The sequence below is a fragment of the Paraglaciecola sp. genome (genome assembly GCF_039942875.1).
Taxonomy (GTDB): Bacteria; Pseudomonadota; Gammaproteobacteria; order Enterobacterales; family Alteromonadaceae; genus Paraglaciecola.
This window is the reverse complement of sequence record NZ_JBDVBQ010000015.1, coordinates 57,672-109,437: the sequence shown is the minus strand read 5'-3', so window position 1 is coordinate 109,437 and position 51,766 is coordinate 57,672. Positions and strand designations below refer to the sequence as shown.

Below are 51,766 nucleotides of genomic sequence, written 5' to 3'. Positions count from 1 at the left end.
AAAGAGTTGCAAAAGCAAAAGGAGACTCGACTTTAACGCGACTTTTCTGCTTCCTATTAAAAACCATGAGCAAAATATTTTCCATAATTAAATTAATAACTTAGCATTTTTTGGAAAAACAAAGCGAGACCTCATAAATTTACATAGTAGGAAGCAATATTGGCATTATATAAAAACATGCATTATACCTGCGCATATATACAGTGTTAATTTCAGGGAAAAATATAATGTCAAAGTCACCTTTTATAGAATCCATACGACTTATTTGGCGAACCAAAAGGTATAGCTTAAAAACTGAAAAGGCTTATCTTCACTGGATTCGACGATTTATTTATTTCAACGGAAAGCGTCATCCTGTTGTGCTTACATGGGCATCCATGATAATTGACTGTTTAACAACCTAGGGGATTCAATCGGCGAAGTTGATTTAGCCGTTAATGGTCACCGGTAGGCAAACTGATAGGCTAAAGCCTAAGCCAGAGGCGCTGTGGCGAGCGATGTCTTTTGAGCATCGCCCCTCAACAAAGCATCCCAACACCCTACGCTTGCAACTTAATGACTGGCTCAACCCATTTGCGATTTACGCCACTAATTAGTGCTTTAATCGCACTATGCATTATGTTGCTGTCTTGGGCCACTCCAAAGCTTGCGGCTTGCCCTGCGACCTTCATCTCGATATAACATACTGCAGCGACACCAGAGCCGCTGCCTATAGAGTGCTCATGGTAATCAACTACTTCTAATGTTTGATAAGTTAGACTTCGAATTGCTTCTACTGCTGCGTCTATCGGGCCGTTACCTGTGCCATGAACATGCTGTTTACAGCCTTGGTAATTAATTTCAATATCTATTCTTTGTTGACCATTATCTAAACTCGAAACGGTACTACTTACTAGTTCTATGGGCGCGCATTGTTGTAAATACTCTTGATTAAACAAGTCTACAATCGCCTCAGAGTCAGACTCTTTACCTGTTTTATCATTCATTTGTTGCACAATGCGCGAAAACTCTATTTGTAGTTTACGAGGCAATTGCAACCCAGCCGCTCTTTCTAATAAAAAGCTTACCCCGCCTTTGCCTGACTGACTATTTACCCTAACTACTTCATCGTAATTACGACCTAGATCAGTAGGATCTATAGGTAAATAAGGGACTTTCCACACTTCATCTTGCTGCTGTACCGCAAGACCTTTTTTAATGGCATCTTGATGTGAGCCAGAAAATGCTGTGAATACCAACTCACCCACATATGGGTGCCTAGGGTGCACAGGTAATTGATTACACTCTTCAACCAACTTACGAGTCTGATCAATATTTGAAAAGTCTAAATTAGGGTGAATACCTTGGGTGTACATGTTTAACGCCAATGTCACTAAATCTACATTACCGGTGCGCTCTCCGTTACCAAACAAACACCCTTCAACCCGGTCAGCGCCGGCCATAAGGGCAAGCTCTGCAGCAGCCACAGCGGTGCCCCTGTCATTATGGGGGTGCACACTAAGAATGATATGTTGGCGCTGTTTAAGATGGGTATGCATCCACTCAATTTGGTCTGCGTAGGTATTAGGAGTATTCATCTCTATTGTTGCAGGTAAATTGATAATAATTTTGTTGTCTGTGCTGGGCTCCCAAATTTTCACTACCGCATCACATACTTCTTTGGCAAAGCGTAACTCTGTGCTTGAGAATACCTCTGGCGAGTATTGATAGGTCCAGTTAACCTCAGGGGCAGTCGCCGTTAATTCTTTAACCCACTGGGTGCCTTGGGTTGCAATATTCTTCACACCGGCTTTATCGGTTTTATATACAATCTCTCGAAATGCTGGGGCTAATGGATTGTACATATGCAAAATAGCTTGCTTGGCGCCTCTTGAGCTTTCTACTGTTTTTTCAATTAAGTCATAACGTGCTTGTACCAATACCTCTATGGTCACATCGTCGGGTATGTGGTTACCTTCAATTAATAGACGTACAAAATTAAAATCAGTCTCTGATGCCGATGGAAACCCTACTTCAATTTCTTTAAAGCCCATTGCCACCAAAGCTTTAAAAAATCGCAACTTAGTTTCAATAGACATAGGGTCAATTAACGCTTGGTTACCATCACGCAGGTCTGTACTCATCCAAATTGGCGCTTTTTCTATACGCTTACTGGGCCACTGTCTAGTTTTTAAGTCAATACCGTAAAAAGGCTGATATTTTGTGTGTGGATTGTTGATAATAACTAAGGTCCGAATATCTATGAATGAGTCTGTCACTATCATATCGAACTCAACTGCGAATAAGATTGCGAAAAACACACAATAAAACATCAACAGCACAATAAAATTGCTATAAAATAAATATAATTAACATTAACTGCTTCACTAATGAATTTATATGAAATTTGATAAATACGATCGTTTGATCCTTGAAATAATTCAGCAACAGGGGCGCATTTCTAATCAAGAGTTAGCAGAAGCGATCAATTTGTCACCCTCGCCTTGCTTGAGACGGGTCAAACAGTTAGAAGAAGCCGGTTTTATAGACGGTTATGTGGCCTTGCTCGATGCGAAAAAATTGGGCTTGTCTTTGGTGTCATTCATGCAAGTGAGTATGGATAAACACACACCCGAGCGATTTAATCATTTTGAGGCTGAAATCGCCAAGTGCGTTGAGGTGTTAGAATGCCACTTAGTAACAGGACAAACCGCTGACTATCTGCTTAAGGTTATAATCAAAGATATGGATGGTTTTCAGCATTTTCTATTGAACAAACTTACCCCTATTGATGGCGTAAGTGGCGTGCAGTCATCTTTTGTTTTGAAATCGCCTATCAATACCCGAGCGTTACCCATTTTATAAATAAGTAGAGCTTAAATCTGTTAAGGCTAGAGAATTGCGGGGTTAATAACCCGCAATCCCCTCTTTTGTATCAGGTTTTATCACCATAAATAGCCACTGTGACTTTGCCGTTTGTATCGATACTTGCACGGTACATACCTTCAGAATTAAACGGCATGGCAACATTCCCTTTGCTGTCCATAATAATTACTCCACCCGAGCCTGCTTCTGGCGACAAAACTTGGTGGATCACTTCATCACCAGCTTCTTGAATGGTTTTACCTGCATATTTTACGCGACTACAAATATCAGCAGCCACATGGTTACGGATAAAATACTCGCCGTGCCCAGTGGCTGATACAGCACAACTTTCATTATCAGCCCACGTACCCGCGCCAATAATGGGTGAGTCGCCAATGCGGCCCCAACGTTTTGCCGTCATTCCACCTGTTGAGGTACCCGCAGCTAAATTACCATTTTTATCTAGAGCAACCGCGCCCACTGTGCCGAATTTATAATCCACCACTTCAGGGTCAATATTCATCGCGTGGTCATTTTTTAAAATGTTCTGCTTAACCTTTTCAAGGGCTTTTTGGCGGCGTTCGGTATCAAAAGTGTTATTAGTGGTCATCTCAAGGCCATTGGCCTGTGCAAAATCATCAGCTCCTGCGCCACTTAGCATCACGTGTACAGATTCATTCATCACCAACTGCGCGGCTGCAATGGGGCTTTTGGTTCGTTTAACCCCTGCAACAGCCCCTGCTTGTTTGTCTTGACCACGCATAATAGACGCATCTAATTCGTGCTCACCATCCCATGTAAATACCGCGCCAATGCCTGCGTTAAATAAGGGAGATGCCTCCATAACTTGTATAGCTTTAATCACCGCCTCTTCGCTGCTACCGCCACCGACTAACACGGCATACCCAGCCTTAACCGATTCAGATAATTTAGCTTTATACTCGGCTTCTCTTTCATCAGACAGATTAGCTTTGGTTATGGTCCCCGCCCCGCCGTGTATAGCAAATGCTATGGGAGAGTCTGTTTTAGAGAGTACGTTGAACGAAGATAAGGTGAATATAAATAGAAATAGATGTTTCATAAATGGGCCTTGTTGTTTTTTCGACAGCTAATCATCAGAGGGCTGTAGTTGTCAACAGAACTAGACCAAGTATCTAGCATACCGCCATGACCAGATGCCATAATTTATCTTTTTGCAGTGCTATAACCAGCCCATGAATAAAGTAAAATGCATGCCCACTAAAGCAAAGATACCAGCCAAAACATCATCTATCATAATGCCAAAGCCGCCATGAGCATTTTTATCTAAGTAGCTAATAGGCCAAGGTTTTAAAATGTCGAATATTCTAAACAATATAAAACCTAGTAACAGGGTTTGCCATGACAGAGGCACAGCTATCATGGTAATGAGCATGCCTGCGACTTCATCCCATACTATGGAAGAATCATCATGGACCTGCATATCATTGGCAGTAATACCACAAATCCAAATACCCACCACACTTGCAATAATAGTGACAGCAATATAAATCGGGAGTGGTGTGTAAAGTGCCAATGCTGCAACTAAAGGTAGCGCTGCAATAGTGCCAAATGTGCCAGGTGCTTTGGGCGCTAAACCACTGCCAAACCCAAAAGCCAAAAAGTGCACCGGGTTTAGCATGCTTACGCGCTGACGAATTTGTTTATCCAAAAGTACGCGCTCCTTAGCAGGCGGCTAGGTTTAGAAGTGTTCGTAACCTAAATTAGAGAATTCATAAGGTTGGTCATTTTGGCGTAACTCTAGCTTTTCGGGTATGCCAGTTAGCTGACCAATACAGCTTGCTTGAATATTTGCATTAGCGAGATTGGTCTCAAGTAAGCCTTTTTGTTCCTCACTTACTGTGAACAACAACTCATAATCATCACCCGCACTTAATGCAAATTTAATGGCTTCATCTGGATCTACTGAGGCAACCATAGCATCTGATAATGGCAGTTTATCAACATGGATAACAGCGCCGCATTGAGAAGCTTTGAGAATATGTTGAATATCAGATACCAGTCCATCAGATAGGTCGATACAACCGCTAGCGACACGTCTTAGGCTAGTACCGACTAGTAACCTTGGAGTGGGATAATCGAGTCGATTAACCAGAAAGTCATGATGTTCTTGGTTATCGATTTTACGCTTAAGCTGCGCCAGTTGCAGCCCTACGCCTGCGTCACCTATACTGCCAGTGACATAAACCGAATCACCAGGTTTGGCTTGGCTTCGTGTCAATGCTTGATCGTAAGGAACAAACCCCTGCGCTGTAATAGTAACAGCCAAAGGACCATGAACAGTATCACCACCAATTAATTGAACTGAATAATATTCAGCATGCTCTCTAATACCTCTAGAGAACTCTTCAAGCCAAACTTGATCAAGTTCTGGCAAACTTACAGACAAGCTTATCCATGCAGGTTCTGCCCCCATAGCTGCTAAGTCACTTAAATTAACTGCTATGGCTTTTTGAGCAATAGCATGCGCATTAGTTGAAGGCAAAAAATGCACACCACTTAGTAAAGTGTCAGTGGTAGTAACTAACGCTTGCCCTTCTGGAATATGGGTTACTGCGCCATCATCACCAATACCAATAATGACATCTTTACGTTGATAGCTTTGTTGCTTAAAAAAGTCTTCAATAACTTTAAATTCTTTCACAATCACACTACTTCTAGTTGAGCTGCGCTTGGTGACGACTCACGTTATTGCTGTTAAACAATCTTTTATGAGCGTTCGTCTTTACGCAGAGTCTTGATGGCTTTATCAAGCACACCATTAACAAATTTATGGCTATCTTCTGCACCAAATGATTTCGCAAGCTCTATAGCTTCGTTGATAACCACCTTAAAAGGGACATCAATTCTTGCAACTAGTTCATAGGTAGCGATTCGAAGGATCGCAAACTCTACCGGATCGAGCTCTTCAGGCAACCTGCCTAAATAGGGCTTCATTTTTTTATCCAGCTCAGCACAATCTTTAACCACATTACGCAACAACTCTAAAAAGTACTCAGTATCAACTTTTTGCATGTTATTGCTGGTCACTATGCTCAGCTCAATTTGTTCCACAGGATTCTTGGTCATTTGCCAAGAATAGATAGCTTGTAACGCTAATTCACGGGAGAGACGACGGGCTTGAGGTTTCACCTATTTGGCCTCTTCTATATTGGCTAAAACATTAACCATTTCTAGTGCACCAACAGCGGCTTCAGCGCCTTTATTGCCGGCTTTAGTACCTGAACGCTCAATCGCTTGTTCAATACTATCTGTAGTGATAACGCCAAAAGATACAGGAACACCATAATCTAAAGAAACTTGAGCAAGACCTTTATTACATTCGCCTGCAACAAATTCAAAATGCGGTGTACCACCACGGATCACCGCACCTAAGGCGATAATTGCGTCGTATTTGTTTTGTTCAGCAAGTTTTTTAGCTGCAATGGGTAATTCATAGGCACCAGGAACGCGAACTAGCGTTATATCTTGGTCGTTAACTTCACCTTGTCTCTCAAGTGCATCAAGTGCGCCATCCACTAAGCTTTCAACTACAAAACTGTTGAAGCGAGACACAACCAAAGCAAACTTTTTGCCTGTTGCACGCATGTTACCTTCAATAATGTTCATCTAAAAAACCTTACTAGAAAAATCGGCGCGCAGTTTAGCACACCTAACAAGGGAAATATTGAGATTTTTTGTACGATTTGAACTTATTACGGCTAAACCGATACATACTCAACAACTTCAAGACCATAACCCGATAAAGCGTGATACTTTTTAGGTTTACTGAGTAAACGCATCTTTTTAACACCTAGGCTTGCTAAGATTTGACTGCCCACACCGACTGTTCTAGATGAACCAGTCCAAGGCGCGGTAGTGGGTGTGTCACCTTTGTCTTGTGCTTGAAATTGTTTAACTTGATTTAGCAAATCTTCATCTTTACCTAAAAGTACTAATACCCCACCGTTTTCAGCAATAGTTTTAATCGCTTCTGGTAAGCTCATACTGCGCTCGATAGAACGTTGCGAGCCCAATAAATCACTAAAACTATTAATTAAATGCACCCGTACTAACGTTGCTGTATCACTCTTAATTTCACCTTTACACATAGCAAAGTGTACTTGATTATCGATGACATCTTTAAACGTCACCAAATCAAACTCGCCAAACTCTGTAGGCAATTTACATTCTGCAACTTGCTCTATGGTGGTTTCGTTTAAATTACGGTATTCGATAAGGTCGGCAATGGTGCCGATTTTTAAATCATGCTTTTTGGCAAACGTTTCTAAATCAGGACGCCTAGCCATGGTGCCGTCTTCATTTAATATTTCAACAATAACAGACGCAGGCTCACAACCCGCTAAACGTGCTAAGTCCACACCTGCTTCGGTATGTCCAGCACGATTTAACACTCCACCTTCTTTAGCAATAAGCGGGAATATATGCCCCGGCTGCACTATATCTTCAGCCACGGCCTCTTTAGCCACAGCAGCTAAAACAGTTTCGGCACGATCAGCTGCAGAAATACCCGTTGTCACGCCTTTAGCCGCTTCAATAGACACAGTAAAGTTAGTTGAAAACTGCGCTTCATTATTGTCTACCATTAACGGTAAATTAAGGGTTTTGCAGCGCTCGAGTGTCATAGGTAAACATACTAGCCCTCTAGCGTGGGTCACCATAAAGTTAATGGCTTCTGGCGTAACGTGCTGCGCAGCCATGATTAGATCGCCTTCGTTTTCTCTGTCTTCGTCATCCATCAATACAACCATTTTACCTTGACGGATATCTTCAATAATTTCTTTAGTACTGTTTAATGACATAATGTTAAATCTTCTTTCGTGGTATTGAGCCAAGCGCTCATCAACCTAACTTATTTCAAGTAACCGTTTTCTGCTAAAAACGCCATGCTAATATCTTTTTTGGGGGAGTCTGCACTCGAGTGGGCAGCTTTATCGCCAAGCATAAGACGCTCGATATAACGCGCTATGACGTCTACCTCTAAATTTACTTTGGTGCCAACTTGATACGAGCCAATTATGGTCTCTTGCAGACTATGGGGAATAAGTGTCAGTAAAAACTTAGCGCCATCGACTTGGTTGACAGTGAGACTGACACCATCAACAGTAATCGAACCTTTTTCAGCTAAATATTTAGCTAATTCATCTGGGGCTTGCACCCATATTTCTACGTAACGGCCTACTTGAGAAATCGATATCACTTCACCTAAACCATCTACGTGACCACTGACAATATGTCCACCGAAGCGACTATTTGCTTGCATGGCTTTTTCTAGGTTCACTTTGCTGCCTGCTTGATAGGTTGCAAAACCAGTGCGTTTTATGGTTTCGTGAGACACATCAGCACTAAAGCCATGGTTTGATAGCGCAACGACTGTTAAACACACACCATTATTAGCAATACTGTCTCCAAGCTTCACATCACTCATATCTAATTTTTGCGCTTTAATCGACAAACGAATGTCTTCACCATTTGGGGTTAAGTTTTCGATAACCCCCACATCTTCAATAATTCCAGTAAACATAAACTCTCAGTTACGCATTTTTGGATAACCGGTTACTCATTTACGAATAAAGTGTGCGGTCATCTTTAGGTCTTTACCCACTTGTCTGACATCAGTCCAAGACAAGCCATGTACTTCATTCATAGATTCTATGGGCAAAATATCAAACAAGTTTTGCCCACTGCCCCCTATAAGTTTGGGCGCTTGATATAAAATCAATTCATCTATCAAGTTATTTTGTAATAACGCCCCGGCTAATTTAGCTCCAGCCTCTACCCAGACATCATTGGTTTGCCTGTCACCTAACTCTTTCATCACGGCATCTAGGTCTAATTTATTGCCGTTAAAGGGAGCTTGCCATTGACTTACATGCTCAGCAAATAGATGGTCGCTATGTTTACCATTAACGAGTAACACATCACCTGCAACTTGCGAGCTAGATTGCTGCAATAAACGTAAGTTAGGTGGAAGTTGGTTTCTGCCATCTACAATCACCCTAAGCGGTTGTCGCAGGTTTTCTTCTGCTAAGACCTCAGGCGTAAGCCCTAATTCTTTATATCGTACGTTTAATGTTGGATTATCGGCCATTACTGTACCGGAACCACTTAAAATGGCACAACTATGGGCTCGGTGGCGCTGCACATCTTGACGAGCTTCTGGGCCAGTTATCCATTGACTTAAGCCATTATGCAATGCCGTTTTTCCATCTAAACTGGCAGCCAGTTTTACGGTGACTCTAGGTAAACCAGTAGACATCCGTTTTATAAAGCCTAAATTGAGTTGTACAGCGGCATCTTTTAATAAACCGTGTTGAACCACAACCCCTGCACGTTGCAGTATTTGCATTCCTCTGCCAGACACCAGTGGATTTGGATCTTGCATGGCCACTACCACTCGCGATATCCCTGCCTCGACTAAGGCTTTAGCACAAGGTGGCGTGCGTCCAAAATGGCTGCAAGGCTCTAAGGTGACATAAGCCGTCGCCCCTTTGGCCAAAAAACCTGCCTGCTTTAAAGCATGGACTTCTGCATGGGGTGTACCGGCTTTTTGATGCCAGCCTTGCCCTACTATCTTCCCTGCTGGGCTGCTAATAACGCACCCAACATTAGGATTAGGTGAAGTGGTATATTGACCACGTTTTGCCAACTGAATAGCTAACGCCATCATCTGATGGTCGATTAAGGAAAATTCAAACACTGTATTTAATACCTAAGAGTTAAAGGTAATAGAAGGAAGGTAAGGCTAGTCGCCAAGGCGGGCAATTTCTTCACCAAACTCTCGAATATCTTCAAAAGAGCGGTACACAGATGCAAATCTTACATAAGCCACTTTATCTAGCTCTTTCAAAGACGTCATAATTAAATTGCCTAAAAATTCACTACTGACTTCACGCTCGCCTGTGGCACGTAAAGATGACTTAAGCCGGCTAATGCACTGCTCAACCTCTTCAGTGCTGACGGGGCGCTTTTCTAGAGCTCGTTGTAAACCAGCTCGCAGTTTGTCTTCGTTGAAAGGTTCGCGAGAGCCATCACGTTTTACAATTCGTGGCATCACTAATTCTGCCATTTCAAAGGTGGTAAAGCGCTCTTTGCAAACTGTACATTCACGACGGCGTCTCACATGACTGCCATCCGACACTAGACGAGAATCGATGACTTTAGTTTCTTGAACAGAACAAAATGGGCAGTGCATGTGAATATCTATATCGGATAAATTAATTTAACTAAATTACCAAAATTTCTCTTCAAGTGATACAAAAGCCTGAAGAGGGTAGTCTTTATCAATTCATTTGAGCTAATTTGACCATGGTATTAACGGCATCCTTTAATCTATCTAGATCTTTTCCAGAAGGCACCGCTTTTTTAGCACAATCATTGACAGATATGGCGTGGTCAGTAAGCAAGTTCTCTTGCGGATAACGGCTTTGCAACTGATTTACAACTGTTGATTTATATGCATCAACCTGCTTTTGCATCAGCTTGGTTTTCTCTGCGTCACCGCCATTAAATTTCAATAGCCCAGGTGCAACAATTTCACGTTGAATATATTGATTATAAGCTTCAAGCCCTTGACGAACCGTTTTAACATCGGCTTTATCGTAATGCCCGGGGGCTTTCTTCAACTTGTTATCAACGAACTCAATCACTCCTTGGCATAGTTGCATATCATTAACTAAACCTACTGCCATTGATGATTGTGAAACCGTAACTAACAAACCAGCCATTATTAATTTTTTCAATTTTATCTTCCTTAAATACTAAAAGCCCTAGCCTAGTAGACCTAATCAGAAAAATACAATGAGTAATTCATCTATGCGTATGAAGTATCATAAGGAACACCTGTCACTATCAGTTAATAACCACCTAAGTGAAACTTAAACCCAACTTGGCACCTTATCTAGTGCTATCAGCTCATCTACACTTTGGGCCTCTCTAATTACAGCGACTTGATCACCTTGAACCATAATTTCTGCAATAATAGGTCTTGAATTGTAACTGTTAGACGCAACCGCACTATAAGCCCCCACTGAATTGATAACGATCACATCACCTTGTTCAACGACCTCCATAGTGCGGTCTAACGCAAAATAATCACCTGTTTCACAAACAGGCCCTACTACATCTGCACATTCAAACCTGTGGTTTTGTGTTGCCGCTGTAATTTTATGGTAGGCATCGTAAAGTGTCGGTCGGATGAAGTCGTTCATAGCGGCGTCTACAATCAGTAAAGTCTTATCTGATTGTTTTTTTTTATAAATAACTTGGCTCACTAAGACACCAGCATTAGCTGTGATGAAACGCCCGGGTTCGAACAGAATTCTGCAATTAAAATCTTCAGCATGGCGATTAACCACTGCAGCATATTGTGCCAATAATTCAGGCTCTGCGGTTTCGTCATCTTGATATTTCACTGCCAAGCCACCACCAAAATCAACATGCGTAATATTGATGTTTAGTGCTTTTAATTCACAATACAAAGCCTTGATTTTTTGTATCGCTAAATCAAAAGGAGTGACATCAGATATTTGACTGCCAATATGCATATTGATGCCCGTCACATTAATGTAATCAAGATTGTTAGCTTGTTGATACAGTGAAATTGCATGCTCGATATCCACACCAAACTTATCGCCCTTTTTACCCGTAGAGATTTTTTTATGGGTATTGGCATTCACATTAGGATTGATTCGAAACGAAATATTAGCAGTAATTTTTAAGCGTCGCGCTACATGAGAAAGGGCAAACAACTCTGGCTCTGACTCAATGTTGAAACATAAAATATGCTTTTTTAACGCAAACTCCATTTCTTGTTCAGTTTTAGCGACACCTGAAAATACAATTTTTTCAGCAGGAATATTAGCTGCTAAAGCCCGTTTAATCTCCCCCACAGAAACCACATCAGCTCCCGCCCCCTCTTTCGCCAACAAAGATAATACAGCTTGATTAGAATTCACTTTTACAGCAAAACACACCAAAGTATTTAGATGAGAAAAAGCGTCAGAAAACATCCTGTACTGGGCTTGTATCTTTGCTGAACTGTAGCAATAAAAAGGGGTGGGAAACTGCTCAGCCAAGGCTAAAACAGAGAGAGATTCAATATGTTGTACTGAATTTTTGTATTCTAAAAATGGCATATGTACACCTAATAATCAAAGCAATTAATGACTACAAGGTTAGAGAAGCTAGGCATGAAAAACCATTGGACAAATTCACATATTGCTAGTTAATATCGAACAATATGCTAAAAACAATTATCAAAATGCTACATTTCGATAGTAAATATGAAAACTGAGTGGCAATAATGAATTTGGATGAAAAAGACCAAGCGTTAATTACATTGTTAAAAGCGAACAGCCGAAGGCCTGTTATAGAGCTAGCTAAACAATTAGGCGTGTCCCGCAGTACCGTTCAAAACAGAATCGAAACTTTACAGCGTCGCGGTATCATTAAAAGCTTCACCATTGAATTTGATGCAGAGTACGAACGTAAATTATTAAAAGCACAGATGTTGGTCAATTTAACACCTGGGGTATCACGACACGTCATTAAACTATTACAACAGCGTCCACAAATAACCTCGATAATGTCAGTGAGTGGTGTATATGATTTAATTCTAGAGTTAACTGTAGAAGCCAGCTCTCAGCTAGATGAACTAGTAGATGATATACGTGAAACAAAAGGAGTTGAGAAAACCGTAACCTGCGTAGTGCTATCGAATTATTAAGTTATTGAATTAAAGGTGTAAACAGTGGTTAAACCTAATAACCACTGTTTACTTGTTTAGTAACTGATTAACTTAACCGTAAACAGGGAACTGTTCACATAAGGCCACTACTTCACCTTTTACTTTAGCGATGACGGCTTCGTCGTTAATATTGTCTAGTACTTCACAGATCCAGCTTGCCACTTGCTTGGCTTGCTCTTCTTTAAAACCACGGCGAGTAATGGCTGGTGAGCCAATGCGTAAACCACTGGTAACAAACGGTGAGCGTGGGTCGTTAGGCACTGAGTTTTTGTTTACCGTGATATTAGCGTTACCAAGGGCAGCGTCAGCATCTTTACCTGTGTATTCTTTACCGATTAGGTCTAACAAAAACAAGTGGTTATCAGTACCGCCAGATACTACTTTGTGACCACGTTCTTGGATAACCGCAACCATAGCTTTAGCGTTAGCTACTACTTGTTGTTGGTATACTTTAAATTCTGGTTGTAATGCTTCTTTAAAGGCAACCGCTTTAGCAGCAATCACGTGGCACAAAGGACCACCTTGACCACCAGGGAACACCGCACTATTTAGCTTTTTGTAGATAGCTTCATCACCACAAGAAGATAAAATCAAACCACCACGTGGGCCAGCTAGGGTTTTATGGGTAGTAGTGGTAACCACATGAGCATGAGCCATTGGGCTTGGGTACACACCCGCTGCGACTAAACCTGCTACATGAGCCATATCGACCAACAAGTAAGCGCCGACTTTGTCAGCGATTTCACGGAATTTCTGCCAATCAACAATACCTGAGTATGCTGAGAAGCCACCGATAATCATTTTAGGTTTGTGCTCAAGGGCTAATGCTTCAACTTGTGCCATGTCGATTTCGCCCGTTTCTGGGTGTAAACCGTATTGCACTGCGTTGTATGTTTTACCAGAAAAGCTCACTGATGCACCATGAGTTAAGTGGCCACCGTGGGCTAAGCTCATACCTAATACGGTATCGCCAGCGTCAAGTAATGCCATAAATACCGCTGAGTTAGCTTGCGAGCCAGCATGGGGCTGTACGTTAGCGTAGTCACAACCAAATAACTGTTTAGCGCGTTCTATGGCTAAGTCTTCTGCGATATCTACATATTCACAACCGCCGTAGTAACGCTTATGAGGATACCCCTCAGCATATTTGTTAGTAAGCTGTGATCCCTGCGCTTCAAGAACACGTGGGCTGCAATAGTTTTCAGAAGCGATCAATTCGATATGATGCTCCTGGCGTTGGTTTTCATCTTGAATTGCTTGGTACAATTCTGGGTCAAAATCAGCAATATTCATATCACGAGTTAGCATTACATTTCCTCAACATAAACGGGGGATTAATACGGTAAACAATTTGGCGCATAGTTTAGTGATTTTACACCATTTGTATAGTGGCTTTGTGGCATGAGAAACAACCAAAAGTTGTAACGATTTTTGCACACTGCACATTCACCCAGCTTGAATAATATTATCTGGGTATTTCACACCTAATTGACTTCGAATTTCATCCATCACTTGCAATACACTTATACTATCTTTATGAGACATAAGATCACTGCATAGCTTGCCTTGTTCGATACAATTCATCACTTCTTCTATCTCATATTCAAAGCCATTGGCAGCATGGGGGATCTCTATGGTTTGCACACATTTATCATGTTCATAGAAATAAGCCCTGTCAGCATCCCAAAAGTTATGGGGCAAAATAACATAACCTTGACTACCCACAATATGCATAGTGTTACTTGCATGGGCTGACATCGAACTCGTAAATTGCGCGTATTGGCCAGTGCTATAACTCAAGTTCACCAGTTCACATTCGTCTACACCTAAATCAGTCAACTTACCTTGGCTAGTAATTGAACTTGGGTGCTGTTCTAAAAAGAACTGACTTAATGTAATACTGTAAATGCCCAAATCTAATAAGGCGCCACCAGCAAGCTCTGGCCTTGCTAAGCGCAGCTTTGGCTCTGCTCGATTTTGAAATGCAAACCCAATATTGGATTGAATATATTGAATATCACCGATAGCGCCCTCTTGAATTAAAGATTTCACTTGGCTGAGCACTGGCATGAAACGGCTCCACACGCCTTCTTGTAATAACACATTATTTGCCTCGGCTAACTCGACTAAATACTGCATTTGTTCGGCACTAACCGTACAAGGTTTTTCAACCAAAACGTGTTTACCTGCTTCTAGACATAACTTGGCTTGTTCAAAATGAAAACTGTGGGGCGTGGCGATATAAATAATATCAACATTGGCGTCATTTAATAACGCTTTATAATCTGAATAAACCGCGGATATCTGGTACTTGTCAGCAAATACCCTAGCTCGTTCAAGGCTTCTACTTGCTACGGCAGTAATCTTGCCTCTACCTGAAAGCTTCATTGCCTCAGCGAAAGTATTCGCTATTGAACCTGGGCCTAAAACGCCCCAATTGTAAGTTTGCATGATGTACCTGTAATGACTCAATCGGTCACAAAATATTACGGGACTTAGAATTAAAGCGCACGATTTATTCACTATCCCTTTTACCCTAGCCCCTTGGTGAATTACAATATTGCTCATACATAGCAACAAAAGTAACTTAATATTATGGCGCAGTACGTATACAGCATGTTACGGGTAGGAAAAGTCGTTCCCCCCAACAAACATATCTTAAAAAATATTTCTCTTAGTTTTTTCCCCGGAGCCAAGATTGGCGTATTAGGTTTGAACGGTTCTGGTAAATCGACCCTACTTAAAATTATGGCAGGCCTTGATAAAGACATTGAAGGTGAAGCAATTCCTCAAGCGGGTCTTAAAATTGGTTATCTACCCCAAGAGCCACAACTTGACGAAACTAAAGATGTGCGTGGCAATATAGAAGAAGCCGTACAAGATGTCGTCCATGCTTTAAAACGTATTGAAGAAGTGTACGCAGAATATGCCGAAGAAGGTGCCGATTTTGATGCCCTTGCTAAAGAACAAGGTGAACTTGAAGCCATTATTCAATCAAAAGACGGACATAACTTAGATAATGCCCTAGAACGCGCCGCCGATGCATTGCGCCTTCCGCCATGGGATGCAGACGTAAGTAAACTATCTGGTGGTGAACGTCGCCGTGTCGCCCTGTGCAAATTGCTTCTCGAAAAACCAGAAATGTTATTACTCGACGAACCTACCAACCACTTGGATGCCGAATCTGTTGCCTGGTTAGAACGCTTTTTACATGACTACGAAGGTACTGTGGTTGCCATTACCCATGATAGATACTTCTTAGACAATGTTGCGGGTTGGATTTTAGAGCTAGACCGTGGCCAAGGAATTCCTTGGGAAGGTAACTACTCTTCATGGCTTGAACAAAAAGACGCCCGTTTAGAGCAAGAAGAAAAAACTGAAAGTGCTCGTCAAAAATCCATTAAAACCGAATTAGAATGGGTACGGTCAAACGCCAAAGGTCGCCAATCAAAAAGTAAAGCCCGTATGGCTCGCTTCGAAGAGTTGAACACTGGCGATTACCAAAAACGTAACGAAACCAGTGAGTTGTTTATTCCACCGGGAGAGCGTTTAGGTGAAAAAGTATTTGAAGTCTCTGGATTACAAAAATCTTATGGTGACAGGTTACTCATTGACGATTTAAATTTCAAAATGCCTAAAGGGGCCATAGTCGGTATCATTGGTCCAAACGGCGCGGGTAAATCAACCCTATTTAGAATGCTAACAGGCCAAGAGCAAGCTGACGCGGGTACCATAGATATTGGTGACACAGTGCAACTAGCCAGTGTTGATCAATTCCGAGATCATATGGATGGTAACAATACCGTTTATAAAGAAATATCTGATGATTCAGACATAATCCGCATAGGTAACTTTGAGTTAAACAGCCGCGCTTATTGTGGCCGTTTTAACTTTAAGGGCTCAGATCAACAAAAGTTTATTAAAGACTTGTCTGGAGGTGAACGAAACCGTGTGCATTTGGCTAAGTTATTAAAAGCCGGTGGTAACGTATTGTTGCTGGATGAGCCCACCAATGACTTGGATGTTGAAACTTTGCGAGCCTTAGAAAACGCCCTTTTGGAGTTCCCTGGTTGTGCCATGGTGATATCACATGATAGATGGTTCTTAGATAGAATAGCCACTCACATTATGGATTATCGTGACGAAGGTAAAATCAACTTCTTTGATGGTAACTACACAGAATATGCCGCTTGGCTTAAAGCGACCTATGGCACTGATGTAGTAGAGCCACATCGATTAAAATACAAAAAAATCAGTAAGTAATTTTAACGCTTACATTGAATGATTCCGCAGGCTTAGGCCTGCGTTTTTATATGCACACTGTAAATATTAAATTCTAGCTGTATGATATTTAGCGTGATGACATAAATGTAAAAAATCAAACCGACACCGTTTCAAAAGAAGTAAGGCTTAATGCAAAAACCAACCAAAGAAAATTTTATGGGGTTAAGTCCCATTATTCTATTTATGCTGCTTATTATTGGCAGTGGGATAATGACACAAAATTTTTCTAGTATGCCAATTTTAGTGGCATTTATGATTTGTGCTGGATATTCATTATTTCTTAATAGCAAAGTAGCCCCACTATCTCTCACTGAAAAGGTCGATATATTCTGCAAAGGAGGCGGCGATAAGACCATAATTTTGTTAGCAATTATCTTCTTACTAGCCGGAGCTTTTTATGCCGTCACCATAGATATAGGAGCCCGAGATGCGACTGTAAACTGGGCGCTAAATTACGTGCCTACTGCCTATTTATTGCCTGGTCTATTTGTTATTTCATGTTTTATTGCCTTTGCCATGGGCACCTCTATGGGTACCATCACAGCCATTACGCCTATAGGAATTGGACTGGCAGAGAGCCTTAGTTTGCCCATTCCATTAACTGTCAGCATAGTGGTGGGCGGCGCTATGTTTGGTGACAATTTATCATTTATTTCCGATACCACAATCGCCGCTACTCGGACACAAGGAGTGCAACTTAAAGATAAATTCAAAGCTAATTTGATCATTGTATTGCCTGCAGCTTTTGTAACGGCTGTATGCCTATTAATGGTAGATATTGACGGCAGCTCAGTGGTGACCAGCAACGACTACGACATGTGGTTGATACTGCCCTACTTACTCATAATTTGTTGCGCTCTGTTTGGAATGAACGTGTTAGGTGTTTTAGGTGTAGGTATTGTCAGTGCTTGTGTAATCGGCTTAACAAAGGGCTTATTCACTTTTACCTCTATGGTGCTAAGTATTCAAAAAGGCCTAGAGTGGATGCAAAACATGGCGGTTATTGCATTATTGATTGGCGGTGTGGTTGCACTAATGAAAGCCTATGGGGGTATTCAATGGCTAGTCACTAACACGACTAAAGGTATATCTACTAAAAAAGGAGCCGAATTTGGAGTAGCCACCTTAGTGAGTACCCTCGATATCGCAACGGCTAACAACACAATAGCCATAGTATCAACTGGCCCCATAGTGCAGGACTTAGCAAAAAAATTCTCTTTAGATCCTAGACGAACCGCAAGCCTTTTAGATATTTTTTCATGTGGGTTTCAAGGTTTAATCCCCTATGGAGGTCAACTTCTAGCAGCAGCCAGTCTTGCGGGCGTATCCCCTTTAACACTCACCTATTATGGTTGGTACCCCATGTTAATTTTAGTATTTGGCTGCCTTGCAATTGCAACGGGTTTACCTAAATTCAAAAACAAAGTTGAATCTGACTTTTCTAATATTGAACATTTAGACTTAGAGTAAAGGCTTAGATTTTACTCTAGGTATGTTATGCCGTTTGTTTATACTCAACAAACACAAAAACTGGTCGTATTTCAAACAAAAAAACCTTCCTCTAACAAATCTACCCAACCATTACTTTCCCAAAAACAATGCATGTTAGTGCCATAACTGTGCGTTCTTTTTAAGCAACTAGGCTTCCTAATCTATGTAAACCAGCTGGTCAGGTTTTATTGTATGCTGGCATAACTATTGCTCTGTGAGGTCAATTGTTGCACAAGTCATCATTAAGAATGATACCCAACAAGACAACCACATTATAAAAACTACTACCAGCCCATATGACAACTTTAAAGTTGCATGGATACGGAGAGACACCTTGAGAACGCACAAACTTAATAAACTATCCCTTGCGATAGCAGCCATTACTGCTGCTTCACTTGCCTTATCACTTAACGCACAAGAAATTGAAAAAATATCCGTCGTCGGTGTCAAAGATGAAAACATGATCATGCCCCCAGAATCTAGCAGCACCTATGGCTTTGATATGTCTTTAGTAGAAACACCACGCTCGGTAACAGAAGTAAGTTCTGATTTGATTGAAGCTTATGGATTACGCAGCGTTGATGATTTAGTAAGAATGACACCGGGAGCTTTCACCAGTTCTTTCTTCGGGATCCAAGGGGCTATGGATATTCGTGGAGAATCTGCAGATAACTACTTCAGGGGTTTTCGTAGGATAGCCAACCCTGGAGCCTTTAAAACTAACATTCGTGGCGCGAAACAATTAGAAGTTATGCGTGGGCCAGTTAGCCCATTATATGGAACAGGAAGTGTTGGAGGACAGCTTAATTACTCACCTAAATCTGCAAAATCAGACGCCACGAAATATATAGAAGAGGTTACCGGTAAAGTTGATTTAACACTTGGTACCTACTCTCAAAAAATATTAGCAGCCGAAGCAGGAACTCCATTCAAATTAGGTGATAAGCAAGGTGGTATTTATGTATTTGCTGAAGCCGAAAATTCTGGGTCGTTTTACAATAATTACGAGCCCACCAATGAGATGTTACAAGTTGCAATCGATCTTGATATCACTGACAGCACCACTATGGAATTTGGTTTTCAAGCACAGACATCTGATAGTATCCAAGTACCAGGCTGGAACCGTGTTACCCAAGACTTAATCGATAACGGAACTTATATTACCGGTGCTGCGCCTATAAGAAATAGCGATAACACTATTGGTGCCGATCGCTTATTACCTCAAGAGTCTGGATTTATTAGCTCAGCCGCCCCTTATTTTATTAACTCTTCATTCTCAAGTGTGGGCTCTTTCTGTAGCCCAGGTGATGCTGATACCAGTAATTTTGTTTATAACGATATGCTGTTAGCTTGCCCCGGGGCTCCCGGCTTTATTGATGGTTACGCATTAACCGATCCGGGCACCACCAAAATTGACCATAAAACTACGTTTATTGATGATATCGATTTTGCCGATTCAACTGCATTTACTGCTTATTTAGATTTTACCACTTACATAGATGACATGGTTTGGAAGAACCAGTTTTATTATGATTATATGGACCATACCAAGTATCAAAGTTGGGGTTTTACTGCTGATTATCCAGGAGCAACAGCCGCTGAATTCCGTTCAAGCTTAATGTTTGATACTCAAGGTGAAAACGTATTAATTCAACATATAGCAGGTGTTAGTTTAAGACACGAAGACTTAGACTTAAATCACGCATTTTATGATGAAACCTTTGATTTTAGGGATATCAGTGTTGGGCCAACAGCCAACGATAGAATTGACTGGGCAGTTACAGACCCATACGAAGATGCCACTATTTTGTATGATGAAGACGGTAACCCCACAGGAATTGACGGCACAGTGCGCCGTAACTATAACGAAGAACAAGTTTCTATCGTCACTAACTTAGGGATTTTTTACCTAGCGGATATTAGCTTCGAAAAGCTATCTGTATTAGTAGGTGCCCGATATGATTATTACGATGTTGAAGCAGAAGAAGAAGCAGTGTCGTTGCTAGGTATACCTTTTGGGGATGGCGTGCATACCGATACTGAGTCTGCTTTAAGCTATAACCTAAGCTTATCTTATGCGACCGAATCAGGATTTGTACCTTATGCAACCTATGCCAAAGCTAATTCATTAACCACAAACCAGCTAGGGGGGATTATCGCTAGCAGTGTTGACGGAGGTGATTACCTTGCTGACTCTGACTTAATTGAACTTGGGCTTAAATATAGCAACGAAGAAGATACTATTTATGCGGCTTTATCAGTCTATGACCAAGAAAAAACTGATCGTATAGGCCAGACACAAGCATTAGTAGCAGTTTCAAGTACTGGGATAGAATTTGAAGCTCGTGCGCTATTAAACGAAAACTTCTCTGTGACAGCAACAGCCACTCATATAGAAACAACAGAAGTTAGTGATAATGCTTTAGCCATTATCAATGGTGCTGACTTTGCTATACAAAATGGATTGGAACCCTATCAAGTCTATGGCGGTCGCATTGGCGGTAACCGTTCTACATTTGTAGGTACTGGAGTGGAACTAGACCGCGGTGGTCTACCAGATAATACTATTAGTATGTACCTAAACTACGTACAGCCTATAGGTGATGGAAAAATCACTGCTAGTACTGGTTTTGGCTGGGCAGATGAAACCTATACCGACGTGCTAGAAACTATTCTTTTACCTAGTTACATGGTGTGGACTGCGTCAATGGGTTATGTCACAGACAGTTATGAAGTTTTATTCTCAATCAATAATTTATTTGATGAAGAATATTATACATCAGCAGACTTATTTGACTCAGTCGTTGTCAAGCCATCTGAAGGTAGAACCGGCTCTGTGATGTTCAGTTATAAGTTCTAATTGCAAATAGGGTTTGTTTGCACCCTACTGAAATAATAAGTTCAAGTTAAATGCCTAGCTGTAAGAAGCTGGGCATTTTTTGTTTCTATGGTAAAAAGCAAATTCATAATATTACTGAAGGTCTTCTCTAACTGAAAATTTGTGCTAAATTAACTGTAATATCATAAGGTAAGGTACAAATGAAAAAGAGCGAAGACAGCCAGACAATTACCACTCTTCAAGAATTGCACCGAATTACATCAAATAGCACCCTAGATGTAGATAGTAAAATTCAGCAGTTATTAGCGTTAGGCTGTGAAACTTTTTCATTACCATTAGGCATAGTTAGTCATATTTCTGATGAAACTTACATCGTAAAATACGCTTGTACACCGAACAATGAAGTAGTGCCTGGTGATAGTTTTGAGCTAGGAGTCACTTACTGTATCCACACCTTAAACAATAAAGCGCCGCTGTCATTCTCTCATGCTGGTGAAAGCAAGATTAAAACCCACCCCTGTTACAGCGCATTTGGTTTAGAAAGCTATATAGGTACGCCTTTAATCGTTAATGGCAAACCCTATGGAACCATCAACTTTTCTGGACCAGAGATAAGAAGTAGAGGCTTTAATAGTGATGATCTTGAATTAATTTTACTTTTCTCACAATGGGTTAGCAATGAACTCACACGAGTTGATTTTGAAAAGCATCTAGCTCGGCAACAAAATATGCTCGAAATGATGAGTGAGCAAGCCAATGTTGGGGCATGGGAGGTTGATCTTGAAAACAACAGTCTTTATTGGTCTGAGATGACCCGAAAAATCCATCAAGTATCAGCAGACTTTGAACCCACAGTAGAAAACGCCATTTTGTTTTACAAAGAAGGGGAACATCGAGAGAATATCACCGCTTTAGTGCAAAAAAGTATTGAAAATGGCGAGCCTTGGGATGAAGAGTTACAGATCCTCACCGCAAAAAATAACATTACTTGGGTGAGAGCAAAAGGTGAGCCGGTTATAGAAAATAATAAATGTGTTGGCTTACTAGGTTCATTTCAAAATATTGATGATCAAATCAGTAGTCGCAATGCATTAATCAAAGCTAAAGAAACCGCAGAAGAAGCAGCTAGAACTAAAAGCCAGTTTTTAGCCAATATGAGCCATGAAATACGCACCCCAATGAACGGTATACTAGGCATGCTTCAATGGCTAGAACGTAGCGGTCTTAACGCCCAGCAGTTATCTAATGTGAAAATAGCGCAATCTAGCGCAGAATACCTTCTCGTTATTCTGAATGACATTTTAGATTTATCTAAAATAGATGCCGAAAAACTCACAATTGAATATGAAAATTTTTCTGTCTCTAGCTTTTTAAACGAATTTGTTGAAATGATGCAACCCGCATTTCATGACAAAAATGTAGATATCGTACTAACCTCGCCTCCCTTGTCAGATGATTTAGTAAGTGGTGATCCTCTAAGAATTAGGCAGATTCTGCACAACTTAGTAGGTAACGCCCTTAAATTCACAGAAAAAGGACAAGTAGCTATCAAGTGGAAGCTTGAAGAAAACAACTCAGAAAAATTATTTCATTGCCAAGTAACAGACACAGGCATTGGTATTAGTGAACAAGCACAACAAGATATATTTCAGCCCTTCACTCAAGCCGACTCGAGTACCACCAGACATTACGGAGGCACAGGGCTAGGCCTATCGATTGTCTATCGGCTATGTCAATTAATGGGGGGAGTTATCAATGTTAGAAGTAAAACCGGACAGGGCAGTACGTTTAGTTTCCAGATCCCTCTAGGTCGTCCTCAAGTTAAAACATTAGAGACTAAAACGAGTCTAGAAGAGCATCTGAGTCAGGTACCAAAAAAACCTGTAAAGGCTATTCAGAAAACGGCTAGAGTGCTAGTCGTCGAAGATAACGAAATTAATCAAGTGGTTGTCATAGAACTTCTAAAACAAATGGAATTAAAAGCCGTGGCCTGTGGCAACGGATTAGAAGCGATTAACGCTTTAAGTTCAGCTTCATTTGACATCGTCATCATGGATTGTCAAATGCCAGTAATGGATGGATTTGAAGCCACCCAAAAAATTCGAGCCGGTGAAGCCGGTGAAAAAGTTAAAAACATCCCTATTATTGCCCTCACAGCTAATGCCATGAAAGGTGATAAAGAAAAATGTTTAAGCGTAGGTATGACCGATTATGTCAGTAAACCATTAGATTTCGACAAGCTTGCCGAGACTCTAGAAAAGTATATTGCCCGCCAAAAAGATATTGGAGTCTAAAATCATTGTAAATTGCCTGACTTTTACTCCAACACTTTAAAATTGGCTTATTATTATCGAATAATGCCCATCAAGCCAGTAACACCTAAGTCATCTGTCAATTAATATGTAGTAACACTACATATTAATTCAGATACTAGGAACTCAAAATGCGACCACAAGATTTAATTGAAGCAGTGAATACTTACTTTGATGCTCTTTACTATTGCGACACAAATTTATTAGATAAGGTGTTTCACCCTAGTTCGAGCCTATTTGATGTAGACGAAGGTAAGCTACTCGTCGACCCAATCGCTAGCTTTAGACAAGATGTTGCCACTCGCCCTTCACCTGCAAGTGTCGAGCAAGTAAGAGAACAAGAAATCATCATGATTGATTGGTTATCTAAAGATTGCGCTACAGTTAAAGTGCGTTTGCGAGCTCACAAAAACATATTTGTAGACCACTTAAGTTTTGTAAAAGACGCTGACGGTTGGTGTATTGTGTCTAAGGTGTGGCATTTAGAACGCACAGTCTAGGCACCGCATCACTCTTTATATTTAAAATATGTGGCATGAGGCTTTACAAAAACCTCATGCCACTCACTGACATGAAGGTGTGACATCCTAGAATTAAACTCAATTACTTAAGTGGTGGCATCAACTCCAAGGTCACGGTTTTAGCATCGACTCTATCGATAATTTTAATAATAGTGGTTTGCACAGTTTCGTCTTGACGAATGTCAGTGCTACTTTCAAAGGCTTCTAACATAGGCGTAGTATTTTCAGCTTCAATAAACCCTACCTCTACTTTTGTTGCAATTCCGTCATCATTTCCAAAGTATTGAATGGTAATAAGCGGATATCCATGAAAACCTCGCTTCACTCGTTTATTAATACGTTTTTGCGATTTATCTAAGTTCATCTTCTATCCTGAATATTGAGTCACCCCTAGATAGTAACTGACTATCTAAATAAAGCAGATATATAAAAACTACAAAAACAATATTCCTTCTAACTTCCCACAAACACTTAACGTATAATACTGTCAATTACGTACATTTAAGATATGCCCATGACAGTTGAAACTTTCACCCCAAACAAAACGACCACTTTAGAAACACCTGTAAAAGTGCTAGAGGCTGACTCTCCTATCAAACAAGCCAGCGGTACTAAAATTGGCTTTGTATCACTAGGCTGCCCAAAAAACCTAGTGGACTCAGAGCGTATTTTGACGCAATTACGTACCGAAGGTTATGACGTGGTGCCCACCTATAATGACTCTGATTTGGTCATAGTGAATACCTGCGGCTTTATTGATTCGGCAGTACAAGAGTCACTGGATACGATTGGTGAAGCTCTCAACGAAAACGGCAAAGTGATCGTGACGGGTTGTTTGGGTATAAAAGAAGATGAAATCCGTGAAGTGCATCCTAATGTGTTAGCAATAACCGGCCCTCACGCTTATGAAGAAGTAGTGAACCAAGTTCACGAACACTTACCTCAACCTCAGCACAACCCTTATCTAAACTTGGTGCCAGACATTGGGGTCAAGCTAACGCCAAGACACTATGCTTATTTAAAGATATCTGAAGGCTGTAACCACAGATGTACTTTTTGCATTATTCCATCAATGCGCGGTGATCTAGTTAGCCGACCAATTGGTAGTATTTTAGATGAAGCAAAACGCCTTAAAAATGCGGGTGTAAAAGAGCTTCTAGTGATTTCTCAAGATACCAGTGCATATGGCGTAGATGTAAAATATAAAACTGATTTTTGGGATGGCATGCCGGTAAAAACCGATATGAAAGCCTTATGCGAAAAACTCGGTGAAATGGGTATATGGGTACGCTTACACTATGTTTACCCTTATCCATCGGTTGATAAGGTCATGCCTCTTATGGCCGAAGGTAAAATTTTGCCTTATTTGGATATACCGTTTCAACATGCAAGTCCTAGGGTTTTAAAGTTAATGAAACGCCCAGCTGCGGCTGAAAAAACCATGGAGCGTATTAAAGCATGGCGCGAAAAGTGTCCAAATTTAGTGATACGTTCTACTTTTATTGTGGGCTTTCCGGGTGAAACCGAAGCAGACTTCCAAATGTTGCTAGACTTTCTAGACGAAGCACAATTAGACCGTGTAGGCTGCTTTAAATACTCAGATGTAGATGGCGCGAAAGCCAATGACTTACCAGATCCAGTAAGTGAAGAAATAAAACAGCAACGCTTCGAACGCTTTATGCAAAAACAAGCGCAAATAAGTACCGCCAAGTTAGAAGCAAAAATTGGCCTTGAATACCAAGTTATCATTGATGAAGTCACACCAGAAGGTGCAGTAGGAAGATGTTATGCCGACGCGCCAGAAATTGATGGTAATGTCCATTTAACCGATGAGTTTGACGTTAAGCCAGGTGATATTATCTGGGCACAAATAATCCATAATGATGAACATGATTTATGGGCGGTTAAAGTAACAGATGATGAGCCTGAATAACCTACAATAATTTATGATTAGGATAACGAACTAACATGGAAACAAACGTCCCCGATATAGCAGAGATAATTCAACTAGCTGTCGCACCTGTAATTATGTTGACGGGTGTTGCAGGGTTTCTAAACGTCATGTCTGGCCGATTAGGAAGAATTGTTGATAGAGCGCGAATTATGGAACGCCGGGTACACACAATTAAAAATCCTGACTTTCTTAGACAGTCAGAGAAAGAGTTAGCAAACCTATGGAGGCGCATAACCATAATCAATCGTTCTATCGGATTATGTACCGCCTCTGCGTTATTCGTATGTTCTATGGTGACATGCTTATTTTTAGGAGATTTTTGGTTAATTGACCTGAGTGAATTGATTTTATCGTTATTTGTTTTAGCGCTTTTTCTACTTATTTTCGCGCTATTAATGTTTTTAAAAGAAGTACAATTAGCAACACGAACCCTACAAAGTGGTAAAGAGAAGTTATTCGAATAGCTTTTCTTTACCTGATTTTGCTAAACCCATTGAAAATGACGTAGTAAAAATAAACCTATTGTTGAGCTAATTAAAGAAAATAAAGTGCTACCTGCAATAATCGCGGCAGTAAGATGATAATCGCCGCCAATACTGCGCACCATAGGGTAAGCCGCAGCGGCAGTCGGTGCTGAAGTCATCATATAAAGTACGCCTAACTCGGTTCCTCGCAACCCAAACATATACCCAGCAACAGTCGCCACCAAAGGTAAAAATGCAATTTTACTGGCTATAGCCCAATACAATAAACTCGAGGCACGAAACTCTTGTAAGCGAATCGATGCCCCCACACACAATAATGCTAATGGTAGGGTCATACGGGCTAAGTATTGACCGGTGTCAGTGATTAATTGAGGCAGCTGAATCGATAACAAAGCCACAACCAGCGCGAGTCCGATGGCAATCGCCAATGGATTAGTCAAGACACTTTTTGCTACCGCTTTTACCGACGGAGTTTCAGCTTGGTGATAATAGAGAGTCAAAATTGAAAAAACATTGAGTGGCACCACAAGTACCGCCAAATAGATTGAAGCCAGTGCTATTGCTGAATCGCCAAAGGCGTTAACCGCTAATGCCAAACCAATAATTGCCATATTGCCCCGACACGCCCCTTGTACAAAGGCCCCTCTTGCCTCTTTGTTTGCAATGTAATACCCAAGAAAATGGTACAACAAAAACGTTATCGTCATCACCACAGCACCGAAGCCAATTAGAGACGTTGGAAATTCTTGAGACAAATTAATATTGGCAATATTAACAAACAGTAGACAAGGTAACGTCAAATTAAAAACCAGCTTAGAGCCTGTTTCAACAAACTCGTCAGTAATCCAACGAATACGTTTTAGAAAGACTCCCAAGATAATTATTAAGCTAATAGGTAAGGTAACTTCAACGGCAAAACCAAGTGATGCAAACATCTATACAATCCCTTCTATAATAATTATCTTTGCCACTTTAAATTTAATCCTCATTTAAATTCATGTTTTCATTATTACCTAGACTGAACTGGTAATATATATCTAGAGTACTTTCCAAGCCACTAACCGCTTCTAAATAGAGCTTGGGAAGTAACTCATAACGAATTGCCACTTCAGACTCAGAATCAAACACACCTACGCCATAACGTAATTGCACTCCCGGTGATATGGTGCCTGTAAGAGATAGCTGTGTGTCATCCCCCTGCCCTGATGTATCCAATGAAACGTCTTGAAAGCCTAACTTGTTACCCGCTTTGCTTACTAAGTTTTCACTTTGGCCTAACCCCAAAGATAGCAAGGCATTGGTTAATATAGTGTCTTGACTGTCATCACTTGAGTCACCTAAACCTCGACCCGTTAATATATACGACAAACTTTGTTGCTGCTCCATTTCAGGTTCAGAAAAGACAGTGACAGTAGGGCTTTCTACTCCTCCTTCAACTCGTAACCCTGCAACGACATCATCTTCGGTTAAATCAGGATCGCGTATCGCTTCAATATTTAAATAGGGCTTATCTAGGGTGGTATTAAACAATATATCCCCTTCTCTTATGACCAGGTTTTGTCCGTAAGCTTTATATTTACCGTTTACAAGCTGAATTTCGCCACTTGCTAACAGATCTGCTTTTTTATTTCGTAATCGAAGTTGCCCTTGTAAATCTGTGGTTAACCCAAAAGCGTCAAGCTTCACTTCATCGGCTTTTAAAGGATCGACCTTAATAAGCAGATCAAGTGCCAATTTTTGTGCACTTTGCTGCTTCTGCGCTTCTTGTTCAACCAAGATTACATCATCAGATAACGACACTGCGCCTTGAGGTAAATCCCTAACTTTAACTCGAGCATAAGGTATACTAATTTCACCGTTAACAGCCACGTCATTCGCAACAAACTCGACGATTACGTCTGGGCTAATGCTAGCTTTTACGATATTTTGATAATCAAATTCAAGGGCATCACCACTAATATTTAGGTTGCCGCTCAATGAGGGCACCCAAGCGATTTGACCTTTTAACTCCCCCGGTCCTTTTCCTAGTCTATAGCTGCCACTAAAATCAGCATGGTTTCCATTTAAAACAATTTTCTGTTGAATATCACTTAACCAAACAGGTAAAGACTCGCCTTTAAGCTCACCATTTACCCATGCTAACTCCCCTTTTAATAGAGGGCTAGACACTGTACCCAGAACCTCAGATTGTCCTTTAATCACACCTTGTAAAACTTCTAACTGAGGTGCAAGTGCCAGAAAAGGCGCTAAGTTAAACTCGGAGATAAGCAATTCACCTTTTATCGGAGAACCCAGTATCCCATCTAAAGAAGCAGGTTGAGCTTGAATACTGCTAGTGAACTGCCCAATTTCTGGGCCAATAAAGTTCAAGTCAACTCGAATATCGTCAGCATTGGTACTGGCACTCAAAGACAAATCCTGAATATCTATTTGGAAATTATCCTGAGCTGTAAAGGTCCACTTAGCAGGGCTTAGTACCACATTGACAGTCGCGATAGGTAAGGACTGAATATCCCATGTTCCTGATGATTCCAATGCTAAGCGACTATTGGTTTGCAATGCAGGCAAGGTTGGCATAAACCTGCGTACTACAGGTAACAAATTAAATTCTTTAATGGCTAAATCCCAAGACATCACATTTTTCTGAAACTGTGCTTTTGTAACACACAGCTCACTTTCTTGCTGACGCCAACAGTGGCTGCCAATTGAGTATGCCTGCTTACCCCAGTCAGCTTGTATCTCAAATTCATCGACTAAATTTAAATTTGCATAGGACGAAGTTAGCTTGCCTGTTAACCACCTGCCCTGCCAACTAGTGTCATTTAGCTGGCCTTCAATTTGTACATTTATACTAGTGGTTTCACCCGTAGTGGTTAACTCAAGGTTATGGTTTTGGGGATCCCCCGTTAAACTTAATGTTGCAGTATCTACTTGGTTATTCATTCCTTGTATACCTGACAACGTTAACGCCATATCTAATGGTTTATGATCACCCCATTTCAGTTGCCCAGCGCCAGTGGCATCCGCCACTGTAATATCCGAGAACCTGAGCTGCTCCACAGACAAATCATAATTTACCTCAGGCTCAAATAGCGCACCTTTTACGCTGGCAACCAATGACATGGCCCCGCTTGCTTGTGGAAATGAATCAGCTATTTCAGGCGCGTCTAACTTAATATTTAAATCTATCAGTTCTTGCTGCTGTTGCACTGTACCAGTTACAAACAACTGATTTTCTGCGTTTTTTATAAGTAAATCACGAATTTTCAACTGACCATTTTCTACAAACGATGCCGCACCAGTGATAGATAACGGATAGTTTTGCCATAGCCCGTCAATATCCAAGGCCTCTGAATCAAACTCCCACGAGCCATTACTATTATTGAATTTAGTCGGAATGGTGCCGTTTATCTCCGCCTGTATATCTGGCCAAAAGACACCTGGCTTTATATTTTGAACTTGAGTGCTACCTTGCCATGCTATGACTTTTGCAAAATCTAAAGAGCCTTTAGTATTAACTTCTCCCGCTAAGGTTTTGATAAATAATTTATCTAGGCTAAGTGATTTTTGTTTCGCATTTACTTGAGCTAAAGCTAGGATATTTAACTGTGCATCAGGAATGTCTTCTCCGCTCACGCCTGTAGTTACAATCAATTTTAATGCATCTAAACTGCCACTTAGCTTTACATCTCCAGCTTCTGAATTGAAGCTAGGCTCAGTTAATGGCCAACCTAGGTTCTCCCAACTTAGCGATGCATTTAAAGGTAAACCGGCTCTAGATAACTGAGCTGATACCTCTGCCGATAAAGCTGTTACTGCAGTTTGAGAATTATAGGCGTTATCACCACTGACCACATTTAAGGTTGTCGTCACCTTTTGAATATTGCCATTAGAGGCAATAGCAACCGTTACAGGATTGTTTTCTGGCCACAAGCCTTGCCCATCTAGGGTTAACTCGTGAGTGAGTTCACCATCAAACTGAATATCGCCTTTTACATTGATATGACCTAGCTGATGTTCAACATAAAGCTCACTTAACTCAAAATCGTTACTATTTCCCGTAGCCTGTACATTAACTTTTTTTAATTTAATTAACTCCTGACCAGCAATATTTAGCTCAGTATCTAACATTGTAAAATCTAGAATATTAAAGTGTATTGGCAAAATTATGGGAAGTGTTTGTAGCGGCTCATATTGCCACCTAGACCAATCAAAACTTGTTGTAGGTTGTGCAGTTTCATTGGCATAAGTGGTCACAATCAAATTTTTTAGCTGAACTTTGGGTACGTGTAATTCCTTATAAAAACTCAATTCTCCGTTTAGCTGCAGCCAAGTTAAATTCAAGGTGTTTTCTAGACTTACTGAAAGGTTACTTATATCAATATTTTTAACAGACACTGGAATAGGCATGGTGATAACTGATGTAGTGACACCTCTAGAGTCTGGGGGGCTAGCTTTAGCAATATTTACAGCTACTTTTGAGGTACTAAGTGAGTCTACGCACACTGCTAGCTGCCATATACATTCAAAACTAATAGATACGGTTAGGTCGTTAAGAACGGCTTGAGTCCCAGCATCACGCCATTCAAGGCGTGTTAAATTTAGCTCTGAACTTAAGCCACCACTGCCATATTCGATATCCAATGGCTCTAACATGCTATCTGCGGTATTAAGTAAAACTTTGGCGCCGTAGGGAGTAAATATAAAACCAACCACCAGCATCAACACGATCAAAAATGCCAACATGGTACGATAAAATAGCTTTACCAGTTTTCTTTTAGTAGAGGTGTGATGGGTAGCTTGAATATCCTTAGCTTTATCACTCATAACGATGGCCCCATAGAAAGATGGAAATAACGAGTAGAACCAAAGTCGCTTTTCCCTTTAGCTAAATAGAAGCGCACTGGCCCAATGGGTGAATTCCAAACAGCGCCAATTCCCACTCCTAAGGCATAATCATCTATAGGATTATCAGTCGCGTTGCCCCCATCAATAAACGCTGCGGCTCGCCAACTATCAGACACAGGGTATGAATATTCAAAGCTTGCTACCGCTAAGAACTGCCCCCCTATTAGTTCTTCTTCTCCGTCATCGTCCACTTCAAATGGTGATAAGGTATTATAATCAAACCCTCTAACACTCTGGTCTCCGCCAGTAAAATATCGCAAACTCGAAGGGACTTGATCAAAGTCGTTAGTGACAATGCCGCCCACTTCAGCTCTCCATTGAAAGCGATGTTGACCTAAGCTTCTCACCCATTTTGTTTTCGCTGATATTCGAACAAGATTGATATCTGATAACACAGAGTCAGATGCGACTTCAGCGGTAATGGTTTGTTTATCCCCCCAATTAATATCAAGGCCACCTCGGCTTCGTAACCGACTTATTGTCATACCGGGTGTTAATAACCGCGTGGTTTGCTCTTCTTCTAAACCTTGAGTAAAGGTTTCCTGTTCAAGCTTTAGGAATGCTGAACGCTGCCAATCTGAGCCAACCACAGTCCAATGCCTTGTAGCAGATATTGACCACTTTTCACTGTCTGTGTCGTTGTCATCCTCAGCTTGGTACCCCACCTGATAACTTAAATAATTTTGAATAGCGTCTTCTAAAGGTACTTTATAGTTCAAAGAAATATACTGCTCTGGCTCCGATAAATAAACTTGGCCTCCCACTGAATGGCCACTGCTGTTTGCCCAAGGGCGCTGCCATTTACCTGTAAATCGTGGACCCACATCAGATGAAACTCCCGCCCCCACATCAAAATTATCTCTTGGCTTGTGGGTTAAGATGACTTCAATTGGAATAACAAAGTCTTTTGCTTTTGACAATAAAGGCCTAACAATCGCGTTAGTAAAATACTGGGTTTGTTTAACTCTACGGTTGAGTAAGCCTAATTGGCTAGCCACATACAAGTCACCTGTTTTAAAAGGTAATAACTCTGTCACTAACTCTTTAGCTCTTGCATCTTGACCAAATTGTAATTCACCAAATTTGTAGCGAGTGCCTGTATCCATATGCAAGGTGATATCGGCAACATTTAAAGACTCATACACTTTGATATGACTTTGCTTGTATTCAGAATCGAAATATCCACGGGATAACATTAAGCTTTGTAATTGTGACTTTGTGCTGTCATAAAGAGCATGCTCAAGGGGGGTCCCTTGTTTTAACTTTACCGAAGTTTTCCACTGGATGACCTCTGAGTCTTGAGAGCCTTCGCCATCAATAATAATGGCAACCTCTCTAAGCTTAGTTACCTGCCCTAAATCAATTTTAAGGCTCCAGTCTTTTTTAGGGGCACTTTGTGGGGGCGCAATCACTTGAACTTGAACGTGGTAATAACCATAAACTTGGGTAGCAATATTCACTTTCTCAACGAGTTGTTGTTTGTATTGGGAGTACTGATAAATACTTGAGGGAGTGTCTAGGTACCCAATATGTGCTTGAATATTCTCATTAATGGTAGAGTTTTTTACACCCTGAATTTCAACAGCGGCTAATGCACTAAAAGGGACAATAGAGATAAAAAAAAGGACAAAAGCATAGGTAACAACACGTGGAACTAAAAACAGCAAAAAGGTCTCGCTTTTCTTAACAGAATTAAAAGTGATAGCTATTCTTTATTCTACAAGATACCTAAACCGTTGTAATGCTTAATACACATCTTTAAACTTACTGCATCTGCTCCAATAAATTCGTTTAATGAGATATCTAAATCCTATATGAAAACCCAAACACATAAAAAAATATGCATAGTGACTGGTGGCAGTTTTGGTATCGGCTATGCGGTGTGCCAAAAATTTTTAGAGCACAACTATCATGTTGTGAATTTAGATATCAAAGGCAACCCAAAGCAATCAACAGACATAGAGTGGATTGAATGCGACATGTCTAACGCTGTTGACATAACATCAAATTTTCAAAGTATCATTAGTCAACATAAAAGAGTAGATGCACTAATATCCAATGCGGGCATTCACTACTCGGGCAATATAGAACAAACTGCAGATGAAGATTTTGAGCGTGTATTTTCACTCAATGTAAAAGGCGCAATCGCCGCAACCAAAGCTGTTTTACCAATAATGAAGCAACAGCTGTCTGGGGTTATTTTGTATATGGCATCGGATCAGGCAATAGTCGCGAAGCCCAACTCTTTTGCCTACAACCTAAGTAAAACCGCCTTAGCATCAATGGCAAAAACCACAGCCTTAGATTATGCAAAATTTAATATCAGAGCCAATGCAATATGCCCTGGTACCATTGAAACTCCCTTGTACCATAACGCCATTCAAACCTATGTAGACAAGTCAGGAGCGGATATTAAAAACGTTCACCAAGAAGAAGCCAGTTTACAACCTCTCGGAAGGTTGGGTAAAGCTCACGAAGTAGCAGCATTAACCTATTTTTTAGCTACAAATGATGCAGCATTTATTACTGGAAGCCTACAGTCCATCGATGGTGGCTATACCGCCCAATAGCCGCATATATTATGAATAAAGCCCCGTTGAAAATCATTGATCCCCATATACACTTATTTGATTTAAATAAAGGTAAATATGATTGGCTAAAACCACACAATGCGCCCCTATGGCCAGACAAAATAAACATTAACCGTGATTTTAATGAAGCACACTTACACCTCGGCGAGGCCCAAGAGCTAGCTGGTTTTGTGCATATTGAAGCAGGGTTTGATAACCAACAACCGTGGCGTGAAATTGACTGGCTAGAACAAAATTGTACCTTACCATTTAAGAGTGTGGCATTTGCAGATCTATGTAATGAGACTTTCAATACACACATTCAACAATTAAAACAACGAGCCTCTGTGGTGGGAATTCGTTATATTTTAGATGACGACGCTTATAAAGTTTTAAGCTCTGATATGACCTACAAACACCTTGCCCTGTTACAACAGCAAAACCTAAGTTTTGACGCGCAACTCTCTTTAGCTGATGACTCAGGCGTAGGGCAATTGATTACAATAGTTAAAAAACTCCCTTTGTTAAAAGTCATCATAAACCATGGTGGCTGGCCCCTTAATAACTGTACACCAACCACGCAGCGAAGCTGGAAAGCTAACCTCATAAAATTATCACAGTATGATAACGTCGCCATTAAGTTATCAGGATGGGAAATGTCAGATAGACGGTGGGAGCTTGAACAGGCTTCAAATCTATTAAAAGATTGCTTAGCAGTATTCGGTGAGCAAAGAGTGATGTTAGCAAGTAACTTCCCTCTTTGTACTTTTAGTCACTCTTATAAAGAGTTATGGGGCGACTACAAACTGCTATTGGAAGGCTGCGAACCTAGCGCTACCAACATCATTTATAATAATGCCTTACATTGGTACCAATTTGATTAATTAAAAGTTATATCGTAAGCCAACAAACAATGAAGCCGCCTCTAGGTCATCCTGCCCTTTTATATATTCAATTTCAGTACGAACTAGGGTTCTGGCTCCAACAAAATAATCAAACCCTAAGCCAATCACTGCAGCTACGCCCCCCTCGTCATAATCACACAAGGTGGCAGTACCGTAATCATCAATCTCTATAGTCGTGCCTTGACCTAATTGACATTCTTGTACCCCAGCTTGTAAGCCTTGGCCTCTGACATCTGTTTTTAATAAACCTAAACGATAAAATAACTCTCCGTACCTGTTAGAAGCCTTCCCTAAAACAGCTAAAAATAAGGCATCACCTTGGATAAGTTGTTTTTCATTCACAACCTCATTCGCTGTAGGTAATGTGGCAACAAAAAGCCCATCATAACCCAACTGTTGATATCCTGCTTCCACATACCACTTAGGATGAAACTGATACCCTAACCCAAGTTTATAGCTCAGATTTTGGTTGCTATTATCTGCTATTTCTAAATTAGTTATACCTAACGAAAATACACTGTATAGCCTATCTGCAGCTACTCCTTGCCAACAAGCCACACAGCCTAATAACAGTAGCACAAGTCTTTTCACTATCACGCTTTAGTCCAATTTAAAATCTATTATTAATACCATACTACATTTTCATAAGTTGCAACAATTATGGTTAACCTGCTGCAAACTTATACTTTCAACTAAATAGGTATAGTTAAATACAGCTAAATACCAAATCACAAATTGCTTAGTTTGCTGTCAATGTTTAGTATCTAAATTAATAACATAATAATGATAATAAGCAGGGGTTGTTAAGTTTAATGAATAAGGTTTGTATAATAATCTTGGTGCTTTTTGGGTGCATTGCGTGTGTTAGCGGATCAGCACCACCTATTATGACCGAAGAAAAGTTTGAAACCCGAATTAGTGACAATGGGCAAACAGAATTTGTATATGGAATATCTTGGGAAAACACCTCCCAAGAGTCTTTATTGCGAAAGGGAAGACAAGAGATAGATAGGCCCAGAAAAGATAGTTTTAACTCTCGGTCAGACAATCAAAGATTAGATATTCAGGCTAATAATCAAACTAAACTGGATCTAGAAGATAGAGCCGCTAACGCCTTAAAATTAAAACTAGAAAAAGAACAGCTATGTTTAAAAGGTTACGAAATTAGTAATGTAGTTTGGAAGGCAGACAATATTCGCCTGCTAGGTTATTGTTTTTAACACGACTAATACGACTTAAATAAATATTGGAAAATCAATGCAAAGTATAAAAACACGTGCTGCAGTCGCTTGGGCAGCTAATCAACCTTTAACCATTGAAGAAGTAGATTTAGCACCACCTAAAAAAGGCGAAGTTTTAGTAAAGATTATTGCCACAGGCGTGTGTCACACCGACGCTTATACCTTGTCTGGTGATGATCCTGAAGGTTTATTTCCTGCCATATTAGGCCACGAAGGTGCAGGTATAGTCCAAGCCATTGGTGAGGGCGTGACCTTAGTTGAGGTTGGCGATCACGTAATTCCTTTATACACACCAGAGTGTGGTAAATGTAAATTCTGTTTGTCAGGTAAGACTAACCTTTGCCAAGCGATTCGTAGTACTCAAGGTAATGGTGTCATGCCCGATGGAACTAGCCGATTTTCCATTAACGGCGAACCTATTTATCACTACATGGGAACCTCGACTTTTGCTGAACATACTGTAGTACCAGAAATTGCTCTGGCTAAAATTCCCAAGGAAGCACCACTAGAAAAGGTCTGTTTATTAGGTTGTGGGGTTACCACAGGAATGGGAGCCGTGACTAATGCTGCAAAAGTTAAAGAAGGCGATACTGTTGCAGTCTTTGGACTAGGCGGAATTGGCTTGTCGGTATTGATTGGAGCGAAAATGGCTAAAGCAGGCCGTATTATTGCCATTGATGTCAACGAAGACAAATTTGATATTGCGAAAAAGTTAGGTGCCACAGATGTCGTTAACCCTAAAGACTTTGATGCTTCAATCCAAGAAGTCATAGTAGACATGACCGAAGGCGGTGTGGATTACTCGTTCGAGTGTATCGGAAATGTAGATGTCATGCGTTCAGCTCTCGAGTGCTGTCACAAAGGCTGGGGCGAATCTGTGATTATTGGAGTCGCTGGTGCAGGCCAAGAAATATCAACCCGTCCATTCCAACTAGTTACCGGTCGTGTTTGGCGCGGGACTGCATTTGGTGGGGTCAAAGGCCGCAGTCAACTCCCTGATTATGTACAACGCTACATGGATGGAGAGTTTGAATTAGATACCTTTATAACCCATACCATGGCTCTAGAAGATATCAACTCTGCCTTTGATCTTATGCATGAAGGCAAATCAATTCGTAGCGTGGTGCATTTTTAATGACTATTGCAACAGAACTTGCTGAATTGAGTGCCAATAAGTGTTTTGGTGGCACTCAAAAGCGTTATAGCTATCGTTTTAGCGTACTAAATTGCGAAATGAAATTTAGTGTATTTATTCCGCCAGTTAAAGACACGAATCAAAGATTACCAGTGTTGTATTGGTTAAGCGGATTAACGTGCACCGATGAAAACTTTGCCACCAAATCCGGTGCACAAAGAGCAGCAGCTAGATTAGGGATCATGTTAGTGATGCCAGATACCAGTCCCAGAGGGGATGCAGTTCCTGATGCAGCAGATGGCGCTTATGATCTTGGGTTAGGGGCAGGTTTTTATGTGAATGCTACAGAGCAACCTTGGCAAGATAACTATCAAATGTATGACTATATAGTTGATGAGCTACCAAGCCTTATTCAAAAAGAGTTTAAGGTCAAACCCAAAGCAGCAATTGCAGGGCACTCAATGGGAGGACATGGTGCTTTAATCGTCGCGCTGTCTAATATGAAACAATATTGTTCAGTCTCGGCTTTTGCTCCTATTGTTAACCCAAGTGATTGCCAATGGGGACAAAAAGCGTTTAAACACTATTTGGGGGCAAACACCAAGGATTGGGAGGCTTACGACAGCTGTGCATTGATGCGCCAACAAGGTAGCTTTTTGCATATACCTATGCTGATTGACCAAGGGCTAGATGACAATTTTTTTCATACCCAAAAGCTTACAAGTCCATTAGAACACGTTGCCAAAGATATAAATTATAAAGCAGAGTTTCGCTATCACCCTGGCTATGATCACAGTTACTTTTTTATTGCTAGCTTCATTGAAGAACACCTGTCTTTCCACGCAGAGCATCTTAGTAAGACTTAATAATGAACTACCTGTTAGATTTATTTGATTACCAATCGACTAGTTTATTTCTTGTCGGTGAATTTCACCTAGGTTTAGTGACATTATCATTAGTCATTGCTGCGCTATCTGCATTTATGGCTTTTCAGGTGGCACAACAAGCTACCACTACCCCCCTATGGGGTCAATCGGTGAAGAAATTCCAATAGAAGGTCGTATCGTCGCCTTGGCAGATGTATTTGATGCCCTCACCAGTAAGCGTCCATACAAAGAAGCATGGCCAATAGAAGAAGCCATGAACTTTATTAGAGAACAAAAACACAAACACTTTGATCCCGAATTAGTAGACCTATTTGAACAAAATCTACCCGCTATTTTAGAAATGAAGAACCGTTGGGTAGACGACTAGCACTAGCGAGACTTAAAAATAATATTCCAAACTAAGTTGCAGGTAATCGTCACGGCGAATTAAATAGGTTGGTTCAGAGGGTTCATCACTGGAGAAAAACCACCCATCTACACGCCATTTCCAATTGTCATTGATTCTACTAGAAGCCTCAATAAAACCAGACCTAACCTTAGAGTAATCTAAATCCTGAACCGCACCGATTAAAATTTCTGTGCCATCAATATCATTAAATACAATACGACTTCCTAACATCAGATCATTTTGTGCTTGGGTCTCGGTATCACGTTCGTCGTATTGATATTCCATTAGCCAGTTTACGTCTATAAAGCTATCAAACACTTGAACAAAGGAATACTCAAATCCCCCCACAAAAGCACTGGTACTCTGATCGAGAATTTTACGATGAACACCTTCAAATTTAAGCGTCCAGTCACCCACTAAAGCCAACGCATCTAAACCAACTTGCTGCAATAAAGGGTAATAAGGCAGAATGCTCGACTCAGAGGACTCATTGGTATCTAACATAAAAAGAGGCTCTCTAGAGGTGCCATCAAAATAAGACAAACCTATATCCCAATTTTCCAAAGAGTATTCCCAGCGTGCCGCCCAATCTAGATGTTGCTCTTCATCATCGGACTCATAAAGCGAGTTATCCGTATTTACTGGTAAAGGGGCTCGAAAGTGACCATCAAGCCCTGAAAATGTGCGCTCTCTAAAGTAAGGTAACAAGTAAACTGTGGTGTTTCCCCAATCCTTAAATAGAGAAAAAGTAGCCATAGGTTGACCAAGTTTATCTTCGCCATCAATCGCTTCAACAGCATCGGTTTGATTAATGATATCAACTAAATGTAAAGATTCGGTTTGCCCCCAGAATACTTTTCCTATGCCTGCTTGAAATTCCCACTCAGCACCTGAATGAGTCCATTTTAGTTCGCGAATATCTATATGAGTTCTTTCTGAGTCTTGCTGATCAACACGTAAAAAGCCTTTCAATACGATACTGTCATCACCATTATTGAATGATGTGTACAACTCAGGAGAAAAGTATCCAGATAAATTACTTCTTTGTTGTTGTGGGTAAGCTGCATCTTCAAAAAAATAACGTTGCTCTACCCCTGCATCACCATGGTACTCAATATCAGCAAGCGTAATCATAGGGAAAATTGCAATAAGAAATGCACCGAGCAGTTTCAATTTTTGGCCTTTAATTCAAAATTTTGATTTTTACTTAACATTTTTAAGTCTAGCTTCATCAAAATCTCCCTTGCCCAGCCCCACATCAAACTCGAGATTATGTGTCACTAACTCGGTACTTTTTCCATTTTGCTCATTAAACATTTCCATTCTCATTGGCCGCCAGTATTTATTTAAATATAACTCATACTCTTCCATAACGAGCTCTTTTAATAGGCTCTTTTTACGATCATAAGATTCAACTTTCAACACTCGGTAATGCTTTTTATCGAGCCAAACCACTTGTTTGGTATAACCTGAGTTTTTATCCAAGGGGATCTGCTCAACTACAAAACAAGCTTGACCATCAAAACTTTCTTCTCTTAAAAATTTAAACGTAAACTTTTCAATTTCGAAAGAGCTCATGTCTTCGTAAGCAAATTCACTGCCCATAAAGGGGCCCGACTTGTTTTTAGAACGTATTCGCGTGACCCGTTTACGTTTTGGCAAATATATCCATTGGTCATCTGGTTCATTGGTATGTGAAAAACTTAGAAATGCGGTCCCCTTTACGTCCAATGGCTGATCAAAAATTGTTAATCCTTTATCACCATCACCTATAACCTCCAAAGACTTAATACGCATTTTACGCTCAACTTCTTGTCCTTGAGCATTCCTTAAAATCATACTGACATCTGCGGAACTGTCACCCCAACCTATGTCTCTAGCTTTGCGCTCTTTGGCAATTTCGAGCCCTCTTTCATCAGCAGTTTGAGCATAAACGTTGAGGTTTAGTAAAAGTACTAAAGATAGAAGCATTAATAATTGGCAACACCTAGATTTAAGGTTAGTCATGGAATATTCCTGATTAAGATAAAACGGGGGCATTCTCATTTTTTTTGCGATCAAACGCAATTAAGAATGCTGGTAAAAATAAGAAGTCTACAACTAAGGCCACCACAATAATGATACTAGTTAGTAAACCCATTTCAGAGTTAACTGCGAAAGGAGACAAGGTTAAAACTGAAAACCCTGCGGCTAAAACTAAAGTAGTCACCCACAATGCTTTCCCTACACTTGCAAATGCAAAGCGCACACTGCTCTTGGCATTTTGACCAAGTCCTCTTGCATGGCCATACTTGGTCAAAAAGTGTACTGTGTCATCTACAATAATCCCTAACGTCATACTTAGTACTATCGATAGCCCTAAATTAACTTCAGCGGAATACAGCCCCCAAATTCCAAACCCTATACAAGCGGGTAATAAGTTAGGTAACAAACTAATTATGCCCATTCGCCATGATCTCAAAGCAAACACCAGTAAAATTGAAATCAAGATTAAAGCAACAACTGATCCCTTCAACATACTTTCCATATTAGCTTCTCCAATATGTGCGAACATCAGATTAGGGCTGGCCACAATTAAACTATAGTCATCAACATTATCATCAAACCACGTTCTTGCTCGGGACTCTAGGCCTGTCAATTCTTTACTACCTAGGTTTTTCACTACTGTCATAATTCGAGTAGCAGATTTATTTAAATCGAGTTGATTGGTTAAATCTAGTCCATAAGGCAATGAAAACTCATACATCAATAAATATTGAGCCGCCAACTCCCGATCATCTGGTAGCTTATAAAATGCCATGTCATCCTTGTTCATATTTTTGTTCAAGCGCTTATAAGTGTCGGCAATTGTGGAAACATGGTCCACTTCCGGTTGAGCACGCAACCACTCACTAAACTGCTCTACAACAATAAGAACCTCGGGAATATTGATCCCCGAATCAATATTTGAGTTGATAGCAAAATCAATACTCGTCATACCGCTAAGATTTTGCTCTTGGAAATTAGTGGACTGCCTAAATTCAGTAGTATCATCAAAATAATCAGTAGCAATATCATTTAAATGATTCTTAAATGAAAATCCGATCGCCAGCAAAGTCACCACCAAACTGATTGGCAATAATTTATTATGGTGGTTTATCACCCACTCCCCAAATTTCTCTGTGGCCCCTATATGTCTATTCTGTGCTTTGACCTTATTTAAGGGTAATAACACTATCATGGCGGGTAAAATACTCAGGGAGAAAACACACGCAAACACCACACCTATGGCAGTTAGGTTACCTAAATCAGCTAAAATAGGTACTTCTGAAAAGTTTAATGTAAGAAATCCAATTGCCGTAGTTAAACTGGTAATTAAGATTGGCTTTTTGTTTAAGTGAATACTATATAAAAGCGCCTCTCTTTTCTCTTTTCCTTGACTCATTGAGAACATCATACTGGAGATTACATGAATACAGTCAGCCACCGCTAACGTCATCACTATAGTAGGCACATTTACGCTGGCAGTGCTTAGAAAAAAGCCTAACCACCCCGCTAACCCCATAGTAGATAAAATACTCGCGATTATCACGAATAGGGTCGCTACGGTTCCAATGAAAGTACGCAACAACAGCCACATAATAACCAGAATAGCCAAAAACATAAGGGGGATAAGTGTAGACGCATCTTGTTTGGCAGAATCAGCAAATGCGTTGTTCATTATCACCATACCGGTGTGATAAAAATCATGGTTTGGATACTGGTTCTTGAACGTATTTGTCATCTCCTTTACAAACTCAGTAATAACAAACACTTCTTCCGTTTGATCACCGTCAGGTAAATTAATAATAATATTTACGATTGAAACATGTCCTTTTTCTGACACCATACGGCCAACTAAGTTAGGCTCATGCAACGCTATATTTTTAACTCTATTTATTTCATCTTCAGATATATTAACGGGCTCAAGTACCAAATCATCAACCACAAGGTCATCGTCTTCAGCCCAGGTATGTTGAAAGTTTGTAAGAGAGTCGACTCGAATTGACATAGGCGTTTGCCAAGCCTGTTCGGTCATTTTTTGTATTAGCGTTAAGGTTTCTTTGGTAAATACGTTGCCAGATTTTGGGGCGATAATAATGCTGACATTTTCATTTTTACTGAAAGTGTTTTGCATATGTTCAAATGCCATTCTTTGAGGGTTGTCGTCCTCAAAAAACACCTTGTAATCCCCTCTAAAATATAGATTTTTAGCTCCGAGCGCCGAAACAAAAATTAGAATCACACCTATAATCAATACAATCTTAGGATGAGTAACGGGAATATTTAACCAAGAATTTTTCACTTAACATGCCACCTTTTTGAATTTGAGCGCTACAGAAAGCTTTCTTAGCAACATATCTAGCCCTCAAGATATACATTATCTCTTTGTATAAAAAGTTAAAGTATTTCCCTATCTAAGCTCGCTAGTCTAACACCCAAAAACCGATGAAATGTCACATATATTTACTATCGACTACCTAAGCTTTTTTACAAGTTCATACTGACTTTAAGCCTGACAAATGCACTAAAGCCAATATTAAATTTTAAATAAATGTATTTATAGGCCCAAAATATCATTAAAAAAAATATTTTTTGTTTAATTTAAGATGATTTTTAAGACCTGATAACAAATAAAAATACTAAAGAGTTTTGATCTTTTGCTCGAAATCAGTATTATAAGAATCAACTGGTCAGATGAGCGGATGTGATAACATGAGTATTAGAACAAGTCTTAAAAAAGTATTACCCCCAATTTCGATTACCGAACAAGAAGCATTAGAAGCAGGCGATGTTTGGTTAGAAGCGTCTATCTATCAGGGTAAACCTGATATGCAAGCATTAAGAAATATTCCTACTGCTAAATTAAGTCCAGAAGAACAAGCTTTTTTAAATGGCCCTGTTCAACAGGTACTTGAAATGGTTGATGACTTCGCATTGCAAAATGATAAGCATATACCACAAGATATTTTAGACTTTTTAAGTGCCAACAAGTTTTTCGCGCTAATTATCCCTAAAAAGTTTGGCGGTCTTGAGTTTACTCCTTATGCCAACTCGACCATAGTTGCCACCCTAGCGGCGAAAAGTGGAGCCTTAGCCGTAACGGTTATGGTGCCTAACTCCTTAGGCCCGGGCGAATTACTGATGCATTATGGTACGCCAGAGCAACAAAACCACTACTTGCCAAGGTTAGCAATCGGACAGGATATCCCTTGTTTTGCATTAACAAGTCCTGAAGCGGGCTCAGATGCAGGCGCCATACCTGACGCAGCAATAGTCACTAAAGGCATGTGGGAAGGCGAAGAAGTCGTAGGTTTGCGTGTTTCATGGGACAAGCGATACATAACACTTGCTCCAATTGCCACGGTTTTAGGCCTAGCATTTAAAGTATTTGATACCGAAGGTTTATTAGGTGATCAAGTCGAGCTAGGCATTACCTGTGCCCTGATACCTAAGTCTCACCCTGGGGTAGAGTTAGGGAATCGCCATGACCCTATGGGCGTTACCTTTTATAATGGAACGACTCGTGGACAAGACGTGTTCATTCCTATGGACTTTATCATTGGCGGTCAAAAAAATATTGGCCGAGGCTGGCAAATGCTGGTTGCATGTCTAGGTGCAGGTCGCGGCATATCGCTACCCGCAATGGGCGTAGCTTCAGCACAAAATGCACTTAAGTCTACAGTTGAATATTCTTTTGTACGTGAACAATTTGGTGTGCCTATTGGACGCTTTGAAGGTATACAAGAAGAGTTAGCTGATATTGCTGGTAAAACCTTTGTATTAGAAGCGATGCGTGTACTCACCACCGAAGGTTTAAATTTAGGGTTGAAGCCTGGCGTAGTGACCGCAATGGCGAAATATCATATGACTGAGCTAGGAAGAGATGTGCTCAACTCTGCTATGGATATTCAAGCTGGTAAAGCCATTCAACGTGGGCCACAAAATACCTTAGCCGGTGGATATGCCGCTCAACCAATCGGTATAACGGTTGAAGGCGCAAATATCCTAACCCGTAGTTTGATGATATTTGGTCAAGGCACCATGCGTTGTCACCCACACTTAAAAGAGATGGTTGACCTCATTCACAGTGAAGACAGCCAAGCCGATACACAATTCAATAAAGTATTAGGTAAAACCATTAGCTTTAGTGTTAAGAATGCATTTCGTAGCTTAGCCAAGAGCTACCTACCCTTTACCCGTGGTGCAGCTTCAGCTCTACCAGAAGTACGTAAATACGAAAAGCGTATGAATTCGCTAGCGGCAAAATTAGCACCTATGGCAGATTTATCTCTGTTAGTGTTAGGCGGCGATTTGAAGAAAGCAGAAATGTTATCAGCACGCCTAGGTGATGTGATGAGTTATATGTATGCCGCTATGGCTGTGGTGCGTTTTTACGAGCAACGAGTTGAAAACCGTAACGAAGCCTTACCTTATTTTGAGTATGCAATTCAGTGGTGTTTACTTAAAGGTGAAACGGCGCTCAATGACTTTATTGCAAACTTCTCTAACACACCTGTTAGAGGCTTAATGCGTTTATTAACCAATACTTACACTTCGTCTGTCAAAGGTATTTCAGATGATCTTAAGCGAGAATTATCTGCTGCAGCTATGCAAGATACCAGTATCAAAACCCAGTTAACTCACTTAGTTAAAGTGATTCCTGGAGATGGTAATGACATTAACGAGCAAGCCTTCAAAGCTAAGCATGCTGTTATGCCTCAACTTAAGAAAATACAAAAGGCGCTTCGTAAAACACCTGTTGTTCCTTTTATATCATTTGAGCATGCAGTGGGTAAATTACACGCTGCGGGTGAACTTACAGCTGAAGAAGTCGCTTTGGTAATTGATTACAATGACAAACGTAAAGTGGCAATACGGGTTGATGAGTTTACATTTGATCTAGAGTTATTAGACAAAGACCTCACCTTAGTGAATGAGTCTGGTAATAAAAAAGCAGATGCGGCTTAACCTTAAGCCATAAATACGAAGGGGCATTGATTCATTTCAATGCCCCTTTTTTAATGCCCTGTAAATATGACTAATGTTTAAAGAATAGTCCGAAAGAACGATCGCTTGAATGACTTAAGATCAATACACCCGTGGTTAATAGTAGTGCTAGAACCTCAGTAACAGGAGCAGCGTACCAAATGCCCCACTCGGCAAAAAATAGCGGTAGAACAAAAATCAAAGGTAATGAAAAAGCATAGGTTTTAGTAATGCCTAGTATGCCTGCACGTTTAGCATCACCTATCGCCTGAAAAAACATACTAATCATCATTTGTGGCCCCATTAGAAACAACCCCAAAGTAGTCCACGGAAAAATTCTTGCGACTTCGGCTACAACTAGTTGGTCAGTCACAAACAAAGCCCCTAATGTTTCGTGAAACACCACCCCGAGCAATTGTAAGGTAACGCAATATATCAAGGAAACCAGCAGGGCGATTTTAATACTGCTATTCACTCGACTTAATTCATTCGCGCCATAGTTATTACCCACAATAGCTTGAAACGCCATGCTCAAGCCTAACAAAGGTAAAAATATAAAAGTCATTAAACGGGTAATAATTCCATAAGCGCCAACCGTTGTTTCATAGTTCGCAGCATCCCAAATTTGTAAATTATACAAGATAGCCCCTGACGATAGAGCTAGACCTATATAATTCAAACTTGATGGCGCGCCTAACGATAAAAATGTAGTCCAGTGGTGTCTCAACTTTGAAAACTGTATCACCTGTCGCTTGATGCCATGAGGTTGGTATTTTCGATAGAAGACAATCGCCACCAAAGCAGTGGCTTGGGCTAAAACGGTACCGTAAGCAGAACCAGCCACCCCCCATTGCAATTCGACAATCAACAAGTAGTTAAATACAGCGTTTAACAACACTGAAATCAGTGAAATGATCGCCATGAAAGAAACATGACCTTCGCAGCGTAAACTGTCACCATTGATCCCTAGGATAAATACCAGAGGGGAGCAAAACACCAAAATAGCAATGTACTCATAACTCATACTAGCAATGGTTTCAGAGCCATTACTCACGGCTTCCGTAAGGGTGTTTCCCCCTAAAATGAACATAGTAATAAGTACACTGCAAACCACTAACGATAACGTTATAGCTTGAGAAAAGGTTTCGACAGACTGAGATTGCTCACCTGCTCCAAGCTGCCTTGCCATTAAACTAGCAAAGCCATTAGAAACTAAGGTAGACAGGGCGACCATCATGATAAATGCTGGAAACATAGACGTAACAGCTGTTAATGCCTCAGGCCCAACAAAGACACCAAGAAAATAAGCATCCACTAAAGAGAATGAGCCATTCACCAACATAATTAAAATAATAGGCGCAGCGGTTTTAAAAAAAACTAAAGGCAAGGCTCCGTTGATAAAAGAATTTTCCTCGACTGTTTTTGTCATTGTGAGGCGGCCCCGTTATGTAATGCAGCAATAGCGTTAAACTTTGTTAAAACAAAGTCTTTGATTTCAGCCGGCCAAGATTCAATGGCGCTAGCAAAACTCACTTTACTGTTACGGTACAACGCTCGGCTTGCTTCTTCAAATCCAGCTTCATCGCCTAAGAACGCCATCATAAACTTGTCTAGCTGCTGTTGTTTAGTACAAATGAGGTCTTCAGTAGATGTGTTAATTTGTGCTTCTTCAACTAAGCGTCTCAAGGTGGCTGATGCACCTCCTTTTTGCCTCGCTAACCACTCCCAGTGCCTAGGCAATAAAGTAACTTCTTTAGCCTTAACGCCAAGTTTTGGCCTGCCGCGCTTACTTTTATTACCCGTATCAACATTGGCATTGTCTAAAACAGTTTGGGTGTCACCATACCAACTAAAATCAATCCTACGGCAAGTTTCAACTTCAAAAACCATAGCTTCAATGTGGTTATCAAACGTTTTTACCTGCTGAATTATGTCTTGTAAGGAGCCCTTAGCGACTGCTGTTTTATCGTATATGGCTATGTATTCCATTTTCACTCAACTTTAAGATGTTCAAACAAACATCAATTTTATACGGGTAATAATAAAAATACAATATTACCCGTATAAAATTAAAAGAATCATGACGTATCGTCATTAATATGAAGTTTGCATTAATTTGAACCCACTGCCCCTCCCAAAACCTTTCATACATTGAACAGTTTTAAAGAGACTCTATTAAAAAACCGCAGGTGTTAAACAGCAGCGGCCTTTGAATGTTTAAGATGCATCGCTCGCTATGAAATGACTATTCTAACCCTGCAAAAAACTGTTGGCTTTCTTTGAGAATTCTTTCTGTCTCTTTAGGGTCAGGCTCTGTTGACCAATCATCAAGCCCAAAGGTGCCGCCCAAAATCATGTAGTCGTTTCGGGAGAACATATAAAGAGAGCCTGTACCGCCACCTACAGTTAAGTAATCCACTGCGGGATCTGGCGGCAATAATACCAATTGGCCTTTTGCTGGTGTAATACCTTGGTCTCCAAATAATGACCTAGAGCCCAAGCCTGTACAGTTAAAAATCACGGGCTCAGGCAGCGTGTGTAGCTCTTCTTGATCTTTAAAATCACGGATTACAAACTCACCATCAGCTAAGCGTACATCTTGAATTAAGCGACGCAAAAAGGTGGTAGTTTCAACCAGCATAGTGGCAGAAACGGTACAATAGTCAGTTGGAAAAGGGTGCTGGTTTGGCCCATAAGTCTCTCGATAGGGGTAATATTGACTAAAAGGAGAGTCCCCCTTAGGTTTAGTATCACTTGCTGAGTACAACTCCATCCACTGAATACCGTAGTCATCCCCCACCATTCTGGCGAAGGTCTCATGGGCAATTTTTGCAGCTAATTGCAGTTGTCGTTTAAAGGCGTCACTGGATACCTTAGGATCATGCACACTATAAGGTCCCCACTCGCCTCCAGCCACTTGTGACGTAGTATGTCTTGCCATTTCCCTAGTGTATATGGTGACTTTCCATCCCGCTTCTTGTAATAACCTCGCAGTCGTTAAGCCCATGACTCCACCGCCAATAACAGCCGCTTGTTTGTTTTCTTGAGTTTTCACCTCATTGACAGCCAAAGCCGATGAGCCCCAAGATAGGGTGATCCCACCACCACCATGTCCATAGTTGTGCACTAATACTTTCTCACCAAATGCTTCACTGCGCACCACAAATCCCTCTGCGCGAAAAGGTCTATGGCCAACCACTTGGGTCACAATATTGTTTCTATCAATCTTGGGGGCAACAAGAGGTTTTCTTGAAAAAGGGCGTTCAAAGCCGCGCTTTTCCGGCGTTTGAGCACAACCAAATAATGACGCTGAAACAGCCCCAACTCCAATACCTTGCAAAAAGTGTCTACGCTTTATGTCTTGCTGAAACATGGTTAACATCCTATTTTTATTATAATTTTTACCTAAGAGACACTCTGAACTGCCCCCTATATCTTGCTATAAGCAGATGCAAGCATAAGTCTTACCAATTAGCATCCATGATTCGACAACGCTGCTTACTAATTTTAAATAAAGACATCGCATCATTTAAGTGCTTCAATGTAAAATATCTAAGCAATACATAAAGTTAAACTACCATTACAACCAACTAACTGAACTTAATAATTACAATGCACTTCAGCAAACCTAACACCTATAAACGTGAATAGAGCTAAGTAACATCTTGTCGTTAATAGTGGTGTATTGCTTGCTTAATACTGTAACTTAATTCAAGCATCTACTTTTGGACTCACTGAAAGTTAGCAGTTATGTTTGTCTAATCACAGCTACAACTATTTTATCTTCCACAGTAAGGGATCAGTATTTTGACGTCACCAGACATCAGCTCCATTTTACCCATAGTGTTAACGTTAATTTTATCCTTATATACCCGTAATGTTGTGATTGGTTTATTTACGGGGGTGATAACCGCAGTGGTGATGCTAATTGGCTTTAACCCTTTCACTGTCTTGTCGGAGTTAGTGAAAACCCACTTAGTTGGCACCATAACTGACAGTTACAACGCTGGCGTAATAGTACTTATGGTGTTTATTGGCGGCTTTGTAGCCCTTATGGAAAAATCTGGCGGAGGGCCGGCCTTTGCAGCCAATATAATGAAATGGATAAACTCCCGAGCTAGGGCACAAATGGCCGCTTGGTTTGGAGGCATTTTTATTTTTTACTCTGACCTAGGTACACCTTTGATAGTGGGGCCGGTATTTCGCCCCTTATTTGATAAGTTAAAAATATCTCGTCAAAAATTGGCTTTTATTATCGACTCCACCGCTTCTCCCGTGGCGATCTTAGTGCCTTTTATCGGTTGGGGGATTTACATTATGGGATTGATGCAAAAAGAATTTGATGCAGCAGGGCAGAATATAACAGCATGGGGCGCTTTTATTCAGACTATACCGTTTCAGTTTTATGCCATCTTAGCTATTGCCATTGTGCCATTATTGGTTTGGCGAAAAGCCGATTTTGGAGCCATGGCATTGGCAGAAAAAGCCTGTATGGCAATACCTGACTCAAGTACACAGCAAGCACCCAACCAAAAATCTAATAAGACCTTAGATGAAGAGGCACCATTAATTCAACCTTTTACCCACGCCAATGCTCGTGCCTCGTTTGTCTTTATCCCTTTAGCGGTAATGGCTATTGTTTTAGCTATGATGCTAGTGCCAATGGGATTCCCTTTTAAGAGTGTACCCGGCTCTGCTTTTAGAGCTGCATTAAGTAGTGCTTACTTTTTAGCGGCCGTGTCATTAATGGGACTAATGGCTTGGTATAAAGTACGTAGCCTAAATGGTAGTGTCACCATGTACCTAAACGGTATGAGTAACATGATGCAAGTCGCCATTATTTTAATACTTGCTTGGACCTTAAGCTCACTTGGTAAAGAGCTGGGTACGGCGCAATATATTGCTGAGCAAGCACAGCGTGGTTTTCCCTATTGGCTATTGCCTGCCGTAGCTTTTATATTTTCTGGGATAATATCTTTTGCTACAGGCTCTTCTTGGGGGACGTTTGCCATTATGTTGCCATTAGTCATCCCCACTTCTTTCGCCATAGATGCACCACTTTTTGTCAGTATGGGTGCGGTTTTGTCTGGTGGATTATTTGGGGACCACTGCTCCCCAATATCTGAAACCACTATATTATCGGCTACAGGCTCAAACTGTAATCAATTTGAGCACTTCAGAACCCAATACCCCTATGCTCTATTAAATGGAGCTGTGGCACTATTAAGCTTTGTTGTAGCGGGGTTCTATCAAGCCAACAGTCTTGTATTAGCGTCCTTAATTGTTCAGCTATTCCTAGTGATTAGCATGTGTAAACGGGCTGCAAAGTCTATTTAAATAACCTATGTTGGGGTAAGTTATTAGAAAACTATTAGTAAATGAATAAGTTTTTCTCTATTTCCGTTCAACTCTATGACTAAAAACTATCAAAGTTTAGGAAACACTAAATGAAAACATTGTCAGGTATTTTAATGCGACTTTGCTTACCCTTGGGTTTATTACTTTCACCACTTGGTTTAAGTGCAGAGCTTGAATTTACAGACCAAGCTAAGCTACATGATATTCAAGCTAAAATTTCAGCAGAAAACATAGAGAAAGACATTCGTAAACTTGTAGGGTTTGGTACTCGCCACACCTTATCTGAAACTAAATCAGATACTCGTGGGATCGGAGCGGCTAGACGTTGGATAAAATCTGAATTTGAAGAAATTTCAAAGGCATGCGGTGGCTGTTTAACTGTGTATTTTCAATCACGAATAATTGAAGGCGAAAAACGTATTCCCGATGCAACCGAAGTGGTTAGCGTAATTGCTATACAAACGGGTACAACCGATCCAAATCGCTATGTCATGATGTCTGGTGATATAGATTCTAGGGTGTCAGATGTGATGAACTTTGTTGATGACTCACCCGGTGCAAACGACAACGCCTCAGGTGTGGCAGGCGTGCTCGAAACAGCCCGAGTACTTAGCCAATATGAATTTAATGGCAGTATTGTTTATGCAGCACTATCTGGTGAAGAGCAGGGCTTATTTGGCGGCAAGATACTCGCAGAAAACGCTCAAAAAGATGGGTGGCGTTTAAAAGCCGTGTTGAACAATGACATGATTGGCAATATCTCAGGCAGTAACGGGGTAACGGATAACACCACGGCACGTATTTTTGCAGAAGGTACTCGTTATACAGAAACAAATAAAGAAAAAACGA

44 protein-coding genes and 1 pseudogene (1 of these 45 running past the window's edge) are annotated in these 51,766 nt (G+C 40.6%); 20 read left to right on the top strand and 25 right to left on the bottom strand.

Annotated elements, in window-relative coordinates; genetic code table 11:
- The first annotated feature begins 227 nt into the window (after positions 1-227).
- Positions 228-404 (top strand): phage integrase N-terminal SAM-like domain-containing protein, encoded by a 177-nt coding sequence (locus tag ABJE44_RS04445; protein ID WP_348111113.1) that lies wholly within the window; start codon positions 228-230, stop codon positions 402-404.
- A 135-nt stretch (positions 405-539) separates the two neighbouring features.
- Here ABJE44_RS04445 and leuA read toward each other — a convergent pair whose 3' ends face one another.
- Complete coding sequence (gene leuA / locus ABJE44_RS04440) at positions 540-2,264, bottom strand: 2-isopropylmalate synthase (protein ID WP_348111114.1); 1,725 nt, start codon at positions 2,262-2,264, stop codon at positions 540-542.
- Positions 2,265-2,379: 115 nt separating this feature from the next.
- Here leuA and ABJE44_RS04435 point away from each other — a divergent pair, with 115 nt between their 5' ends.
- Entirely contained in the window at positions 2,380-2,844 is a 465-nt protein-coding gene (locus ABJE44_RS04435) for an Lrp/AsnC family transcriptional regulator (RefSeq protein WP_348111115.1), read from the top strand.
- 70 nt (positions 2,845-2,914) lie between these two features.
- Here ABJE44_RS04435 and ABJE44_RS04430 read toward each other — a convergent pair whose 3' ends face one another.
- The 11 genes from ABJE44_RS04430 to lysA all read right to left on the bottom strand — a co-directional run bounded on the left by ABJE44_RS04430 (position 2,915) and on the right by lysA (position 12,020).
- Positions 2,915-3,925, bottom strand: a complete 1,011-nt coding sequence (locus tag ABJE44_RS04430) for an isoaspartyl peptidase/L-asparaginase (RefSeq protein ID WP_348111116.1) — start codon at positions 3,923-3,925, stop codon at positions 2,915-2,917.
- A 120-nt stretch (positions 3,926-4,045) separates the two neighbouring features.
- A complete protein-coding gene (locus tag ABJE44_RS04425) occupies positions 4,046-4,534 on the bottom strand; it encodes a phosphatidylglycerophosphatase A (protein WP_348111117.1) in 489 nt (162 codons plus the stop codon).
- Between the two features lie 30 nt (positions 4,535-4,564).
- On the bottom strand, positions 4,565-5,527 hold the full coding sequence (gene thiL, locus ABJE44_RS04420) for a thiamine-phosphate kinase (protein WP_348111118.1): 963 nt from the start codon (positions 5,525-5,527) through the stop codon (positions 4,565-4,567).
- A gap of 65 nt (positions 5,528-5,592) precedes the next feature.
- On the bottom strand, positions 5,593-6,015 hold the full coding sequence (gene nusB / locus ABJE44_RS04415) for a transcription antitermination factor NusB (protein WP_348111119.1): 423 nt from the start codon (positions 6,013-6,015) through the stop codon (positions 5,593-5,595).
- Positions 6,016-6,492, bottom strand: a complete 477-nt coding sequence (ribE, locus tag ABJE44_RS04410; RefSeq protein WP_133468637.1) for a 6,7-dimethyl-8-ribityllumazine synthase — start codon at positions 6,490-6,492, stop codon at positions 6,016-6,018.
- Positions 6,493-6,584: 92 nt separating this feature from the next.
- Positions 6,585-7,685 carry a bifunctional 3,4-dihydroxy-2-butanone-4-phosphate synthase/GTP cyclohydrolase II gene (gene ribBA, locus ABJE44_RS04405; protein WP_348111120.1) on the bottom strand — a complete coding sequence of 367 codons (1,101 nt, stop codon included), beginning with the start codon at positions 7,683-7,685 and terminating at the stop codon, positions 6,585-6,587.
- 50 nt (positions 7,686-7,735) lie between these two features.
- Positions 7,736-8,407 (bottom strand): riboflavin synthase, encoded by a 672-nt coding sequence (locus tag ABJE44_RS04400; RefSeq protein ID WP_348111121.1) that lies wholly within the window; start codon positions 8,405-8,407, stop codon positions 7,736-7,738.
- Positions 8,408-8,443: 36 nt separating this feature from the next.
- The gene (ribD, locus tag ABJE44_RS04395; protein WP_348111122.1) at positions 8,444-9,583 is read right to left on the bottom strand and encodes a bifunctional diaminohydroxyphosphoribosylaminopyrimidine deaminase/5-amino-6-(5-phosphoribosylamino)uracil reductase RibD; all 1,140 of its coding nucleotides are present in this window, start codon (positions 9,581-9,583) and stop codon (positions 8,444-8,446) included.
- 45 nt (positions 9,584-9,628) lie between these two features.
- The gene (gene nrdR, locus ABJE44_RS04390) at positions 9,629-10,078 is read right to left on the bottom strand and encodes a transcriptional regulator NrdR (RefSeq protein WP_348111123.1); all 450 of its coding nucleotides are present in this window, start codon (positions 10,076-10,078) and stop codon (positions 9,629-9,631) included.
- A gap of 88 nt (positions 10,079-10,166) precedes the next feature.
- Complete coding sequence (locus tag ABJE44_RS04385) at positions 10,167-10,625, bottom strand: hypothetical protein (RefSeq protein WP_348111124.1); 459 nt, start codon at positions 10,623-10,625, stop codon at positions 10,167-10,169.
- A gap of 135 nt (positions 10,626-10,760) precedes the next feature.
- The gene (gene lysA, locus ABJE44_RS04380) at positions 10,761-12,020 is read right to left on the bottom strand and encodes a diaminopimelate decarboxylase (RefSeq protein WP_348111125.1); all 1,260 of its coding nucleotides are present in this window, start codon (positions 12,018-12,020) and stop codon (positions 10,761-10,763) included.
- Between the two features lie 167 nt (positions 12,021-12,187).
- On the opposite strand from lysA, the gene ABJE44_RS04375 reads away from it, so the two are divergent.
- Entirely contained in the window at positions 12,188-12,610 is a 423-nt protein-coding gene (locus ABJE44_RS04375) for an Lrp/AsnC family transcriptional regulator (RefSeq protein WP_348111126.1), read from the top strand.
- 72 nt (positions 12,611-12,682) lie between these two features.
- Here ABJE44_RS04375 and glyA read toward each other — a convergent pair whose 3' ends face one another.
- Positions 12,683-13,939, bottom strand: a complete 1,257-nt coding sequence (gene glyA, locus ABJE44_RS04370) for a serine hydroxymethyltransferase (RefSeq protein WP_348111127.1) — start codon at positions 13,937-13,939, stop codon at positions 12,683-12,685.
- Positions 13,940-14,077: 138 nt separating this feature from the next.
- Complete coding sequence (locus tag ABJE44_RS04365; protein WP_348111128.1) at positions 14,078-15,082, bottom strand: Gfo/Idh/MocA family oxidoreductase; 1,005 nt, start codon at positions 15,080-15,082, stop codon at positions 14,078-14,080.
- Positions 15,083-15,226: 144 nt separating this feature from the next.
- On the opposite strand from ABJE44_RS04365, the gene ettA reads away from it, so the two are divergent.
- The 5 genes from ettA (at position 15,227) to ABJE44_RS04340 (ending at position 24,057) form a co-directional block, all read left to right on the top strand.
- Positions 15,227-16,894, top strand: a complete 1,668-nt coding sequence (gene ettA, locus ABJE44_RS04360) for an energy-dependent translational throttle protein EttA (RefSeq protein ID WP_348111129.1) — start codon at positions 15,227-15,229, stop codon at positions 16,892-16,894.
- 150 nt (positions 16,895-17,044) lie between these two features.
- A complete protein-coding gene (locus ABJE44_RS04355) occupies positions 17,045-18,385 on the top strand; it encodes a Na+/H+ antiporter NhaC family protein (protein ID WP_348111130.1) in 1,341 nt (446 codons plus the stop codon).
- A gap of 355 nt (positions 18,386-18,740) precedes the next feature.
- Entirely contained in the window at positions 18,741-21,266 is a 2,526-nt protein-coding gene (locus tag ABJE44_RS04350) for a TonB-dependent receptor (RefSeq protein ID WP_348111131.1), read from the top strand.
- Between the two features lie 179 nt (positions 21,267-21,445).
- A complete protein-coding gene (locus tag ABJE44_RS04345) occupies positions 21,446-23,539 on the top strand; it encodes an ATP-binding protein (RefSeq protein ID WP_348111132.1) in 2,094 nt (697 codons plus the stop codon).
- 149 nt (positions 23,540-23,688) lie between these two features.
- On the top strand, positions 23,689-24,057 hold the full coding sequence (locus ABJE44_RS04340; RefSeq protein ID WP_133468624.1) for a nuclear transport factor 2 family protein: 369 nt from the start codon (positions 23,689-23,691) through the stop codon (positions 24,055-24,057).
- Positions 24,058-24,160: 103 nt separating this feature from the next.
- Here the strand turns inward: ABJE44_RS04340 and ABJE44_RS04335 are convergent, their stop codons facing one another.
- Entirely contained in the window at positions 24,161-24,442 is a 282-nt protein-coding gene (locus ABJE44_RS04335; protein ID WP_348111133.1) for a hypothetical protein, read from the bottom strand.
- A 150-nt stretch (positions 24,443-24,592) separates the two neighbouring features.
- Between ABJE44_RS04335 and rimO the strand changes: the two genes are divergently transcribed.
- A complete protein-coding gene (rimO, locus tag ABJE44_RS04330; protein ID WP_348111134.1) occupies positions 24,593-26,011 on the top strand; it encodes a 30S ribosomal protein S12 methylthiotransferase RimO in 1,419 nt (472 codons plus the stop codon).
- Between the two features lie 35 nt (positions 26,012-26,046).
- Positions 26,047-26,496 carry a DUF2721 domain-containing protein gene (locus ABJE44_RS04325; protein WP_348120654.1) on the top strand — a complete coding sequence of 150 codons (450 nt, stop codon included), beginning with the start codon at positions 26,047-26,049 and terminating at the stop codon, positions 26,494-26,496.
- 20 nt (positions 26,497-26,516) lie between these two features.
- Here ABJE44_RS04325 and ABJE44_RS04320 read toward each other — a convergent pair whose 3' ends face one another.
- From ABJE44_RS04320 to ABJE44_RS04310, 3 genes are read right to left on the bottom strand one after another with little or no spacing between them, the layout of a single operon-like run.
- Positions 26,517-27,452, bottom strand: a complete 936-nt coding sequence (locus tag ABJE44_RS04320) for an AEC family transporter (RefSeq protein ID WP_348111136.1) — start codon at positions 27,450-27,452, stop codon at positions 26,517-26,519.
- A 43-nt stretch (positions 27,453-27,495) separates the two neighbouring features.
- Entirely contained in the window at positions 27,496-31,344 is a 3,849-nt protein-coding gene (locus ABJE44_RS04315; protein WP_348111137.1) for a translocation/assembly module TamB domain-containing protein, read from the bottom strand.
- Complete coding sequence (locus ABJE44_RS04310; protein WP_348111138.1) at positions 31,341-33,092, bottom strand: autotransporter assembly complex family protein; 1,752 nt, start codon at positions 33,090-33,092, stop codon at positions 31,341-31,343. The genes ABJE44_RS04315 and ABJE44_RS04310 overlap by 4 nt, the downstream gene beginning before the upstream one ends.
- A 147-nt stretch (positions 33,093-33,239) precedes the next feature.
- Between ABJE44_RS04310 and ABJE44_RS04305 the strand changes: the two genes are divergently transcribed.
- Together ABJE44_RS04305 and ABJE44_RS04300 are read left to right on the top strand one after the other, a co-directional pair.
- Positions 33,240-33,995 carry an SDR family oxidoreductase gene (locus ABJE44_RS04305; RefSeq protein ID WP_348111139.1) on the top strand — a complete coding sequence of 252 codons (756 nt, stop codon included), beginning with the start codon at positions 33,240-33,242 and terminating at the stop codon, positions 33,993-33,995.
- A gap of 11 nt (positions 33,996-34,006) precedes the next feature.
- The gene (locus tag ABJE44_RS04300; RefSeq protein WP_348111140.1) at positions 34,007-34,879 is read left to right on the top strand and encodes an amidohydrolase family protein; all 873 of its coding nucleotides are present in this window, start codon (positions 34,007-34,009) and stop codon (positions 34,877-34,879) included.
- Here the strand turns inward: ABJE44_RS04300 and ABJE44_RS04295 are convergent, their stop codons facing one another.
- Positions 34,880-35,491, bottom strand: a complete 612-nt coding sequence (locus ABJE44_RS04295; RefSeq protein WP_348111141.1) for an outer membrane beta-barrel protein — start codon at positions 35,489-35,491, stop codon at positions 34,880-34,882.
- 296 nt (positions 35,492-35,787) lie between these two features.
- On the opposite strand from ABJE44_RS04295, the gene ABJE44_RS04290 reads away from it, so the two are divergent.
- The 5 genes and pseudogenes from ABJE44_RS04290 to ABJE44_RS04270 form a co-directional block, all read left to right on the top strand.
- Positions 35,788-36,120, top strand: coding sequence for a hypothetical protein (locus tag ABJE44_RS04290; protein ID WP_348111142.1), 333 nt, complete (start codon positions 35,788-35,790; stop codon positions 36,118-36,120).
- A gap of 37 nt (positions 36,121-36,157) precedes the next feature.
- On the top strand, positions 36,158-37,276 hold the full coding sequence (locus ABJE44_RS04285) for an S-(hydroxymethyl)glutathione dehydrogenase/class III alcohol dehydrogenase (protein ID WP_348111143.1): 1,119 nt from the start codon (positions 36,158-36,160) through the stop codon (positions 37,274-37,276).
- Entirely contained in the window at positions 37,276-38,142 is an 867-nt protein-coding gene (gene fghA / locus ABJE44_RS04280; protein WP_348120652.1) for an S-formylglutathione hydrolase, read from the top strand. The genes ABJE44_RS04285 and fghA overlap by 1 nt, the downstream gene beginning before the upstream one ends.
- A gap of 2 nt (positions 38,143-38,144) precedes the next feature.
- A complete protein-coding gene (locus ABJE44_RS04275; RefSeq protein WP_348111145.1) occupies positions 38,145-38,330 on the top strand; it encodes a hypothetical protein in 186 nt (61 codons plus the stop codon).
- Positions 38,312-38,530: pseudogene (locus ABJE44_RS04270) on the top strand (HD domain-containing phosphohydrolase); the annotation flags it as partial. The gene ABJE44_RS04275 and the pseudogene ABJE44_RS04270, both read left to right, overlap by 19 nt.
- 12 nt (positions 38,531-38,542) lie before the next feature.
- Here the strand turns inward: ABJE44_RS04270 and ABJE44_RS04265 are convergent.
- The 3 genes from ABJE44_RS04265 to ABJE44_RS04255 are packed head-to-tail and all read right to left on the bottom strand — an operon-like array spanning position 38,543 to position 42,875.
- A complete protein-coding gene (locus ABJE44_RS04265) occupies positions 38,543-39,724 on the bottom strand; it encodes a hypothetical protein (RefSeq protein WP_348111146.1) in 1,182 nt (393 codons plus the stop codon).
- A gap of 30 nt (positions 39,725-39,754) precedes the next feature.
- Positions 39,755-40,522: an outer membrane lipoprotein-sorting protein gene (locus ABJE44_RS04260; protein ID WP_348111312.1), complete on the bottom strand. Its 768-nt coding sequence runs from the start codon at positions 40,520-40,522 to the stop codon at positions 39,755-39,757.
- 49 nt (positions 40,523-40,571) lie between these two features.
- Positions 40,572-42,875 (bottom strand): MMPL family transporter, encoded by a 2,304-nt coding sequence (locus ABJE44_RS04255; RefSeq protein ID WP_348111147.1) that lies wholly within the window; start codon positions 42,873-42,875, stop codon positions 40,572-40,574.
- 410 nt (positions 42,876-43,285) lie between these two features.
- Here ABJE44_RS04255 and ABJE44_RS04250 point away from each other — a divergent pair, with 410 nt between their 5' ends.
- The gene (locus ABJE44_RS04250) at positions 43,286-45,541 is read left to right on the top strand and encodes an acyl-CoA dehydrogenase (protein WP_348111148.1); all 2,256 of its coding nucleotides are present in this window, start codon (positions 43,286-43,288) and stop codon (positions 45,539-45,541) included.
- Between the two features lie 70 nt (positions 45,542-45,611).
- Here the strand turns inward: ABJE44_RS04250 and ABJE44_RS04245 are convergent, their stop codons facing one another.
- The 3 genes from ABJE44_RS04245 to ABJE44_RS04235 form a co-directional block, all read right to left on the bottom strand.
- Positions 45,612-46,988, bottom strand: a complete 1,377-nt coding sequence (locus ABJE44_RS04245) for an MATE family efflux transporter (protein ID WP_348111149.1) — start codon at positions 46,986-46,988, stop codon at positions 45,612-45,614.
- Entirely contained in the window at positions 46,985-47,548 is a 564-nt protein-coding gene (locus ABJE44_RS04240) for a DUF2239 family protein (protein WP_348111150.1), read from the bottom strand. The genes ABJE44_RS04245 and ABJE44_RS04240 overlap by 4 nt, the downstream gene beginning before the upstream one ends.
- A 256-nt stretch (positions 47,549-47,804) precedes the next feature.
- Positions 47,805-48,932, bottom strand: coding sequence for an FAD-dependent oxidoreductase (locus ABJE44_RS04235; protein WP_348111151.1), 1,128 nt, complete (start codon positions 48,930-48,932; stop codon positions 47,805-47,807).
- Between the two features lie 434 nt (positions 48,933-49,366).
- On the opposite strand from ABJE44_RS04235, the gene ABJE44_RS04230 reads away from it, so the two are divergent.
- Both ABJE44_RS04230 and ABJE44_RS04225 read left to right on the top strand, forming a co-directional pair.
- A complete protein-coding gene (locus ABJE44_RS04230) occupies positions 49,367-50,896 on the top strand; it encodes a Na+/H+ antiporter NhaC family protein (protein WP_348111152.1) in 1,530 nt (509 codons plus the stop codon).
- Between the two features lie 134 nt (positions 50,897-51,030).
- A protein-coding gene (locus ABJE44_RS04225) for a M28 family metallopeptidase (RefSeq protein ID WP_348111313.1) crosses the window boundary here: on the top strand, positions 51,031-51,766 show its 5' portion. The gene runs 626 nt beyond the window's last position; 736 of the gene's 1,362 nt are visible here — the first part of the coding sequence; its start codon is at positions 51,031-51,033; its stop codon lies off the right edge, out of view.

Bases quoted from the DNA above. Each gene is read 5' to 3' on its own strand.
- ABJE44_RS04285 (WP_348111143.1), top strand. From the start codon at position 36,158: ATGCAAAGTATAAAAACACGTGCTGCAGTCGCTTGGGCAGCTAATCAA.
- ABJE44_RS04325 (WP_348120654.1), top strand. From the start codon at position 26,047: ATGGAAACAAACGTCCCCGATATAGCAGAGATAATTCAACTAGCTGTC.
- ABJE44_RS04400 (WP_348111121.1), bottom strand. From the start codon at position 8,407: ATGTTTACTGGAATTATTGAAGATGTGGGGGTTATCGAAAACTTAACC.
- nrdR (WP_348111123.1), bottom strand. From the start codon at position 10,078: ATGCACTGCCCATTTTGTTCTGTTCAAGAAACTAAAGTCATCGATTCT.
- ABJE44_RS04290 (WP_348111142.1), top strand. From the start codon at position 35,788: ATGACCGAAGAAAAGTTTGAAACCCGAATTAGTGACAATGGGCAAACA.
- rimO (WP_348111134.1), top strand. From the start codon at position 24,593: ATGACAGTTGAAACTTTCACCCCAAACAAAACGACCACTTTAGAAACA.
- ABJE44_RS04430 (WP_348111116.1), bottom strand. From the start codon at position 3,925: ATGAAACATCTATTTCTATTTATATTCACCTTATCTTCGTTCAACGTA.
- ettA (WP_348111129.1), top strand. From the start codon at position 15,227: ATGGCGCAGTACGTATACAGCATGTTACGGGTAGGAAAAGTCGTTCCC.
- ABJE44_RS04335 (WP_348111133.1), bottom strand. From the start codon at position 24,442: ATGAACTTAGATAAATCGCAAAAACGTATTAATAAACGAGTGAAGCGA.
- glyA (WP_348111127.1), bottom strand. From the start codon at position 13,939: ATGCTAACTCGTGATATGAATATTGCTGATTTTGACCCAGAATTGTAC.
- ribE (WP_133468637.1), bottom strand. From the start codon at position 6,492: ATGAACATTATTGAAGGTAACATGCGTGCAACAGGCAAAAAGTTTGCT.
- lysA (WP_348111125.1), bottom strand. From the start codon at position 12,020: ATGCCATTTTTAGAATACAAAAATTCAGTACAACATATTGAATCTCTC.
- ABJE44_RS04305 (WP_348111139.1), top strand. From the start codon at position 33,240: ATGAAAACCCAAACACATAAAAAAATATGCATAGTGACTGGTGGCAGT.
- ABJE44_RS04260 (WP_348111312.1), bottom strand. From the start codon at position 40,522: ATGCTTCTATCTTTAGTACTTTTACTAAACCTCAACGTTTATGCTCAA.
- ABJE44_RS04275 (WP_348111145.1), top strand. From the start codon at position 38,145: ATGAACTACCTGTTAGATTTATTTGATTACCAATCGACTAGTTTATTT.
- ABJE44_RS04365 (WP_348111128.1), bottom strand. From the start codon at position 15,082: ATGCAAACTTACAATTGGGGCGTTTTAGGCCCAGGTTCAATAGCGAAT.
- ABJE44_RS04345 (WP_348111132.1), top strand. From the start codon at position 21,446: ATGAAAAAGAGCGAAGACAGCCAGACAATTACCACTCTTCAAGAATTG.
- ABJE44_RS04240 (WP_348111150.1), bottom strand. From the start codon at position 47,548: ATGGAATACATAGCCATATACGATAAAACAGCAGTCGCTAAGGGCTCC.
- ABJE44_RS04315 (WP_348111137.1), bottom strand. From the start codon at position 31,344: ATGAGTGATAAAGCTAAGGATATTCAAGCTACCCATCACACCTCTACT.
- ABJE44_RS04375 (WP_348111126.1), top strand. From the start codon at position 12,188: ATGAATTTGGATGAAAAAGACCAAGCGTTAATTACATTGTTAAAAGCG.
- fghA (WP_348120652.1), top strand. From the start codon at position 37,276: ATGACTATTGCAACAGAACTTGCTGAATTGAGTGCCAATAAGTGTTTT.
- ABJE44_RS04435 (WP_348111115.1), top strand. From the start codon at position 2,380: ATGAAATTTGATAAATACGATCGTTTGATCCTTGAAATAATTCAGCAA.
- ribBA (WP_348111120.1), bottom strand. From the start codon at position 7,685: ATGTCATTAAACAGTACTAAAGAAATTATTGAAGATATCCGTCAAGGT.
- ABJE44_RS04235 (WP_348111151.1), bottom strand. From the start codon at position 48,932: ATGTTTCAGCAAGACATAAAGCGTAGACACTTTTTGCAAGGTATTGGA.
- ABJE44_RS04245 (WP_348111149.1), bottom strand. From the start codon at position 46,988: ATGACAAAAACAGTCGAGGAAAATTCTTTTATCAACGGAGCCTTGCCT.
- ABJE44_RS04250 (WP_348111148.1), top strand. From the start codon at position 43,286: ATGAGTATTAGAACAAGTCTTAAAAAAGTATTACCCCCAATTTCGATT.
- ABJE44_RS04320 (WP_348111136.1), bottom strand. From the start codon at position 27,452: ATGTTTGCATCACTTGGTTTTGCCGTTGAAGTTACCTTACCTATTAGC.
- leuA (WP_348111114.1), bottom strand. From the start codon at position 2,264: ATGATAGTGACAGACTCATTCATAGATATTCGGACCTTAGTTATTATC.
- ABJE44_RS04300 (WP_348111140.1), top strand. From the start codon at position 34,007: ATGAATAAAGCCCCGTTGAAAATCATTGATCCCCATATACACTTATTT.
- ABJE44_RS04355 (WP_348111130.1), top strand. From the start codon at position 17,045: ATGCAAAAACCAACCAAAGAAAATTTTATGGGGTTAAGTCCCATTATT.
- ABJE44_RS04445 (WP_348111113.1), top strand. From the start codon at position 228: ATGTCAAAGTCACCTTTTATAGAATCCATACGACTTATTTGGCGAACC.
- ABJE44_RS04340 (WP_133468624.1), top strand. From the start codon at position 23,689: ATGCGACCACAAGATTTAATTGAAGCAGTGAATACTTACTTTGATGCT.